This is a genomic window from Pseudomonas sp. TE31087 (genome assembly GCF_057284075.1).
The window spans coordinates 1,797,248-1,854,918 of record NZ_JBXVNN010000001.1; the positions used below are offsets into that span (position 1 = coordinate 1,797,248).

The following is a 57,671-nucleotide window of genomic DNA, read 5'->3' on the forward strand; positions in this document are numbered from 1 at the left end:
GCCAGGGCCTCGACCAGGTTTTCCAGGGCCTGTTGCAGATAACCGCACAGGCGTCGCGCATCCAGGCCCGGCGCACACTGCGCGGTCAGGCCGAAGCCTTCGCCCAGGTCGTCGATGCTCAGGGCCAGCGGGTAGTTGCTGCGTTCCTCGGCATGCAGCAGCTCGATGCCTTCCCAGGCGCGCCCGGCAGCACCGTCACGGACCAGGGCCGTGGCACTGTGGCGGTAGTTGAGCAAGGCGCTGAACAGCGGCGCGCCGGCCGGCAGCGCGCTGCAACGCTGGGCCAGGGCCAGTTGCGCATGCTCGTGCACCAGCAGCCCGGTAAGCCGGCGGTGGGTGTCGAGCAGCGCCTCGCGCACCGGCAGGCGGCCCACCTCCAGGCGCAGCGGCAAGGTGTTGATGAACACGCCCAAGGCGCGCTCCACGCCTTCGCCACCCTGCAGGCGACCGAGCAGCACGGTGCCGAACACCACGCTGTCGCGCCCCGACAACTGCCCCAGCACCATCCCCCAGGCCAGGTGCATCAGGCTGGCGGCGCTGACGCCCAGCAGCCGCGCTTGCTCGCGCAGGTGTCGCGCCAGGCCGTCATCCAGCAGTATCCGGGCTTCGGCCTCGGCGCCCTGATGAGCCAGCGGATGCGGGCCATAGGGCAAGGTCGGCTCGTCGATGTCGCCCAGCTGTTCGCGGAAGAACGCCTCGTGCTCGGCTTCGCCCGCGCCTTGCAGCACCTGGGCGATGTAGTTGCGGTACGGCACCGGCGCGGGCAACTGGCGCTGCTCGTCGAGCAGGCAGGCCTGCAGTTCGGCGCGCAGCACATCCTGGGCCACGTGGTCCATGACCAGGTGGTGGAACAGCAGGGTCGCGGTGATGCGCCCGCTGGCCGGGTCCTGGCTGTGCAGCAAGCGCAGCATGGGTGCGCGGGTCAGGTCCAGGCGCAAGACCTGCGCCGCCCCCGGCGACGCCTCCTGTACTGGCAGCGATGCCTGGCGCCACACCACCTGCACGGGTTCGGCGAGGCCGTCCCAGTACAGCGAGGAACGCAGGATATCGTGACGGGCGATCACTTGGTCCAAGGCCCGCTGCAGCGCCTCCAGCCGCGCGCGGTCGGCCACGGCGAAACGCGCCTGCAACAGGTACGGATCATCCCCCTCGCTGGCCAGGTGGTGGTAGAGAATCCCCGCCTGCAACGGCCCCAGCGGGTAGATGTCCTGCACGTTGGCGGCGCCGCCCGGGACCTGGGCGACGATGCGGTCGATGGCCGCCTGCTCCAGCGCCACCAGCGCCAGCAGGTCCGGTGTGATGCGTCGGCAGTCGGCGCCAATACGGTTGGCCGGCACCCGGGGCCCGCCATGCTGGCCCAGGGTGCCGGCCAAGGCGGCCAGGGTCGGCTCGGCGAACAGCACGCGGATGTCCGCCTCCAGGCCTTCGGCACGCAGGCGGGCGATCAGGGTCACCGCCAGCAGCGAGTGGCCACCCAGTTCGAAGAAGTGGTCCTGGCGCCCTACCCTCGGCACGTTCAGCAGCTCGGCCCACAGTGCCGCCAGATGGGTCTCGGCGTCCCCTTGCGGCGCCTCGTAGGCACGGCTGAGCACGGCCTCGGCGCCGGGCTCGGGCAGCGCCTCGCGGTCGAGCTTGCCATTGGCGGTCAGCGGCATGGCCGGCATCGCCACATAGGCCGACGGCACCATGTAGTCTGGCAGCTGCGCCAGGGCATGCCGGCGTAGTGACTCGATCCCAGGCGCCTCGTCATGGGCGGTGAACCAGGCGACCAACCGCTCGCCACGCAGCAGCACCGCAACTTCACGAATCGCGGGATGACTGGCCAGGCAGGCCTCGATCTCGCCCAGTTCGATACGCAGGCCATGCAGCTTGACCTGGAAGTCGTCGCGGCCGAGGAACTCCAGCTCGCCGTCGGCGCGGCGGCGCACCAGATCACCGCTGCGGTACAGGCGCTCGCCGACCACGAACGGGCTGTCGCCGAAGCGCTCGGCGTCCAGTTCCGACAGGCCCAGGTAGCCACGGGCCACGCCGACGCCGCCGATGTGCAGCTCGCCCACCACGCCACGGGGCACCGGCAGGCCGTTGCGGTCGAGCACGTAGAGCCGGGTATTGGCGATCGGCCGGCCGATCGGTGGCGCGCTTTCAGGCAGCGGTTGCCCGGGCTCCAGGGTCCAGACGCTGCAATCGACGGTGGCCTCGGTCGGGCCATAGACGTTGTGCAGGCGTACCTGCGGCAGGCGCTCGCGCACCTGTTGCAGCAACGCCGTGGTCAGCTCGCCGCCACCACAGACGATATCGGTGAGGCTGTCACAGGCCGCGCTGGCCTCAAGGGCGAGGAACTGCTGCAGCAGGGCCGGCACGAACTGCACCACGTTGACCCGCTGTTGCTGGATCAGCGCCGCCAGGTAGGCCGGATCGCGCTGGCCGTCCGGACGCGCCAGCACCAGGCGCAGGCCGGCGCACAGCGGCCAGAACAATTCCCACACCGAGGCGTCGAAGCTCACCGGGGTCTTGTGCAGCAGCGCGCCCTCGACGGTCGGGGCGATCAGCCGCGAGCTCCAATGCACCAGGTTGCACAGGCTGCGGTGCTCGACCATCACCCCTTTCGGCGTGCCGGTGGAGCCGGAGGTGTAGATCACGTAGGCCAGGTGGCGGGCACCCAGGCCGCTCACCTGCGGATTGTCCGGCGACTGGCCGGTCCAGGTCGGCTGGTCAACGTCCAGGCGTGGCACGGCACTGTCGATAAAGCGCCCGCGGCTGCCGGCATCCACCAGCAACGCCAGCGGCGCGCTGTCGGCAAGCATGTAGGCCAGGCGCTCGTCGGGGTAGCCCGGGTCCAGCGGCACGTAGGCGCCGCCGGCCTTGAGCACCGCCAGCAGCCCGACCAGCAGTTGCGGCCCACGGGCCAGGCACACCGCGACCCGGCTGTCGGCGACCACGCCCTGGGCGATCAGCTGATGGGCCAGGCGGTTGGCCGCCTCGTTCAGTTGCCGGTAGCTCATCTGGCCGTCCTCGGCCTGCAGCGCCAACGCCTGCGGCATACGCGCCACCTGCGCCTCGAACAACGCCTGCACCGGTTGCTGCAAGCCGCCGACCAATTCGCTGGCATTGCAGGTCACCAGCTCCTGGCGACGCTCGGCGGCGCCCAGCAGTTCGACCTTCGCCGGCACCGCCTGGTCGCTGCCGGCCATCGCCCACAGCAGTTGCTCCAGGTAGCCGACATGGCGTTCGATGGTCGCCCGGTCAAACAGTGCCGTGGCGAACTCCAGGGCGCCGCCGTAGCCGTCGGCGGTCTCGCCCAGGCTCAGGGTCAGGTCGAACTTGGCGAAGATCTGCGCGCCGCCCAGCGCCTCCAGTTGCAGGTCGCCCAGTTGCAAGGCCTCGCCCGGCACGCCGTTCCAGGCCAGCGACACCTGGTACAGCGGGGTATGGGCCAGGCTGCGCGGCGGGTGCAGCAGTTCCACCACCTGTTCGAACGGCAGGTCCTGATGGTCCTGGGCCTGGCTGACGCAGGCCTTGACCCGGGCCAGCAGCGCGCCGACGTCGGGCAGTCCGGCGGTATCGATGCGCAGGGCCAGGGAGTTGACGAACAAGCCGATCAGCCCTTCGACCTCGGCCTGCCGACGGTTGGCCACCGGCGTGCCGATCACCACCTCGGCCTGGCCGGACAGGCGCGCCAGCAGCACCGCCCAGGCGGCGCCGAACAGCATGAACGGGGTGACCCCGTGGCGCAGGCACAGCGCCCTGAGGTCTTCGCTCAGACGCCGGTCCAAACGTATCTCGACCCGGTCACCGCGGTAGTCCTGGCGGGCCGGCCGTGGCCGGTCGGTGGGCAGGGTCAGCAGCACCGGCGCGCCGGCCAGGGCCTGTTGCCAGTATTCGCCCTGGCGCTGCAGCGCGTCGCCGGCCAGCCAGCGGCGCTGCCACAGGGCGTAGTCGCCATACTGGATCGCCAGCGCCGGCAGCGGGTCGTCGCGCCCTTCGCTGATGGCCTGGTACAGCGCCGCCAGCTCCTGGGTGAACACGCCCATCGACCAGCCGTCGGCGACGATATGGTGCAAGGTCAGCAGCAGCACGTGATGCTCTGCCGCCAGGCACAGCAGGCGGCCACGCACCGGCAACTGGTGCGCCAGGTCGAAGGGCAGCAGCGCCTCGGCCTGCATCAGTTCGGGCAACTGCTGCGCGGCGCCGCGCAGGTCGTGCCAGGCCAGGGCGAAGCCGCCGCGGCCCGGGGCCACGCGTACCCTTGCCTCGGCGCCTTCCTGGGTGAAGTGGCTGCGCAGGCTCTCGTGACGCTCGACGATGCGCGCCAGTGCCTGCTCCAGCGCCGCGCGGTCCAGCGGGCCGTGCAAGGCCAGGCCCAGGGGAATATGGTAGGCGGCGCTGGCATCGTCCATCTGCGCCAGGAACCACAGGCGCTGCTGGGCGAACGACAGCGGCAGGGACTGGCCACGGGGCGTCGGCTCGATGGCCGGCAGCACCTCGCCACCGCGCTCGGCCAGGGTCGCCGCCACCGCCAGCAGGCGGTCGTCGCCGAACAGCTCGCCCAGCGACAGCTCCCGACCCAGGCGCACCCGCACCTGGCCGACCATGCGCATGGCCAGCAGCGAATGGCCGCCCAGTTCGAAGAAGCGGTCCTGGCGCCCTACCCGTTCCAGCTGCAGCAGCTCGCACCACAGTTCGGCCAGGGCCGTTTCCAGCGCGCCCTCGGCGGCCTCGTGGACCTGGCTGGCCGACGCCTCGCGCTCGGGCAACGGCAGCGCGCGACGATCAACCTTGCCGTTGGCGGTCAATGGCCAGGCATCCAGGCGCACCAGGGCCGTCGGCACCATGTAGCCCGGCAAGCGCTGTTGCAGGGCGGCGCGCAGGGCGCCGACCGGCTGCGCCTCAGGGCCGGCGATGTAGTAGGCCACCAGGCGCGGCTGGCCGGGCTGATCCTCGCGGGCCAGCACCAGCGCTTCGGCGACGCCAGGCAAGGCCAGCAACTGCGCCTCGATCTCCCCCAGCTCGATGCGCAGGCCGCGCACCTTCACCTGGTCGTCGTTGCGGCCCAGGTAGTCCAGGGTGCCGTCAGCGTTCCAGCAGGCCAGGTCGCCAGTGCGGTACATGCGTGCGCCAGGCTGCTCGCTGAACGGGTCGTCGAGGAAGCGCTCGGCCGTCAGATGCGCACGGTTCAGGTAGCCCCGCGCCACCCCGACACCGCCCACGTAGAGCTCGCCGGTCACGCCACACGGTACCAGTTGCCGCGCCTCGTCCAGCAGGTAGACCCGGGCATTGGCGATAGGCCGGCCGATGTCCAGCGCGCCGCCCGGCAGCACCAGGCCGGAGGTGGCGACCACCGTCGCCTCGGTGGGGCCATAGTTGTTGACCACGACGCAGCCGGGGTCGCGGGTGAACTGGCGCAGGCGGTCGCCACCGATCAGCAGGGTGCGCAGGGTCGGATGGCGCAGCCCCTGGGTGAAGGCATATTCGGCGACCGGTGTCGGCAGGAAGGCCACCTTCAGCGGTTGCTCCAGCCACCAGGCCAACAGGCCGTCGAGCTGCTCGTTGCCCAGCTCGGCCGGTGGCAGGTGCAGCACCGCGCCGGCGCACAGGGCCGGCCAGACCTCCCAGGCCATGGCATCAAAGCCGAAGCCGGCGACGCTGGCAGTGTGCTCGCCGGCGCCCAGCTCGAAGGCCTTGCAGTGCCAGTGCACCAGGTTGGCCAAGGTACGGTGCTCGACCATCACGCCCTTGGGCTGCCCGGTGGAGCCAGAGGTGTAGATCACGTAGGCCAGGTGGCTGGCCAGCAGGCCGGGCAGCTCGGGATTGTCCGTGCGCGCCGGCCAGTCCGGCCGGTCCAGGGCCAGCACAGGCACGGCCAACCCGTCCAGGCGTGCCAGCAACGCCTGCTGGGCCAGGACCACCACGGGGGCGCTGTCCTCGAGCAGGTAGCGCAGGCGCTCATCCGGATGCGCCGGGTCCACCGGTACATAGGCGCCACCGGCCTTGAGCACCGCCAGCAGCGCCACCAGGGTATCCAGGCCGCGCCGGGCGACCACCGCGACGCGGTCATCGGGCCCTACGCCGCGTTCGATCAGGTGATGGGCCAGGGCGTTGGCGCGCTGGTTCAGCTCGCCGTAGCTCAGGCGTGCATCGCCGGCCACGGCGGCCAGCGCCTGCGGGGCACGGGCCGCCTGGGCCTCGATCAGGGCCGGCAGGGTCTGGCCGACCGGGAATGTCCGGGCACTGTTGTTGAAGGTGTGCAGCAGGCGTCGGCGTTCGGCGCCGCCGACCAACTCCACCTCGGCCAGAGGCGCCTGGTCGTTGGCGATCATTGCCCGCAGCAGACGCTCGAAGTAACCGGCGAAACGGCACACGCTGCTTTCATCGAACAATGCCGTGGCGTACTCGAGGCTGCCGACCAACGCCTCGCCCTGCTCGCCCATGCTCAGCGACAGGTCGAACTTGGCCACCTGGTTGGCCTGGGCCACGCCCTCCAGGCGCAAACCCGCCAGGCTCGGCGCGACGCCCTCGGTGGCCAGCCAGTTGAGGGTGGTCTGGAACAACGGCGTGTGGCCGAGGCTACGCGCCGGGCGGACGATCTCCACCACCTGCTCGAACGGCAGGTCCTGGTGCGCCTGGGCGTCGAGCAGGCGTGCCTTCACCTGGGCCAGCAGGCGCTCGCTGCTCGGCGCGCCCGACGTGTCGATGCGCAGCGCCAGGGTGTTGACGAACAGCCCCACCAGCGGCTCCAGCTCGGCATGGCCGCGTCCGGCCACCGGGCAGCCGACCACCACCTCTGTCTGCCCGGACAGGCGCGCCAGGGTCGCGGCCCAGGCACTGAGCAGCACCATGTACAGTGTTGCCTGATGCCGCTGGGCCAGGGCCCGCAGGCCGGCCCCCAGTCGCGCATCCAGCTGCAGCGCCAGGCTGGCGCCGCTGAAGTCCTGGCGTGGCGGTCGTGGCCGATCACTCGGCAGGCTCAGCAGGGTCGGCGCGCCATCCAGGGCCTGGCGCCAGTAGTCGGCCTGGCGTTGCAGTTGCTCACCGGCCAGCCAGCGTCGCTGCCACACGGCATAGTCGCCGTACTGGATGGCCAGGGCCGGCAACGGATCGTCCAGGCCCTGGCACATGGCCGGGTACAGCGCGCCCAGCTCACGGGTCAGCACGCCGAGGGACCAGCCGTCGGCGACGATATGGTGCAGGGTCAGCAGCAGCACATGGTGCTGATCCTCCAGGCGCAGCAGGCTGGCGCGCAACAGTGGTCCTTCGACCAGGTCGAACGGCGCGCTGGCCTCGGCCTGCAGGTGCGCGGCCAGGTCATCGGGCGCCAGGCTCAGGCGCCGCAGCCAGCCCGGTAGCGGCGTGGCGGCGATGTGCACCTCGGCGCTGTCGCCTGCGGGCACGAAGCGGCTGCGCAGGCCCTCATGGCGCGCAACGATACACAGCAAGGCGCGTTCCAGCGCGTCGGCATCCAACGAGCCGCGCAGGCCCAGGGCCAGCGGCACGTTGTAGGCCTGGCTGCCGCCCTCCAGCTGGGCCAGGAACCACAGACGCTGCTGGGCGAACGACAACGGCAGGGGCTGTTCACGGGACACCGCGACGATGGCCGGCAGCGCGCTGTGCCCGGCGCTCGCCAGCACCTGGGCCACGGCGGCCAGCTCGGGATTGGCGAACAGCTCGGCCAGGGTCAGCTCCACGCCAAGGCGCAGGCGCACCTGGGACACCATGCGCATGGCCAGCAGCGAATGGCCACCCAGGGCGAAGAAATGGTCATGCCGGCCAACCTGCTCCACCTGCAGCAGTTCGGCCCACAGCTGGGCCAGGGCAGTTTCCAGTTCGCCCTCGGGGGCCACGTAGCCGCGCTCGAACAGCGCCGAACGCTCAGGCGCCGGCAAGGCGCGGCGGTCGAGCTTGCCGTTGGCGGTCAGCGGCAGCACCTGCAGGGCGACGAAGGCCACCGGCACCATGTACTCCGGCAGATGGGCCAGCAGTTGCGTGCGCAGGACCTCGGGCAAGGGTGCCTCGAGGCCGGCCTGCGCGGTGAAGTAGGCCACCAGGCGCGGCTGGCCAGGCTGGTCCTCGCGGGCCACCACCACCGCCTCGCCGATGCCTGGCAGGCTGTTCAGGCGGTTCTCGATCTCGCCCAGTTCGATGCGCACCCCACGGATCTTCACCTGGTCGTCGTTGCGCCCCAGGTAATCGAGGGTGCCGTCGGCCAGCCAGCGCACCAGGTCGCCGGTACGGTACATGCGCGCGCCCGGCGTTGCCGCGAACGGATCGTCGAGGAAGCGCTCGGCGGTCAGCTGCGGGCGGCCAAGGTAGCCACGGGCGACCCCGACGCCGCCGATGTACAGCTCACCCGCCACGCCCAATGCTACCGGCTGCAACCCGGCGTCGAGCACGTACAGGCGGGCGTTGTCCACGGGGCCGCCGATGTGCAGCGCGCCCCCCGCCTCCACTACCCCGGAGCTGGCCACCACGGTGGTCTCGGTCGGGCCGTAGTTGTTGACCACGGCGAAGGTCTGGGTGCGGTTGAACTGGCGCAGGCGATCGCCGCCGATCAGCAGGATACGCAGGGTCGGGTGCCCGAGCTGATGGCTGAAGGCGTATTCGGCCACCGGCGTCGGCAGGAAGCTGACATCCAGTGGCTGGGCGCGCCACCAGGCCAGCAACGCATCGAGGTCCTCGTGGCCGTCGCTGGCGGGTGCCAGGTGCAAGGTGGCCCCGGCGCACAACGCCGGCCAGACCTCCCAGGCCATGGCGTCGAAGCCGAAGCCGGCCAGGCTCGAAGTGTGCCGGCCCAGGCACAGGTCGAAGGCCCGGCAGTGCCAGTCCACCAGGTTGTTCAGGGTGCGGTGCTCGACCATCACCCCCTTGGGCTGCCCGGTGGAGCCCGAGGTGTAGATCACGTAGGCCAGGTGTTCCGGTCCCAGGTCGGCGACGGCTGGATCATCCAGCCGCTGCGGCCAGTCAGCCTGATCGAGCGCCAGCACGGGCACCGTGATCCCATCCAGGCGGCCGCGCAACGCTTGTTGGGTCAGCACGGCCACAGGCGCGCTGTCGTCGAGCAGGTAGCGCACACGCTCGTCCGGGTGGGCCGGGTCCACCGGCACGTAGCCGGCGCCGGCCTTGAGCACCGCGACCAGGCCAATCAGCGTGTCCAGGCCACGGCGGGCGAACACTGCCACGCGGTCGTCGGGGCGCACGCCGAGGCCGATCAGGTGGTGAGCCAGGGCATTGGCGCGCTGGTTCAGGTGCTGATAAGTCAGCGACTGGTCATTGGCAGTGGCGGCCAGGGCGTGGGGATGGGCCTGGGCCACGGCCTCGATACGCCGATGCAACGGACCGTGCGGCAGTTCGATGCCCGGGGTCTGGTTGAAGGTTTCCAGCAGTTGCTCACGCTCGTCGGCAGGCACCATCGGCAGCGCCCTGACTTCAGCGGTGGACGTCGCCGCAAGCAGGCTGCGCAGGGTCTGCTCCAGGTAGGCACAGACACGCCGTGCCGGCACCTCGGGGCTGGCCAGCAGGGTCAGGCGGAACGCTTCGCCGAAGTCGTCGACGCTCAGGGTCAAGGGGTAGTTGGTGGCCTCGGCGGCGTGCACGATCTCGATCCCGGCCCAGCCGGCGCGCAGCACCGCTTCGGAGCCCGAGGCCGCGCTGTGGCGGTAGTTGAGCAAGGCGTTGAACAACGGCGTCGGCGCCGCCACGCCGCTGCAGCGCTGGGCCAGGGCCAGGGGCGCGTGCTCATGGCGCATCAGCGTGCTCAGGCGCTGGTGGGTGGCCTTGATCGCGCTGGCCAGGTCAGCGTCGTCCAGGTCCACCCGCAGCGGCAAGGTATTGATGAAGATGCCCAGCGCCCGGTCGGTGGCCTCGGCGCCTTGCAGACGGCCCATCAGCACGGTGCCGAACACCACCTGGTCGCGCCCGGTCAGGCCGCCCAGCACCCGCGCCCAGGCCAGGTGGAACAGGCTGGCGACGCTCACCCCCTGGCTGCGGGCCTGGGCGCGCAGCGCGCGGCACAGCGCCAGGTCGAGGTCCAGCGCGTGCTCGTTCAGCGCCGCGCCATCCCCCTGCACATCGGCCAGGCCATAGGCCAGGGTCGGCGCGTCCACGCCGCCGAGCATGTCGCGGAAAAACGCCTCGTGCTCGGCCTCGCCGACGCCCAGCAGGGCCTGGGCCACATGGTTGCGGAACGGCAGCGGACGGCCCAACCGGGCACTTTCGCCGAGCAGGAAGGCAAGCATTTCGTGGCGCACCACCTCAAGGGCGCTGTGGTCCATGGCCACGTGGTGGAACTGCAGGGTCGCGTGGACCTGCCCATCCGCCTGCGCCACCTGGCATTGCAGGCGGATCAACGGTGCCTGGGTCAGGTCGAAGCCGCTGTCCGGCAACTGGCCCTCGGCCAACTGGGTGACCCGCAGCCGGGCCTGGCGCCAGACCACCTGCACCGGCGTCTCCAGGGCCTTCCAGTGCACCGAGGTGCGCAGGATATCGTGACGGTCGATCACCCCTTGCAGGGCCTGGGCGAAGGCCTCGACCCGGGCGCTGCTGGCGAACACGAAGCGCGCCTGCATCACGTAGGGATCATGGTCGCCGGCGCTGGCATGGTGGAACAGCATGCCTTGCTGCAACGGCACCAGCGGATAGATGTCCTGCACGTTGGCCGCACCGCCGGGCACGCCTTCGACCAACTGGTCGATGCTGGCCTGGTCGAGCTCGACCAGGCTGAGCATGGCCGGGGTGATCCGCGCGCAGCCGGCGGGGATGCGGTTTTCCGGTACCTCGACGCTGCCCTGGCGCGCCGCCACGTACTCGCCACGTTCGAGCATCCCCAGCAGCGCCGGCTTGTGCTCGCGCAGCCGCGCCACCAGCGCGGCGTCGCTCAGGGCCTGGCGATTGCCCTGGACCACCAGCTGGCCATCCTTGAGGGCCAGCTGGACATTGTTGGCGGCCAGGGTCGCCAGTAGTTCGTTGATGCTCACAGGACGATCTCCATTCTGTCTGTGATGGCGGCATAGTCTGCCAGCGTCGGGTGTTCGAACAGGCTGCGCACGTCGGCTTCCAGGCCCGCCTCGCGCAAGCGCGAGGTGAGGGTCACGGCCAGCAGCGAGTGGCCGCCCAGTTCGAAGAAGTTGTCGTGGCGGCCTACCTGCTCCACGCTCAGCAGCTCGCCCCAGATACGCGCCAACAGCTGCTCGGTGTCGCCTTGCGGCGCCTCGTAGACGCGCGCCGGCAGGTCCGGCTGCGGCAGTGCCTTGCGGTCGAGCTTGCCGTTGGGGGTCAGCGGCAAGGCGTCGAGGGCCATGAACAGCGCCGGTACCATGTACTCGGGCAGTTGCCCCAGCAGCGCCTCGCGCAGAACCTCGGCGGGCGGCGCGGCGCCGGTGACATAGGCCACCAGGCGCGGGCCGGTCGGTTGGGCGTCGTGCACCAGCACCACGGCTTCGCGCACCCCGGGTACCCGGGCAAGGCAGGCCTCGATCTCGCCCGGCTCGATGCGCAGGCCGCGCAGCTTGATCTGGTGGTCGGTGCGGCCGAGGAACTCGAGGCTGCCGTCAGGGCGCTGGCGTACCCGATCGCCGCTGCGGTACAGCCGCTCGCCGTCGGCGAACGGGCTGGCGATGAAGCGTTCGGCCTGTTGCTCCGGCAACCCCAGGTAGCCACGCGCCACCCCGGCGCCGCCGATATGCAGCTGACCGGCAACGCCCAACGGCACGGGTTGGTCGTGGCCGTCGAGCACGTACAGGCGGGTGTTGTCGATCGGCCGGCCAATCGGCATTGCGCCCGATGTCAACGGATCCTGCGGGTGCAAGGTGCAGACACTGCAATCGACCGTGGTTTCGGTGGGACCGTAGACGTTGTGCAGCCTTGCCCGTGGCAGGCGCTCGCGCACCTGGCGCACCAGGGCCTCGGTCAACTCGCCGCCACCGCAGACGATATCGCTGAGGCTGGCGCAGGCCGCGCTGGCCTCGTGCTCGAGGAACTGCTGCAGCAACGCCGGCACGAACTGCACCACGCCGACCTGTTGCTGGTGGATCAGCTCGGCCAGGTACTGCGGGTCGCGCTGACCGTCCGGCTTGGCCAGCACCAGGCGCACGCCGCTGCACAGCGGCCAGAACAGCTCCCACACCGAGGCGTCGAAGCTCACCGGGGTCTTGTGCAGTAAAGCGCCCTCGCCCGGGAACAGCCCGGCGCTCCAGTGCACCAGGTTGACCACGTTGCGGTGCTCGACCATCACCCCCTTGGGCAGCCCGGTGGAGCCGGAGGTGTAGATCACATAGGCCAGGTTGGCGGCGGTCAGGCCCGGCACCTGCGGGTTGTGCTCCGGCTCACGGATCGAGTCCGCCAGGTCGAGATCGACCTGGGTCAGTGGCAGATCCCCCATCAGCGCCCGGGTGGCCGCCTGCACCAGGACCGCCCGTGGCTGGCTGTCGACCAGCATGTGGCGGATCCGTTCGACCGGATAGTCAGGGTCCAGTGGCACATAGGCGCCACCGGCCTTGAGGATGGCCAGCAGGCCGACCACCAGCGACAGACCGCGCTCGACACAGATCGCCACCCGGTCGTCGGGCCGTACACCCAGCGCGATCAGGTGATGGGCCAGACGGTTGGCCTGGGCATTGAGCTGCTCATAGCTGAGTTCACCCTGCTCGGCGCTGAGCGCAACGGCCTCGGGCCTACGCAACGCCTGGGCCTCAAACAGGTCCTGGAGGGTCCGGTTCAGGTCGTGGGGCTGCGCCGTGCGGTTGAAGTCGTGCACCAGCTGGTCGCGTTCCTCGGCCGACAGTACTGGCAGTTGCAGCAGCGCTTGCCGTGGCTGATGGGCCAAGGCCTCGGCCATGGCCTCCAGCACCCGCCGCATCTGCTCGCAGACACGCGCCGCGCCGACCGCCGCCGGCGCCAGGGCGACCAGGCGGAAGCGCTCGCCGATATCGTCCACGCTCAGGCTCAGCGGATAGTTGCTGCGCTCGTTGCTGTCCAGGGTCTCGATGCCTTGCAGGGCCTGGCGCTGGTCCTCGTCCGCCTGGCTGCCGTGGCGGTAGTTGAGCATGGCGCTGAACAGCGGCGCCGGGGCCGGCACGCCGCTGCAGCGCTGGGCCAGGGCCAGCGAGGCATGCTCGTGGGCGAGCAAGGCGCTCAGGCGCTGCTGGGTCTGGCGCACGGCGTCCTGCAGGTTGATGCCTGCAAGGTCCAGGCGCAGCGGCAAGGTGTTGATGAACATGCCCAGCGCCTGGTCCGCTCCCGCGCCGCCTTCCAGGCGACCGAGCAGCACGGTGCCGAATACCACGCTGTCACGGTCGCTGGCGGCGGCCAGCAGGCGGGCGTAGGCCAGGTGGAACAGGCTGGCGACGCTGATGCCCAGCTGCCGTGCCTGCTGGCGCAGACCGGTGGCCAGGGGTTCGTCCAGCCATAGCTGGGCCTCTTCGATGCCGAGGCCGTCGACCTGCACGTCGCTTAGGCCGAACGGCAGGGTCGGCTCGTCGATATCGCCCAACTGCTCGCGGAAGAACGCCTCGTGCTCGGCCTGGCTGACGCCCAGCCGCGCCTGGGCCACGTAGTTGCGGTACGGCGCGCCCTGTTCGGCGGGCACCGGCGCGCCTTGCAGATAGCTGACCAGTTCCCGGCCGAGCACATCCAGCGCGGTATGGTCGAGGACGATATGGTGGAACTGCAGCACAGCCTGCCTTCCGGCGCCCTGCGCGTCCGGCCAGTGGTACAGGCGCACCAGTGGCGCCCGGTCGAGGGCCAGGGCATGAGGCACCGCAGCCTCGTCGGCCACCTCGAACAGCGCCAGCTCAGCCTGGCGCCAGACTACCTGCAATGCCTGCGGCAGGCCGTCCCACAGCACTGACGTACGCAGCACGTCATGACGGGCGATGACCTTGCCCAGGGCATCGACGAAGGCGTGCAGCCGGTCACGGCTGGCGAAGGCCATGCGCGATTGCAGCACATAGGGATCGTGCTCCGGCGAGCTGAGGTGGTGGTAGAGAATGCCCTCCTGCAACGGCGCCAGCGGGTAGATATCCTGCACGTTGGCCGCGCCACCCGACACCGTGGCGACGATGCGCTCGATGGCGGCAGGTTCAAGGTCCACCAGCGGCAGCATGTCCGGGGTGATCCGGGTGCAGCCGGCCGGAATCCGGTTGGCCGGGACCTCGACCTGGCGACCATGGCCCAGGGTTGCCGCCAGCGCCGCTACCGTCGGCTGGCCGAACAGGGTGCGCACGTCGGCCTGCAGGCCGGCCTGGCGCAGACGCGCGGTGAGGCTCACCGCCAGCAGCGAGTGGCCGCCCAGTTCGAAGAAGTTGTCGTGGCGACCGACCTGTTCGATGCCCAGGACTTCAGCCCAGATTGCAGCCATGGCCTCCTCGGTCGCGCCGATTGGAGCGACATAGGCCTGGCGTGCCAGGGCTGCAGGATCAGGGTCCGGCAGCGCCTTGCGGTCCAGTTTGCCGTGGCTGGTCAGTGGCAACTCGTCCAGGCGCACGAAGGCTTGCGGTATCAGATGGCTCGGAAGGCTTGCCTGCAGGCCTTGGCGCAGGGTGTCGAGATCGACCATGGCGGCTTCGGTGAACCAGGCCAGCAGACGTTCGTCGCGCACTAGCACCACGGCATCCGCAATGCCCGGCTGGGCCTTCAGCGCGGCCTCAATCTCGCCCAGCTCGACCCGTACGCCACGGATCTTCACCTGGTCGTCATTGCGGCCCTGGTAGTCCAGCGTGCCATCGGCATTCCAGCGCACCAGATCGCCGGTGCGGTACATCCGGCCACCGTTGAACGGATCGTCGAGGAAGCGCTCGGCGGTCAGTTCAGGGCGGTTGAGGTAGCCCCGAGCGACTTGAGCACCGCCGATGTACAGCTCGCCGGTCACACCGACCGGCAGGGGCTGACGCTGCTCGTCCAGCACATAGACGCGGGTGTTGGCGGTCGGCTTGCCGATATGCAGCGCACCGCCCGGTTGCAGTTGCCCCGACGTCGCCACCACGGTGGTCTCGGTCGGGCCATAGTTGTTGACCAGCGCAAAGCCCGGATCGCGGTCGAACTGGCGCAGGCGATCACCGCCGACCAGCAGCGTGCGCAGGGTCAGGTGCTGGCGTTCGCGGCGCAGCGCCTGCTCGGCGACCGGCGTCGGCAGGAAGCTCACTTGCAGCGGCTGCTCCAGCCACCAGTCGAGCAGTTCATCGACATGCTCGCCGCCGATGGACGCCGGCGGCAGGTGCAGCACTGCTCCGGTGCACAGCGCCGGCCAGGCTTCCCAGGCCATGGCATCGAAGCCGAAGCCGGCGACGCTGGAGGTGTGGCTGCCCTCGCCCAACTCGAAGGCCTGGCAATGCCAGTGGATCAGGTTGGCCAGGGTGCGGTGCTCGACCATCACCCCCTTGGGCTGGCCGGTGGAACCGGAGGTGTAGATGACATAAGCCAGCTGATTCTCGTCCAGCCCTGCAACCACAGGATTGCTGGCCGCGTGGTCGAGCCAGCCATCGCCATCCAGCATGACTTTGGCTGCATCGCCGACCAACGCTTCGGTGGCCGATTCGACCAGCACCATCGCCGGCGCGCTGTCGCTGAGCAGATAGGCAATCCGCTGCGCCGGATAACCCGGATCGACCGGCACATAGGCCGCGCCGGCCTTGAGCACGGCCAGCATCGCCAGCAGCCGCTGCGGGCCACGCTCCAGGCACAGCGCCACGCGGTCGCCCAGGACCACGCCCCGCTCGATCAGATGATTAGCCAGGCGGTTGGCACGCTCATTAAGTTCTCCATAGCTCAGACTCAGCCCGCCCTGTACAACGGCCAATGCTTCGGGCGACTGGGCCTCGACCAGTGCGTGCACGGTCTGACCTTGGGGATAATCCACGGCCGTGGTATTGAAACCTTCGAGCACATGGCGTCGCTGCATGCCCTCGAGGATGGGCAGCCTGTCGACCTGCGCCGCGCCACCTTGCTCCAACGCCTGGATCAACTGGCTCACGGCAGCGGTCATCCAACCTGCGACCCGCTCGGCACCGATCCCCAGCTGGGCCAGCACGCTCAGGCTGAAACCTTCCCCGTGGTCGTCCACGCTCAGGGTCAGCGGGTAGTTGCTGCGCTCTTCACCGCCGAGCTGATGCATGCCCTGGAAGCTTGCGACATCCACACCGGCCGTATCCGTCGGGCTATGGCGGTAGTTGAGCAAGGCACTGAACAGCGGCGCCGAGGCCGGCACGCCGCTGCAACGCTGGGCCAGTGCCAACGACGCATGCTCATGCCCAAGCAACGCCGACAGCCGCTGGTGGGTGGCCTGCACCGCATCGCGGGCGCCCTTGGCGGTGTCGATGCGCAGCGGCAAGGTGTTGATGAACACCCCCAGCGCCCGGTCGGCGCCGTCACCGCCTTGCAGGCGGCCCATCAGCACGGTGCCGAACACCACGTCACCGCGCCCCGCCAGCACACCCACCACGCGGGCCCAGGCCAGGTGCATCAGGCTCGCGGCGCTGACCCCGAGCGCCCTTGCCTGCTCGCGCACCCGGCGCGACAAGGCCGGATCCAGCGGCAGGCGCGACTCCTCGATATCACGCCCGTCGCCCTGCACATCGGCCAGCCCCATGGGCAGGGTCGGCTCGTCGACATCGCCGAGCATGTCGCGGAAGAACGCCTCGTGCCCCGCCTCGGCGGCGCCCAGGCGTACCTGGGCCACGTAGGTGCGGTACGGCACGGGCGCGCTCAACAGGTGCCGGCGACCGGAGAGGATCGCCTGCAGTTCGTGGACGATCACCTCCATCGCCGTGTGATCCAGGGCCAGGTGGTGGAAGTGTAAAACGGCCACCACCCGTTGCAGGGCCGGGTCCAGGGCGTAGGTCAGGCGCAGCAGCGGCGCCTGGGTCAGGTCCAGGCGTTGCAGGCGGGCATCGAAGTGCGCGTGCAGCCGCTCGATCACCGCCTCTTCGCCCAGGCCGGTGACCTCGCTGACCGCCAGGCGAGCCTGGCGCCAGACCACCTGCACCGGCTCGCCCAGCCCCTCCCAGACCACCGAGGTACGCAGGATATCGTGACGATCGATGACCTCTTGCAAGGCCTCGGCACAGGCCTGCAACCGATCCAGGCTGTCGAAGGCCAGACGGGTCTGCAGCAGGTAAGGATCGCCCTGCTCAGCACTGAGGTGGTGGTAGAGGATGCCTTCCTGAAGCGGCGCCAGCGGGTAGATTTCCTGCACGTTGGCCGCGCCACCCGGCACGCTGGCGACGATACGGTCGATGCTGCCCTGGTCCAGGTCGATCAGGCTGAGCATGTCTGGCGTGATCTGCGTCGCGCCTTGCGGCACACGGTTCTCGGGCACTGCCACTTCACGCCCGGAGCCTACAGCAGCCGCCAACGCGGCCAGGGTCGGCTGGGCGAACAGCACGCGCACGTCGGCATCCAGCCCGGCCTTGCGCATGCGCTCGATCAGGCTCACCGCCAGCAGCGAATGGCCGCCCAGTTCGAAGAAGTGGTCATGGCGACCAACCTGCTCGACCTTGAGCACCTCGGCCCAGATCGCGGCCAGCGCGGTTTCGATTTCACCTTGCGGCGTCTCGAAGGCACGGCTGACCAACGCGTCGCTGCCCGGCTGCGGCAAGGCACGGCGGTCGAGCTTGCCGTTGGCGGTCAGCGGCAGCGCGTCCAGTTGTACATAGGCCGACGGCAACATGTAGTCCGGCAGTTGGCCTTGCAGTTGCTGGTGCAGTTCAGCGATTGCCTGATGGCCAGTGAAATAGGCCACCAGGCGCTTATCGCCCGGCACATCCTCGCGCACGATCACGGCGGCGTCGCGAACACCCGGGCACTCGCCCAGGCGTGCCTCGATCTCGCCCAGCTCGATACGGAAGCCCCGCAGCTTGACCTGCTGGTCGGCGCGTCCCAGGTAACGCAGGGTGCCGTCGGCCTGCCAGCTCACCAGGTCGCCGCTGCGGTACATCGTGCCGCCGTTGAACGGATCCGGCAGGAAGCGCTCAGCGGTCAGCTCCGGCTGGCCCAGATACCCCATGGCCACGCCGTCACCGGCGATATACAACTCGCCCACCGCTCCCACCGGCAGCAGTTGCTGGCGGGCATCGAGCACATAGCAGCGGCTGTTGCCGATCGGCTTGCCAATCGGGATGCTGCCCTCGCCCACCTCGGTGATTTCGTGGGTGGTGCTGAAGGTGGTGGCTTCGGTCGGGCCGTAGCCATTGAGCAGGTGTTGCGGCGCGCCATCGCGCAGTACCCGGGCAATCACCGCCGGGTCCAGCACATCGCCACCGACCATCAGGTAGCGCAGGCCACGGAACACCGGCAGCAAATCGTCGGCAAACTGGTGGAACAGGCCGGCGGTGAGCCACAGCACGGTGACGCCCTGCTCCAGCAGGACTTCGCGCAGGCCCTGGCGCGACAGCACCGTGTCCTGGTCGACCACCACCACCGCGCCGCCGTTGAGCAGTGGCGCCCAGACTTCCAGGGTGCTGGCGTCGAACGCCGGGTTGGAAGCAAAGGCCACGCGGTCCTGGCGGTTGAAATCGGCAAAGCCGTTGTTGATCACCAGGCGCACGATGGCCCGGTGCGGCACCTGCACGCCCTTCGGCGTGCCGGTGGAGCCGGAGGTGTACATGATGTACGCCGCGCTGCCGGCGTCCACCGCCAGGCCCAACGGCGCATCGGCATAACCGCTCAGGTCGAGGCGGTCGAGTTCGACTCGGCGTGCGCCGTCCACCTGGGGCTGGTCGCTGTGGGTCAGCACCAACCGCGCCTGGCTGTCGGCCACCATGAACGCCTGACGCTCGACCGGCGCATTGCCGTCCAGCGGCACGAACACCGCCGCGCACTTGCTCACGGCCAGCTGGGCCGCCAGCAGATCGAACGAGCGAGGCAGCAGCAAAGCCACGCGGTCACCCGCCTGTACCCCCTGCTCCAGCAGGTACCCGGCCAGCCGGCTGGCCTGCCGGTCGAGCGCCTGGTAGCTCCAGCGCCGCGTGCCATGGGCCACCGCCAGTGCATCCGGGCTGGCCATGGCCTGCGCCTCGAACAGGGCATGCACGGGCAGGTCGCGGGGATAGTCGCGACGGGTCGCGTTGAACTGCCGCGCCACGCGCTCGCGCTCGACGTCCGGCAAGGCGTTGATACGGTTCAACGGCGCCGCCGGCGTGTCCGCCAGGGTATCGGCCAACCGCGCCAGGGCCGTCTGCAGCAGCTGGCAGACCAGTACCCCATCCACTTGCGGCACCGCCTGCACGGTCAGGATGAAACCGTCACCCAAATCGTCGACGCTGACCACCAGCGGGTAGTTGCTGCGCTCATGGGCGGCCAGCAGTTCGATGCCCTGCCAGGCCTGTGCGCGCTGCGCCCCGGAGGCCGCGCTATGGCGGTAGTTGAGCAGGCTGGTGAACAGCGCCTGGGAGGCCGGCACGCCGCTGCAGCGCTGGGCCAGGGCCAGGGAGGCCTGCTCGTGGGCCAGCAGGCGCGCCAGGCGCTGGTGGGTCAGGCGCACGCCGTCGACCACATCCATCTCCCCCACACTGACCCGCAACGGCAAGGTGTTGATGAACATGCCCAGCGCCCGCTCGGCGCCCTCGCCGCCCTGCAGGCGACCAAGCAGCACGGTGCCGAACACCACTTCCTCGCGGCCTGACAGCTGCGCCAGCACCTGCCCCCAGGCCTGGTGCACCAGGCTGGCGACGCTGATGCCCAGCAACCGTGCCTGCTGACGCAGGCGCAGGGCCAGTGGCTCGTCCAGGCGCTCGCGGTGGTCGAGCACGTGGCTGCCATCGCCCAGCGCTCCGCGCAGGCCGAACACTTCGGTCGGCTCGTCAATATCGCCCAGCAGTTCGCGGAACAGCGCCTCCTGCGCCTGGCTGTCGTCACGCAGGCGCGCCTGGGCCACATAGTTGCGGTACGGCACGCTGTCGCCCTCGGGCATGCGCCCCAGCAGCGCATCGCCGACCTCGGCCACCAGCAGTTCCATGGCAGCGTGGTCGAGGAGGATATGGTGCAGCAGCAGGGTCGCCTGCAAGCGGCCCTGTTGCACATGGCTGCTCAGGTGCATCAACGGTGCGCGGCCCAGGTCCAGGCGCGGGCTGTCCAGTGCCGGCTCAAGGTCCAGGCGCGCCTCGCGCCAGACCACCTGCACCGCTTCGTCGAGCCCCTGCCAGTGCACGCTGGTGCGCAGGATGTCGTGGCGGGCGATGACCTGGTTCAGCGCCGCGACGAAGGCTTCCAGCTCGGCCTCGCCGGCAAAGGCGAACTTCAGTTGCAGTACGTAGGGGTCGACCTCGGCACTGGCCAGGTGGTGGTAGAGAATGCCCTGCTGCAACGGCGCCAGGGCGTACAGGTCCTGGATATTGGCCGCACCGCCGGGAATCCTCTGCACCAGGCTGTCGAGCGCGGCCTGTTCCAGGCGCGCCAGCGGCAACATGTCGGGGGTGATGCGTGTGCAGCCCGCCGGGATACGGTTGGCCGGCACCTCCAGCGTCACCTCGCCGCCCACCGCCGCCGCCAGCGCGGCCAGGCTCGGCTGGCCGAACAGTACCCGTACATCCGCCGCCAGGCCGGCCTGGCGCATGCGCGCGGTCAGGGTCACGGCCAGCAGCGAGTGGCCGCCGAGCTCGAAGAAGTTGTCATGGCGACCGACCTTAGCCACACCCAGCAGTTCGTTCCACAGCTGCGCCAGCAGGGTCTCGACTTCGCCTTGCGGCGCCTCATAGGCCTGCTGCGTGGTTTCCGGCTGCGGCAGCGCCTTGCGGTCGAGCTTGCCGTTGGGGCTCAGCGGCAACGCCTCGAGGTGGGTGAATGAAGCCGGCACCATGAATTCCGGCAACTGGCCCAGCAGCGCCACGCGCAAGGTCTCCGGCACCTGCCGGGCACCGGTGTAGTACGCCACCAGGCGCTGCTCGCGGGCGAGCACCACCGCCTCCTTGACCCCTTCGATACGGGTCAGGCAGGCCTGGATCTCGCCCAGTTCGATGCGCAGGCCACGAATCTTCACCTGGTCGTCGTTGCGTCCGAGGTATTCCAGGTTGCCGTCGGCCAGGTAGCGGGCCAGGTCGCCGGTGCGATACATCCGGCCACCGGTCCTGAGCGAGAACGGATCATCGAGGAAGCGTTCGGCGGTCAGTTGCTCGCGGTTGAGATAACCCCGCGCCACCTGCACGCCGCCGATGTACAGCTCGCCGGCCACGCCCACCGGTACCGGCTGGCCCTGGGCGTCCAGGACGTACAGCGCGGTATTGGCGATCGGCTTGCCGATCGGCGTGCTGTCCGGTGCCGTCACGCAGTGCCAGGCACTGACATCCACCGCCGCCTCGGTCGGACCGTACAGGTTGTGCAGCTCGACCGTCGGCAGTTGTGCATGGAAACGCCGTACCAGGCTGCCGGGCAAGGCTTCGCCGCTGCACAGCACGCGCTTGAGCTGGTGCGCCAGGACTTCGCCATGGGCGAGGAACACATCAAGCATCGACGGCACGAAGTGCAAGGTGCTGACCTGCTCTTCACGGATGACCGCGCGCAGGTACTCGGGGTCGCGGTGCCCGCCTGGGCGCGCCATCACCAGGCGGGCGCCGGTCTGCAGCGGCCAGAGGAACTCCCACACCGACACGTCGAAGCTGAACGGGGTTTTCTGCAGCACCACGTCATCGGCGCCCAGCCCATAGGCGTCCTGCATCCACAACAGGCGGTTGACCACCCCGGCGTGCTCGTTCATCACACCCTTGGGCAGGCCGGTGGAGCCGGAGGTGTAGATCACATAGGCCAGGTGGCGCGGGGTCAGCCCAGGCACCTCTGGGGCATGCGCCGGCTGCGCCTGCCAGGTCGGCTGGTCGAGGTCGATCAGCGCCGCACGGCTCGCCTGCGGCACGTCGCGGGTGGCACCGTGCACCAGCACCGCCAGCGGCGCGCTGTCATCGAGCATGTGACGGATGCGCTCGGCCGGGTAGTCCGGGTCGACCGGCACGTAGGCGCCACCGGCCTTGAGGATGGCCAGCAGGCCGACCACCATCGACAGGCCGCGCTCGAGGCAGATCGCCACGCGCGCGTCGGGTTTTACCCCCAGCGCAATCAGGTGATGGGCCAGGCGGTTGGCCTGCTCGTCGAGCTGGTGATAGGTCAGCTCGCCTTCCTCCGCCCTCACCGCCACAGCGGTCGGGGTGCGTCGAACCTGAGCCTCGATCATGCCGTGCAGGGTCTGCTCCAGGTCGTACGCCACCGCCGTGTCGTTGAACTCGACCAGCACCTGGCGCCGCTCCTCGGCACTCAGCACCGGCAAGCGGTTCAGCGCCTGCTGCGGATGCTGCTTGAGCGCCAGCAACAGACCGTCGAGCACCTGCAGCATCTGCGCGCAGATCCGCTGTGCGCCCACCTGGGCCGACACCTGCACGCCCAGGCGCAGGCCATCGCCGAAGTCATCGACGTTCAGGCTCAGCGGGTAGTTGGTACGCCCTTCGCTGCCCAGGGTCTCGATCCCCTCCCAGGCCTGTGGCTGCAGCGTGGCGCGGGTGCTCTGCCGGTAGTTGAGCATGGCGCTGAACAGCGGCAGCGGCGCGGCCACCTGGCTGCAGCGCTGGGCCAGGGCCAGCGAGGCGTGCTCGTGGACCAGCAGCGCCGACAGCTCGCGGTGGGTGGCCAGCACGCCGTCGCGCACGCCCAGCCCATCCAGGTCGACCCGCAGCGGCAGGGTATTGATGAACATGCCCAGTGCCCGCTCGCTGCCCTCGCCGCCCTGCAGGCGGCCCAGCAGCACGGTGCCGAAGACCACGCGGTCCTTGCCGCAGGCCACCGCCAGCAGGCGCGCCCAAGCCAGGTGCACCAGGCTCGCGGTACTCACCCCCAGCTGGCGGGCCTGGTCGCGCAGGCGACCATAGCGAAGGCCGTCGAATTCCACCTCGGCCTCATCGAGGGCCTGGCCTTCGCCCTGCACCTCGCGCAGGCCGAACGGCAGGCTCGGCTCGTCGATGTCGCCCAGGCGGGCGCGGAAGAACGCCTCGTGCTCGGCCTCGCTGACGCCAAGGCGTGCCTGTGCCACATAGTTACGGTACGGCACCGAGGCCGGCAGTGACTCGGTCTGCCCCAGCAGGTAGCCGCGCAGCTCGGCCTGCACCGCCTGCATGGCGATATGGTCGAGCACGATATGGTGGAACTGCAGTACCGCCTCGACCCGCTGGCCACCCGGTTCGGTGCGATGCAGCAGGCGGATCAGCGGCGCCTGGCCAAGGTCCAGGCGCGCCAGGTGGGCGTCGTCGAGCGGCGCCAGTTGCAGCGGCGCCTGGCGCCAGACCACCTGTACCGGCTGCGGCAGGCCATCCCAGAGCACTGCGGTACGCAGGATGTCGTGCCGGGCGATGACCTGTTCCAGAGCCTGTGCGAACACCCGCAGCCGCGCCGGGCTGTCGAAGCGCAGCCGTGCCCGCAGGGCGTAGGGGTCGGCGCCCACGGCGCTCAAGTGCAGGTAAAGGATGCCTTCCTGCAACGGCGCCAGGGGGTAGATATCCTGGACATTGGCCGCGCCGCCCGGCACCGCGGCGACGATGCGCTCGATGGCGGCCGGTTCCAGGTCGACCAGCGGCAGCATGTCCGGGGTGATATGGGTGCAGCCCGCCGGAATCCGGTTGGCCGGCACCACCACCGCGCCGCCCTGGCCCAGGGTAGCCGCCAGCGCGGCCACGCTCGGCTGGCCGAACAGGGTGCGTACATCCACCTGCAGGCCGGCCTGGCGCAGGCGCGCGGTGAGAGTCACGGCCAGCAGCGAGTGACCGCCCAGTTCGAAGAAGTTGTCGTGCCGCCCTACCCGCTCCACGCCCAGCAGTTGCGACCAGATCTCGGCCAGCAGCACCTCGGTCTCGCCTTGTGGCACCTCGTACTGGCGCGCCTGCACGTCCGGCAGCGGTAGCGCCTGGCGGTCGAGCTTGCCATTGGGGGTCAGCGGCCAGCTGTCGAGGTGGACGAACAGCGCCGGCACCATGTACTCCGGCAACCGCGCCAGCAATGCCTGGCGCAGCGCGTCGGCAGGCTGCGGCTCGCCGCGGTGGTAGGCGACCAGGCGATCACCGCCGTGTGGATGCCGGTGGACCAGCACCAGGGCCTCGCGCACGCCGGCCACGCGGTTCAGGCAGGCCTCGATCTCGCCCGGTTCGATGCGCAGGCCGCGCAGCTTGATCTGGTGGTCGGTACGACCAAGGAACGTCAGGCTGCCGTCGGCGGCCTGGCGTACCCGATCGCCGCTGCGGTACAGGCGCTCACCCTCGACGAACGGGCTGGCGATGAAGCGTTCGGCCTGTTGCTCCGGCAACCCCAGGTAGCCACGCGCCACCCCGGCGCCGCCGATATGCAGCTGGCCGGCGACGCCCCAGGGTACCGGCTGGTCGTGGGCATCGAGGACGTACAGACGGGTGTTGTCGATGGGGTGGCCAATCGGCAACGCGCCGGAAGGAACCAGCTGTCCGGGCTCCAGGGTCCAGGCGCTGCAGTCGACCGTGGTCTCGGTGGGGCCGTAGACGTTGTGCAGGCGCACCTGCGGCAGGCGCTGGCGAACCTGCCGGGCCAGGGCCTCGGTCAGCTCGCCACCACCGCAGACAATATCGCTGAGGCTGGCGCAGGCGGCACTGTCGTCCTGGTCGAGGAACTGCTGCAACAGCGCGGGCACGAATTGCACCACGCCGACCTGCTGCTGGCGAATCAGCCCGGCCAGGTACTGCGGGTCGCGCTGGCCATCCGGCTTGGCCAGCACCAGGCGCAGCCCGCTGCACAACGGCCAGAACAGCTCCCACACCGAGGCGTCGAAGCTCACCGGCGTCTTGTGCAGCACTGCGCCGCCGGCCGGGAACCGGCGGGCACTCCAGTGCACCAGGTTGGCCAGGTTGCGGTGCTCGACCATCACCCCCTTGGGCAGGCCGGTGGAACCTGAGGTGTAGATCACATAGGCCAGGTGCGCGCCGTTCAGCCCGGGCACCCGTGGGTCGCTGTCCGGCTGCCCGTCCCAGCTGGGCTGATCGAGATCGACCTGCGGCACCGCCGCTTCGCCGACCAGCGTCCGCGTGCCTTGTTGCACCAGCAGCGCTCGCGGCTGACTGTCGGCGAGCATGTGGCCGATACGTTTTGCCGGGTAGTCCGGGTCCAGCGGCACATAGGCACCGCCGGCCTTGAGGATCGCCAGCAGGCCGACCACCAGCGGCAGGCCGCGCTCGACACAGATTGCCACCCGGTCGTCGGGCCGCACGCCCAGTGCGATCAGGTGGTGGGCCAGGCGATTGGCCTCGGCATTCAGCTGGCGATAGCTGAGTTGTCCGTCGTCAGACTGCACGGCGATCGCCTCGGGATCGCGCGCCACCTGCTGCTCGAACAACGCCTGGACAGGCTGTTCGAGATTGCCGGCCTGGGCCGTGGCGTTGCAGGTCTGCAACAGATGCTCACGCTCATCGTCCGGCAATACCGGCAGCGCCAGCAGCGCTTGCCGTGGCTGAGCCTCCAGACCTTCCACCATGCCCTGCAGCACCTGCCGGAACTGCCCGCAGACCCGCTGGGCGCCGACGCTCGCCGGGGTCATTGCCACCAGGCGGAAGTCTTCCCCCATGTCGTCCACGCTCAGGCTCAGCGGGTAGTTGCTGCGCTCCTGGCCATCGAGGAACTCGATGCCCTGCCATTCCAGGCGCCGGGCCTCGCTCGCCGCCTGGCCATGGCGGTAGTTGAGCATGGCGCTGAACAGCGGCGCCGGGGCCGGCACGCCACTGCAACGCTGGGCCAGGGCCAGCGACGCATGCTCGTGCACCAGCAAGGCGCTCAGGCGCTGCTGGGTCTGACGCACGGCGTCCTGCAGGTCGATGCCTGCAAGGTCCAGGCGCAGCGGCAAGGTATTGATGAACATGCCCAAGGCCCGCTCGGCGCCCTCGCCGGCTTCCAGGCGGCCCAGCAGCACGGTGCCGAACACCACCCGGTCGGTGCCGCTGACGGCAGCCAGCAGGCGGGCGAAGGCCAGGTGGAACAAGCTGGCGGGGCTGATGCCCAGCTGCCGGGCCTGTTGCCGCAAACGCGCGGCCAGGGTCTGGTCCAGCCAGAGGTGGGCTTCCTCGATGGCCTGGCCGTCGCCCTGCACATCACTCAGGCCGTAGGGCAGCGTCGGCTCGTCGATATCGCCCAGCTGGGCGCGGAAGAACGTCTCATGCTCGGCCTGGCTGACGCCCAGGCGCGCCTGGGCCACGTAGTTGCGGTAAGGCACCGGGGCCTGCACTGGCACGGCGCTGCCCTGCAGGTAGCCGAGCAGCTGCGCGCCGATGATCTCCAGGGCGGTGTGGTCGAGAACGATATGGTGGAACTGCAGCAGTGCCTCGATGCGCTGGCTGCCGGCCTCATCGCGATACAGCAGGCGGATCAGCGGCGCCCGGGCCAGGTCGAGGCGTTGCAGGTCGTGGCCGTCGAGCGGCGCGACCAGCAGTGGCGCCTCGCGCCAGACCACCTGCAGCGGTTGCTCCAGGCCTTCCCAGAGCACGGCGGTGCGCAGCACGTCGTGACGGCTGATGGCCTGGCGCAAGGCCTTGGCGAACGCCTCCAGGCGTGCCGGGCTGTCGAACGCCATGCGCGACTGCAGCACATAGAGATCGTGCTCCGGCGAGCTGAGGTGGTGGTAGAGGATGCCCTCCTGCAACGGCGCCAGCGGGTAGATGTCCTGCACGTTGGCCGCGCCGCCCGGCACCGTGGCGACGATGCGCTCGATGGCGGCAGGTTCAAGGTCCACCAGTGGCAGCATGTCCGGGGTGATCTGGGTGCAGCCGGCCGGAATCCGGTTGGCCGGGACCTCGACCTGGCGGCCATGGCCCAGGGTCGCCGCCAGTGCCGCCACGGTCGGCTGGCCGAACAACGTGCGCACGTCGGCCTGCAAACCGGCCTGGCGCAGGCGCGCGGTGAGGCTCACCGCCAGCAGCGAGTGACCGCCCAGTTCGAAGAAGTTGTCGTGGCGACCGACCTGCGCAACGCCCAGCACCTCGGCCCAGAGTGCCGCGATGGTGGTTTCCACGGGGCCTTGCGGCATGGCGTAGGCCTGGCCGGTGAGCATGGCCGGTTCCGGCAAGGCCTTGCGGTCCAGTTTGCCGTGGCTGGTCAGCGGCAGCTCGTCCAGGCGCACGAAGGCTTGCGGTACCAAGTGGCCCGGAAGGCTTGCCTGCAGGCCTTGGCGCAGGGTGTCGAGATCGACCATGGCAGTTTCGGTGAACCAGGCCAGCAGACGCTCATCACGCACCAGCACCACGGCATCCGCAATGCCCGGCTGGGCCTTCAGCGCGGCCTCGATCTCGCCCAGCTCGACCCGTACGCCACGGATCTTCACCTGGTCGTCATTGCGGCCCTGGTAGTCCAGCGTGCCATCGGCATTCCAGCGCACCAGATCGCCGGTGCGGTACATCCGCCCGCCGTTGAACGGATCGTCGAGGAAGCGCTCGGCGGTCAGTTCAGGCCGGTTGAGGTAGCCTCTGGCGACCTGAGCGCCGCCGATGTACAGCTCGCCGGTCACTCCCACCGGCACGGGCTGACGCTGCTCGTCCAGCACATAGACGCGGGTGTTGGCGGTCGGCTTGCCGATATGCAGCGCACCGCCCGGTTGCAGTTGCCCCGACGTCGCCACCACGGTGGTCTCGGTCGGGCCATAGTTGTTGACCAGCGCGAAGCCCGGATCGCGGTCGAACTGGCGCAGGCGATCACCGCCGACCAGCAGCGTGCGCAGGGTCGGGTGCTGGCGTTCGCGACGCAGCGCCTGCTCGGCGACCGGCGTCGGCAGGAAGCTGACCTGTAGCGGCTGCTCCAGCCACCAATCCAGCAGTTCATCGACATGCTCGCCGCCGATGGACGCCGGCGGCAGGTGCAGCACTGCTCCGGTGCACAGCGCCGGCCAGGCTTCCCAGGCCATGGCATCGAAGCCGAAGCCCGCGACGCAGGAGGTGTGGTTGCCCTCATCCAACTCGAAGGCCTGGCAATGCCAGTGGATCAGGTTGGCCAGGGTGCGGTGCTCGACCATCACCCCCTTGGGCTGGCCGGTGGAACCGGAGGTGTAGATCACATAGGCCAGCTGATTCTGGTCCAGCCCTGCAACCACAGGATTGCTGGCCGCGTGGTCGAGCCAGCCATCGCCATCCAGCATGACTTTGGCTGCATCGCCGACCAACGCTTCGGTGGCCGATTCGACCAGCACCAGCGCCGGAGCACTGTCGCTGAGCAGGTAGGCAATCCGCTGCGCCGGATAACCCGGATCGACCGGTACATACGCCGCCCCGGCCTTGAGCACGGCCAGCATCGCCAACAACCGTTGCGGGCCACGTTCCAGACATAGCGCCACGCGGTCGCCCAGGACCACGCCACGCTCGATCAGATGATGAGCCAGGCGGTTGGCACGCTCGTTGAGTTCGCCGTAGCTCAGACTCAGCTCACCCTGTACAACGGCCAATGCTTCGGGCGATTGAGCCTCGACCAGCGCGTGCACGGTCTGCCCTTGCGGATAGGCCTCGGCTGTGGCGTTGAAGTCCTCCAGCACCTGACGCGATGCGTCGTCATCCAACATCGGCAGGTCATCCAGCATTTGCCCTGGGCTCTGTTCCAGAGCCTGCAACAGCTGGCCGAGGGTGTTTACCATCCAGCCGCCGATCTGCGCCGCCGGCAGCCCTTCGGCGGCCAGCACGCTCAGGCTGAAGCCCTCGCCCAGGTCGTCGACGCTCAGGGTCAGCGGGTAGTTGCTGCGCTCCTCCCCCCCCAGCAGGCGCACACCCTGCCAGATGCCTTCGCCATCGCGGGCGACGCCCTCGGGCGCTGTGGCGGTAGTTGAGCAAAGCGCTGAACAATGGCGCAGAAGCGGCGACGCCACTGCAACGCTGGGCCAGCGCCAAGGGCGCGTGCTCGTGACCGAGCAGGGCCGACAGCCGCTGGTGGGTGACACGCAGCGCCTGGTCAACCGGCAACGCGGTGTCCACTCGCAATGGCAGAGTGTTGATGAACATGCCCAGCGCCCGGTCGGCGCCCTCGCCCGCTTGCAGGCGGCCCATCAGCACGGTGCCAAACACCACGTCGCGACGCCCCGCCAGCACGCCCACCACACGGGCCCAGGCCAGGTGCACCAGGCTGGCGGCGCTGACGCCGCGCTGCCGCGCCTGCTCGCGCAGACCATGGGCCAGGGTGGCCGGCAACATCAGGGCAGCATGTTCGACGCGCCCGCCATCGCCCTGCACATCGGCCAGGCCATACGGCAGGGTCGGCTCGTCGATATCACCCAGTTGCGCGCGGAAGAACGCCTCGTGGCCGGCCTGATCGTCGCCCAGGCAGACCTGGGCAACATAATTGCGATACGGCACCGCCGCAGGCAGCGTGACACCACGCCCGTCCAGCAGCGCCTGCATCTCCTCGCCGACCACGGCCATGGCGGCGTGGTCGAGGGTCAGGTGGTGGAACTGCAACAGGGCTACCCACTCGCCCTGGCGCGGATCCTCGGCATAGACCAGGCGCAGCAAGGGCGCCCGGGTCAGGTCCAGGCGTTGCTGGCGGGCATCGAAACGGGCCTGCAGTTGCTCGATTACCGCCTTTTCGCCCAGCCCGGTGACTTCGCTGACCGCCAGGCGGGCCTCGCGCCAGACCACCTGCACTGGCTCGCCCAACCCCTCCCAGACCACCGAGGTGCGCAGGATGTCGTGGCGGTCGATGACCTGTTGCAAGGCCGCAGCCCAGGCCCGCAAACGCTCGATGCTGTCGAAGGCCAGGCGTGACTGCAAAAGGTACGGGTCGCCCTGCTCGGCACTGAGGTGGTGATAGAGAATGCCTTCCTGCAAGGGCGCCAGCGGGTAGATTTCCTGCACGTTGCCCGCGCCACCCGGCACGCTGGCGACGATACGGTCGATGCTGGCCTGGTCCAGCTCGATCAGGCTGAGCATGTCCGGCGTGATCTGCGTCGCGCCTTGCGGCACACGGTTCTCGGGCACTGCCACTTCACGTCCGGAGCCCACCGCGGCCGCCAGCGCGGCCAGGGTCGGCTGGGCAAACAGCACGCGCACGTCGGCATCCAGCCCGGCCTTGCGCATGCGCTCGATCAGGCTCACCGCCAGCAGCGAGTGGCCGCCCAGCTCGAAGAAGTGGTCATGGCGGCCGATTTGTTCGACCTTGAGCACCTCGGCCCAGATCGCGGCCAGCGCGGTTTCGATCTCACCTTGCGGCGCCTCGAAGGCACGGCTGACCAACGCGTCGCTGCCCGGCTGCGGCAAGGCACGGCGGTCGAGCTTGCCGTTGGCAGTCAGCGGCAGCGCGTCCAGGCGCACGTAAGCCGACGGCAGCATGTAGTCCGGCAGCACGCCTTGCAGACGCTCATGCAGCTCGCCGATGGTCGGCGCCTGGCCGGTGAAGTACGCCACCAGGCGCTTATCGCCCGGCACATCCTCGCGCACGATCACGGCGGCATCGCGTACACCCGGGCACTCGCCCAGGCGTGCCTCGATCTCGCCCAGCTCGATACGGAAGCCCCGCAGCTTGACCTGCTGGTCGGCGCGTCCCAGGTAACGCAGGGTACCGTCGGCCTGCCAGCTCACCAGGTCGCCGCTGCGGTACATCGTGCCGCCGTTGAACGGATCCGGCAGGAAGCGCTCAGCGGTCAGCTCCGGCTGGCCCAGGTAGCCCAGGGCCACGCCGTCACCGGCGATATACAACTCGCCCACCGCTCCCACCGGCAGCAATTGCTGGCGAGCATCAAGCACATAGCAGCGGCTGTTGCCGATCGGCTTGCCAATCGGGATGCTGCCCTCGCCCACCTCGGTGATGTCGTGGGTGGTGCTGAAGGTGGTGGCCTCGGTCGGGCCGTAGCCATTGAGCAGGTGTTGCGGCGCGCCATCGCGCAGTACCCGGGTAATCACCGTCGGGTCCAGCACATCGCCACCGACCATCAGGTAGCGCAGGCCACGGAACGCCGGCAGCAAATCGTCGGCGAACTGATGGAACAGGCCAGCGGTGAGCCACAGCACGGTGACGCCCTGCTCCAGCAGCACTTCGCGCAGGCCCTGGCGCGACAGCACCGTGTCCTGGTCGACCACCACCACCGCGCCGCCGTTGAGCAGTGGCGCCCAGACTTCCAGGGTGCTGGCGTCGAACGCCGGGTTGGAAGCAAAGGCCACGCGGTCCTGGCGGTTGAAATCGGCAAAGCCGTTGTTGATCACCAGGCGCACGATGGCCCGGTGCGGTACCTGCACGCCTTTCGGCGTGCCGGTGGAGCCAGAGGTGTACATGATGTACGCCGCGCTGCCGGCGTCCACCGCCAGGCCCAACGGCGCATCGGCATAACCGCTCAGGTCGAGGCGGTCGAGTTCGACTCGGCGTGCGCCGTCCACCTGGGGCTGGTCGCTGTGGGTCAGCACCAACCGCGCCTGGCTGTCGGCCACCATGAACGCCTGACGCTCGACCGGCGCATTGCCGTCCAGCGGCACGTACACCGCCGCGCACTTGCTCACGGCCAGCTGGGCCGCCAGCAGATCGAACGAGCGAGGCAGCAGCAAGGCCACGCGGTCACCGGCCCGAACGCCCTGTTCAAGCAGGTAATAGGCCAGACGATTGGCCTGGGACTCGAGCTGGGCAAAAGTCCATCGACGCTGACCATGGACTGCCGCCAGTGCATCCGGTGAATTCACGGCCTGGGCTTCGAACAACCGGTGCACGGCCAGGTCACGCGGGTAGTCCCGTGCCGTGCCGTTGAACTGCTGCACCACGCGCTCACGCTCCGCCTCCGGCAAGCGATGCAGGCTGTGCAAGGCGCTCATCGGCGCCTGTTCCAGCGCCGTGACCAGTTGCAGCAGCGCCATGCGCAGCAGCTGGCAGACCCGGCCACCGTCCACTGGCGCCACGACCTGCACCGTCAACCTGAAGTCATTACCGTAATCGTCGACGCTGACCACCAGCGGATAATTGCTGCGTTCCTGCGCGGTCAGCAGCTCGATCCCGGCCCAAGCCGGCCCCTGGGCGGGTTGGCCGGCACTGTGGCGATAGTTCAACAAGCTGGTGAACAGCGCCTGGGACGCCGGCACGCCACTGCAACGCTGGGCCAGGGCCAGGGACGCCTGTTCGTGGGCCAGCAGGCGTGCCAGGCGTTGGTGGGTCAGACGCACGCCATCGGCGACGCCCGCAGCCCCCACGCTGACCCTCAGCGGCAAGGTATTGATGAACATGCCCAGCGCCCGGTCGGCGCCCTCGCCGCCCTGCAGGCGACCGAGCAGCACGGTGCCGAATACCACTTCCTCGCGGCCAGACAACTGCGCCAGCACCTGGCCCCAGGCCTGGTGCACCAGGCTGGCCACGCTGATCCCCAGCGTCCTCGCCTGGCCACGCAGGCGTGCGCCCAGTTCCGGTTCCAACGACTGACGGGTTTCACCGACCTGGCGAGTATCAACCTCGGCCTCACGCAATCCGAACACCTCGGTCGGCGCGTCGATATCGCCCAGCAGCTCGCGGAACAGCGCCTCGTCGGCCCGCGGATCGGCGCCCAGGCGCGCCTGGGCTACATAGTTGCGGTACGGCACGCTGTCCGGCAGCGCCGTCTGCCCTTGCAGCAAGGTACCGATCTCGGCCACCAGCTGCTCCACGGCAGTGTGGTCGAGGAGGATATGGTGCAGCAGCAGGGTCGCCTCCAGGCGCCCGGCCTGGACCTGGCTGCTCAGGCGCAACAGTGGCGCCTGCCCCAGATCGAGCCGCAGCGTCTCCAGCGCCGGGCTTGGCACCAGCGGCGCCTCGCGCCAGACCACCTGCACCGCCTCGTCGAGGCCCTGCCAGTGCAGGCTGGTGCGCAGGATGTCGTGACGGACGATGACCTGGTTCAGTGCCGCGACGAACGCGTCCAGCTCGGCTTGCCCGGCAAAGGCGAAACGCGCCTGCACCACATAGGGGTCGGCGCCTTCACTGGCCAGGTGATGGTAGAGGATGCCCTGCTGCAACGGCGCCAGGCCGTAGATATCCTGGACATTGGCCAGGCCACCGGGGATCTGCCGCACCAGCGCATCGATGGCGTCCTGGTCGAGGCTGGCCAGGGGCAGCATATCCGGGGTGATCCGCGTGCAATCGGCGGGGATGCGGTTGGCCGGCACGGCGACGGCCGCATGCCCGCCCACCGATGCGGCCAGCGCTGCCAGGGTAGGCTGGCTGAACAGCACCCGCACATCGGCTTGCAGCGCCTGCTGGCGCATGCGTTCGACCAGACGCACCGCCAGCAGCGAGTGACCGCCCAACTCGAAGAAGTTGTCGTCTCGGCCTACCGCCTCGACCCCGAGCAGGTCAGTCCAGATCGCCGCCAGGGCGGTCTCGACCGGCCCCTCGGGTGCCTGGTACTGCCGCGTCGGTGCCTCGGGCGCCGGCAGGGCCTTGCAGTCGACCTTGCCGTTCGGTGTCAACGGCATGGCCTCAAGGTGGATGAACAGTGCCGGCACCATGTACTCGGGCAATTGCCCCAGCAGATGCTCACGCAGCTCTTGCGCGACCTGGGCCTGACCGCTGTGGTAGGCCACCAGGCGTGGGCCGCTGTGCGGGTGCTGGTGAACCAGCACCAGCGCCTCGCGCACGCCAGGCAGACGGTTCAGGCAGGCCTCGATCTCGCCCGGCTCGATACGCAGGCCGCGCAGCTTGACCTGATGGTCGTTACGGCCAATGAACGCCAAGTTCCCGTCCGCGCGCTGACGCACCAGGTCACCGCTGCGGTACAGGCGCTCGCCCTCTACGAACGGACTGTCGATAAAGCGCTCGGCCTGCTGCCCGGCCAGCCCCAGATAGCCCCGCGCCACCCCCGCGCCACCGATGTGCAAGTGCCCGGCCACGCCCCACGGCAGTGGCTGATCGGCGTCGTCGAGGACGTACAGGCGGGTATTGTCGATGGGTCGGCCGATCGGCAGCGCGCCGTGGGGCACAGGTTGTCCGGGCTCCAGGGTGAAGACGGTGCAGTCGACCGTGGTTTCGGTGGGTCCGTAGACGTTGTGCAGGCGCACCTGCGGCAGTCGCTCGCGCACCTGGCGCGCCAGGGACTCGGTCAGCTCGCCGCCACCGCAAACGATATCGGTCAGGCTCGTGCACTGCGCGCTGCGCGCCTGCTCGACGAACTGCTGCAACAGCGCCGGCACGAACTGCACCACGCTGACCTGCCGTTCGATGATCTCCCGTGCGACATAATCCGCGTCGCGCTGGCCGTCCGCTCGCGCCAGCACCAGGCGCAACCCGCTGCCCAGCGGCCAGAACAGCTCCCACACCGAGGCGTCGAAACTGATCGGCGTCTTGTGCAGCAGCGCGCCGTCAGCGCTGGTCGGGCACAGCCCGGCGGCCCAGCGCACCAGGTTGACCACGCTGCGGTGCTCGACCATCACCCCCTTGGGCGTGCCGGTGGAGCCAGAGGTGTAGATCACATAGGCCAGGTGCCGTGGGGTGAGCCCGGCCACCCGTGGGCGGGTGGCCGGCAAGGCTTCCCAGGTCGGCTGGTCGAGGTCGACCTGCGGTACCGCCACCTCGCCCGCTACCTCGCGGGTAGCGCTGTGGACCAGCACCGCCAGCGGCGCGCTGTCTTCGAGCATATGACGGATGCGCCCGGCCGGGTAACCCGGATCGAGCGGCACGTAGGCGCCACCCGCCTTGAGGATGGCCAGCAGGCCGACCACCATCGACACGCCGCGCTCGATGCAGATCGCCACCCGGTCGTCAGGTTTTACCCCAAGTTCGATCAGGTGATGGGCCAGGCGGTTGGCCTGCTCGTCGAGTTGGCGATAGCTCAGTCGCTCGCCATCGGCCTCCAGCGCAACGGCGCTGGGGCGCGCCTGCGCCTGGTGTTCGAACAGGGCGTGCAGCGGCAGGTCCAGGTCATGGTCGACCGCCGTGTCATTGCAGTCCACCAGCAGGTGATGGCGTTCCTCGACCGTCAGCACCGGCAGGTCCAGCAAAGGCCGCTCGGGCTGCTGCTCGAGCGCCTCCACCAGCCCTTCGAAGACTTGCCGCAACTGCCCGCACACGCGCTCGGCGCCCCACTCGGCGAGCGCCTGGACCGTGAGGCGCAGGTCCTCGCCCAGGTCGTCGACGGCCAGGCTCAAAGGGTAGTTGGTGCGTTCCTCGGCCCCCACCACATCGATGCCCGGCGCCACCGCGATCACCTCGGCCGCATCGCCCGCGGCACTGTGGCGGTAGTTGAGCATGCTGTTGAACAGCGGCGTCGGTGCCAGCACGCCGCTGCAGCGCTGGGCCAGGGCCAGGGGCGCCTGCTCATGGCCGAGCAACGCCGTCAGTTGCCGATGGGTGACCAACAGCGCCTCACGCACGCCCTGCCCACGCAGGTCGACGCGCAGCGGCAAGGTGTTGATGAACATCCCCAGGGCCTGTTCGGCGCCCTCACCCGCCGCCATGCGCCCGAGCAGCACACTGCCGAACACCACCGACTCACGTCCAGACAACGCCCCCAGCAGGCGCGCCAGCCCCAGGTGCATGATACTGGCCGGGCTCACCCCGAGCAGCCTGGCCTGGGCCCGTAGGCGCTGGCTGAAGCCGGAAGCCAGGGTCAGCCTGGCTTCCTCCATGGCCTGGCCGGCCACCTCCTGGACGCCAAAGGCCAGGGTCGGCTCGTCGATATCGGCGAGCATGGCGCCGAAGAAGGCCTCATGGGCCTGTTCATCCTGGGTCTGCCGACTTCTGGCCAGCAGGTCGCGGAACGGCACCGGGGCCGGCAGTCGCTCGCCCTCACCCGCCAGGTAGGCCTGGATCTCGCGGCGTACGATATCCAGCCCGGTGTGATCCATGACGGTGTGATGGAACAGCAGCAAGGCCAGAACCTCGCCGTCGCGGGCCTGGGCATGCACCAGGCGCAACAGCGGCGCCTGGCCCAGGTCCATGCGATAGCGGTGGGTGTCGAAGCGCTCCCGCAACTGTCCCAGCGCATCCCCGTCGTCGTTCAGCTCGACGGCCTCGCAGACCAGCGGCGCCTTGCGCCACACCACCTGCAGCGGCTGGTCGAGGTATTCCCAGGCCAGCGCCGTGCGCAGGATGTCGTGGCGCTGGATCACCCAGTCGAGGGCCTCGGCGAACGCCTGCAGGCGTACAGGGCTGGCAAAGCGCAACTGCGCCTGCAACACGTAGGGGTCGCCCTCGGCCGCCGTGAGGTAGTGGTAGAGCATGCCCTCCTGCAGCGGTGCCAGCGGGTAGATGTCCTGCAGGTTGGCCGCGCCGCCGGGCAAGGTGGCGACGATGCGGTCGATGGCCGCCTGGTCGAGGCCGGCCAGGGGCAGCATGTCGGGGGTGATGCGCAACGCCGGGCTCAGCCAACCGTGGTCCAGGCCGGCGAGCATCTCCAGCAGCGCCGGCTTGTGGGCCGCCAATGCATCCCACAGGGCGTCATCGAGGGTGTCTTCATCGCCTTCGACGATCAGGTCGGCCTCCTCGCGCTGGAGTCGGATCGCACGGGTGGAGAGCGCTGCCATGAGTTCGTTGAAGAGCATTGGTAAGCATCCTGCTTTAGCCAGTCGGAAATGCTCGGAACGCTAATGGATCGAGGGGGGGTGGGCTGACATGGGAAGGGGGGACAACAGGTGTTCGACAGGGGCGTTGCGCTGCCCGGGAGCCACCCCGTCAGCCCCCATCATTGCAATTGCCCCCCGCCTGCCCCAAGCTCTGCGGTACCGCCACCCCGGACCGCCAGATGCAACGACGCCACCTGATCCTGATCGCCCTGCTGCTTGTACTGGTACTGCCCATCGCGATCGGCTACCTGTGGCGTGACCAGCAGCCCGCGGCGCCCAGCCTGCCGCCGCACAGCTACGCCAAGGCCCTGCGCCAGGCCCACGACGGCCTGCCGGGCGCCGCCCGGGTGCTCTACCAGCAGCTGCAACGCGACGACCTGCCACCGATCCGCCGTGCCGCGCTCTACGTCGAGCTACCCAACTACCCATCGCCACAGGCACTGAAGCTGGCCCAGCAAGACCTGGAGCACGCCGACCCGCTGGTCCGCCGCGCCGCCATCGCCAGCATCCGCCGCCTGCTGCCGGCCGCCCAGCGCAGCCTGGTGCTGGGCCCGCTGCTGGAGGATGACGAGCAAAGCGTGCGTTTCGCCGCGGTAGACGCGCTGCTAGGCCTCGACCCTGACGCCATCGGTCTGTACTTTGGCCCCTTGCAGGATGCCCTGGAGCAATACGAGCAGACCCTGGAGCAACAGCCCGATGACGCCGCGGCCCAGGTGCACCTGGCCCGGCTGTACATGCATGAGCAAGCCTACGACGCTGCCACCAGGGCCCTGCAACGCAGCCTGACGGTGGCGCCCGAGGGGCTGGACGCCCTGGCCACCCAGGTGCGCCTGCTGGAGCAGCAAGGCCGTCACGACGCCTCCCGTGAAGTGCTGGCCAAGGCCCTGGCGCTACGCCCCGACTCGGCGTTCCTGCAATACGAGCTGGGGCTGTGGCTGACCCGTCACGAGCAACAGGAATACGCCCTGCTGGCGCTGGCCCGCGCGGTCGAACTGGAGCCGGAAAACAACGATTATCGCTACACCCTGGCTGTCACCCTGCACCAGCTTGAGCAAATAGATGCCGCGCAGAAGCAGCTGGAAACCGTGCTCAACCGCCAGCCCGCCAACCGCCGGGCGCGGGTGTTGCTGATCGAGTACTGGAAGGAAACCGGCCAACTGCAGAATGTCCAGGTCCTGCTAGCCGAGCTGGAACGACAGAATCCGGACGATCCCTACCTGCAGCAGGGGCTCTGAGCCCTTCTTTCAGGCCTGCAACATACGCTGGATCTTGACCACCAGCGTCTGCAACGAGAACGGCTTGAACATCAACGCCGTGCCCGGCTCGTCGAGCAACGCCTGCTCGACCGGGTCGCTGGTGAAGCCGGTAATGAACAGGATTTTCTGCTCCGGCTTCATCATCCGCAGCGCCTTGGCCACCTGGCGCCCACTGAAGCCTCCCGGCAAACCGATATCGGTGATCACCAGGTCGAACGGGCCGCGATGCCGGAACTCGCCCAGTGCGCCATTGGCATCGGCCACATCGCACACCTCGAAGCCGCATTCGACCAGCGCCTCTTTCATCAGGCCGCGCAGATTGACTTCGTCATCGACCAACAGCAGCCGCTCGCCCCGGGCCTGAACCGGCAACGCTTCCAGGGCGATGCTCTCGGGCAGCACACCCGAATGGCGCGGGAACATCAGCACTACCCGAGTCCCTTGATCCAAGCTCGATTCGATCCACACCTGCCCGCCCGACTGGCGCACGAAACCATGCACCATGGGCAACCCCAGGCCCGCCCCCTGTCCCAACGGCTTGGTGGTGAAGAACGGCTCGAAGGCCCTCGCCACATCCTCCCGGGACATGCCGTGGCCATCGTCCTCGATCTGCAACGTGACGTAGTCGCCCGCCGGTAGACTGGCCGGCCCCTCGCTGGCCAACGCCAAGCGCTCGTTGGAGGTCCTGATCGTCAGGGTGCCCTGGCCAAGACAGGCATCCCGGGCATTGCTGCAAAGGTGCAGGAGGGCGTTGCGCAACTGATCGGCGTCGACCTGCAACAACCAGGGCGCGACATCCAGTTGCCAATCCAGGTGCATTTCGGCGCCGAGGGTCTGGCGCAACATCGGCTCCATCTCCTGCAGCAGGCGATTGATATTCAGTGGGTTGGGCGACAGCGGCTGGCTACGGGCGAACGCCAGCAGGTTCTGGGTCAGGCCAATGGCGCGCTGGGCACATTCGCGGGCCATCTGCACATATTCCTCGACACGCTCCATCCGCCCCTGGGCCAGGCGCCGCTCGAGCAGTTCGAGGCTACTGCCGACACCGGACAGCACGTTGTTCATTTCATGCGCCAGGCCACCCGCAACCTTCACCACGGTTTCCATGCGCTGGCCGTCCCGCACCGCCGCCTCGGCCAGGCGCTGGACCGCCTGGCGGTCAGCGGTAATGTCCCGTCCCACCAGCGCGGGCAATGCCGGATCGGCAACCCCGGTCCAGCGGAACCAGCAATAGTGCCCTTCGTTGTGCCTGACCCGAGCATCGAATGCCGTCATGCCCTGCCCCTGCAGCAGCGACTTCAATGCAAGCTGGGCTTCGGTGCGATCGGCGGGGTGAAACAGTTCAGGCAACTTCACCTGCAGATGCGACGCCTCGCCCCAGCCCAGCGAGCGATGCCAGGCAGGATTGGCCGAGCGCACGTGCAGGTTGGCATCGAGCATCAGCATCACGTCGGGCGACAGCTGCCAGGTATGTTGCGGATCGCTCAGGTACTGCTCCAGGCGCGCCTCGAAGGACAGCGCCAGTTCACGCCACTCACGCCCGGTCTCGAAACTGGCGGTGGTCTCGATCAGGGCATGCAGGAAGCCGGCAACCTCACCCTGGTCGTTACGGATAGGTGAATAGCAACCCGTCACCCAGGCCGTCGCCGCGAAGCCCTCTCGATTGACAGGCAACGGCGCGTCCTCGATCAGGCTGCCCTGCCCCTTCAGCACCTTGAACACCGCCGCGCCCATGCCCTCCCAGTTCTGCGCCCAGAGTGCATCGAAGGACTGCCCCTGATGGCCACCCTCACCGCCCAGCAGGGCCTGGTAGGGTTGGTTGTGAATCACGGTCAGCGCCGGGCCCCAGACCAGCGCACAGGGAAACGGAGACAGCAATACCATGTCGGCGGCGATACGCAGGGCGGGCGGCCAGGACGTCAGCGGCCCCAGCGGGGTCGTGAACCAGTCGAAGTCGGCGATGGGCTTGCCCATGGTGGCCAGCGGGGAGGAAGGCGGTGCCAGGTGAATGACCTGGATCTCGCCCTCGCCGGCATGCAGGTCAGCGGCCAATATCTTCGTCCCACAGCTCGGGCTTTTCCTCGATGAACCGGCGCATCAGCGCCTTGCAGGCCTCATCGTCGTGTACATCCAGGCGTACACCCCGGCTGCCGAGCAGTTTTTCCTCTCCCAGGAACGTGGTGTTCTCACCGATGACCACGTGCTTGATGCCATACAGCAGGATAGCCCCGCTGCACATGGCACAAGGCGACAAGGTGGTATAGAGGGTGGATTCCTGGTACACCCGGGCAGGCTGTCTACCGGCATTTTCCAGGGCGTCCATCTCGCCATGCAGGATGGCGCTACCGTTCTGCACCCGGCGATTATGGCCGCGGCCGATGATCTTGCCGTCGTGCACCAGCACCGAGCCGATCGGGATGCCGCCCTCCTCGAGCCCCTTGCGAGCCTCGTCGATGGCGGCCTGCAGGAAAGTGGAAGTGCCCTTGTCCATGGTTTCTCCCCGGTAATGCATCGAATTTGCAGCAGCCTAGCACAGCGTTCGCCGCCCGTGGCGCATTGCGTGGCGAGGGCTATGCTGATAAGGCTTTCGCTCCTGCTGGCCAACCGTTTTCCCATGGATTCGACGGGCATGCACACATGAACAAGAAGCTCCTGGTCGTGCTGACCAATACCGCCAAGTACCCCACCATCCCGCGTGCCACAGGACTGTGGCTGGGTGAGGCCGTGCACTTCATCGACAAGGTGCAGCAGGCAGGCTTTGCCGTCGACTACGTCAGTCCGGCGGGCGGCTACGTGCCCATCGACCCGCACAGCCTGCGCATGGCGCCGGAGCTGGACTGGCAGTGGTACGACGACAAGACGTTCATGAACCGCCTGGGCGCCACATTGAGCCCCGGGCAGGTCAAGGCCGAGCAGTACAGCGCGATCTACTACACCGGCGGACATGGCGTGATGTGGGACTTCCCCGACAACCAGCCGCTGCAAGAACTCGCGCGGCGCATCCATGAGCGCGACGGCGCTGTCGCTGCGGTGTGCCATGGCGTGGTGGGCCTGCTCAATATCAAGCTCAGCGACAACAGCCTGCTGCTCAAGGGGCGCAGGGTGACCGGGTTCTCCAACACCGAGGAGAAACTGGCGGAACTGGACGAGGTGGTGCCGTTCCTGACCGAAAACGAGCTGGGCGCCCGTGGCGGCGAGTACAGCAAGGCGGACGATCCCTGGGCGCCTTACGTGGTGGAGGATGGCAGCCTGATCACCGGGCAGAATCCGGCCTCCACCACCGGGGTGGCCGAGGCGGTGATTCGCTACTTGCGCAACCGGTAGCTCCCACAAAAGCATCGCGGGGCCAGCCCGCTCCCACGCCCGTCATGGCGTGGGAGCGGGCTGGCCCCGCGATGGGTCTTGCAGGTAAGTCGTATTACTCGACGCTCAGCACGCCACGACGCACCTGGTCACGCTCGATCGACTCGAACAGCGCCTTGAAGTTGCCTTCGCCGAAGCCGTCGTCACCCTTGCGCTGGATGAACTCGAAGAACACCGGGCCCAGCAGGGTTTCCGAGAAGATCTGCAGCAGCAGGCGCTTGTCGCCCGGCGCGGAGGCGCCATCGAGCAGGATGCCGCGGGCCTGCAGCTGGTCGACCGGCTCGCCGTGCCCTGGCAGGCGCTCCTCGAGCATCTCGTAGTAGGTCTGCGGCGGCGGGGTCATGAAGCGCATGCCCAGGCCCTTGAGGGCGTCCCAGGTCTTGAGCAGGTCGTCGGTGAGGAAGGCCACGTGCTGGATGCCTTCGCCGTTGAACTGCATCAGGAACTCTTCGATCTGTCCCGCCCCTTTCGACGATTCCTCGTTGAGCGGAATGCGGATCATGCCGTCCGGCGCGGTCATCGCCTTGGAGGTCAGGCCGGTGTACTCGCCCTTGATGTCGAAGTAGCGGATTTCGCGGAAGTTGAACAGCTTTTCATAGAAGTTGGCCCAGTAGGCCATGCGTCCGCGATAGACGTTGTGGGTCAGGTGGTCAATGATCTTCAGGCCCGCGCCGACCGGGTTGCGGTCCACGCCTTCGATGAACTTGAAGTCGATGTCATAGATCGAGCTGCCTTCCTCGTAGCGGTCGATCAGGTACAGCGGCGCGCCACCGATACCCTTGATCGCCGGCAGGCGCAGTTCCATCGGGCCGGTTTCGATTTCCACCGGCTGGGCGCCCAGTTCCAGGGCGCGAGCATAGGCTTCATGGGCGTTGCGCACGCGGAAGGCCATGCCGCACACCGATGGGCCATGCTCGGCGGCGAAGTACGAGGCGATGCTCTGGGGCTCGTTGTTCAGGATCAGGTTGATGCCGCCCTGGCGATACAGGTGCACATCCTTGGAGCGGTGGCTGGCCACCTTGGTGAAACCGAGAATCTGGAATACCGGCTCCAGCACGCCTGGGGTCGGTGAGGCGAGCTCGATGAATTCGAAGCCTTCCAGGCCCATCGGGTTGTCGAAGATATCTGCCATGTGGGTGTCCTCATCTATAAGCGAAAAACGGTTTATTACAGGCTTTGGATGTGGAGATGGCGTGGTGGTGAGCAAGGGATCCCGCGCACGCTGCGGGCCAGGAAGTCACCAATGATCAGCTTGAACCCATGGTATGTCATATGGACCCATTCTCGGCGGGCTTGATTCCCCGGGAGGCGGAGAACCTTATTGTTGTATTCGTAACCCGATTCTACAGTGCGTAAATTTGTTTGTCGCGCTTTAGTTCGCAGGCTGTTCCGACAAACGGCTATTCTCAGCAGCATCCCGTCGCCTTGCAGAAGGTCCACCCGCACATGCCCCTGACCGCCAAACGCCCCGCCCGCTGGAGTTGGCGCGCCCTGCTGCCCTGGGGTGTCGGCGTGCTGCCGCTGCTGTGCGGGCTGGCGGTGATGCGCTGGCAGACCGAACAGGAACTGCAAGCCAGCAGCCAGGCCACGGCCCGCGAAGTGGGCGGCCATGTCGAAGCAATCCTCGACAGCCTGTCCAGCGCCGCCCATCACCTGCTGCCCAAGGCCGGGCTACCCTGCGACGAGGTGCAGTTGGCCCTGCGCATCGAGGTGACGCGCAACGCCTTCGTGCGCTCGACCAACCTGTTCGACCACGACCGGCTGTACTGCACCTCGCTGTTCGGCGACTTCGACGAGCCGGTGGATGCCAAGGACTACACCAATGGCCAACTGTGGCTGATGAATGGCAACTCGGTCACCCCGGGACAGGCCCTGCTGGTCTACCGGGTCAGCCAGGAAGGCCGTGGCGACCGTGGCGCGATCACTACTGTGGATGGCCGCCACCTGCTCACCGCGCTGCACCTGATCGGCGCCGACAACCTGGTAAAGGTGCATGTCGGCCATCACTGGATGGGCAGCGATGGCCAGGTTCACGACGGCAAGCCGCCGCTCGCGGCCACCGCCGCCGCGCAGTATGCCTCCACCCGTTATCCGTTCGATGTGCACGCTGGCTACGAAGAAGGCAAGCAGGCCGCGTTGATGCGCTCGCGCTACCCCGCCCTGCTGAGCCTGCTGCTGATGCTGGGCGTGGCGGCCGGCGCCGCCTGCCGCTGGCAGATCCGCCGCGCCAGCTCATCGCGGGGCGAGCTGGACCGGGCCCTGGATGCCGACGAGTTCTTGCCGTACTTCCAGCCGGTGGTACGCAAGGGGGATTACCGCTGGGCCGGTGTCGAGGTGCTGATGCGCTGGCAGCACCCTCGCGAAGGGCTGGTGCGCCCCGACCTGTTCATTCCCTACGCCGAGCACAGCGGCCAGATCGTCGCCATGACCCGGGCCCTGATGCTGCACACCGCCCAAGCCCTGGCCCCGCATGCGGCGCTGCTGGAGGACGGTTTCCATGTCGGCATCAACATCACCGCCGACCATTGCCGCGACCTGGGCCTGCTCGACGACTGCCAGACCTTCCTCCAGCACTTCCCGCCCAAGCGCGTGGTACTGACCCTGGAGCTGACCGAACGCAAGCTGATCGAGCCGACTCCGGTGACGTTGGAACTGTTCGAGAAGCTGCACGACATGGGCGTGATGATCGCCCTGGACGACTTCGGCACCGGCCAGTCCAGCCTCAACTACCTGCGCCAATTCCAGGTCGACTACCTGAAGATCGACCAGAGCTTCGTCGCCATGATCGGCGGCGACGCCCTGTCCCAGCATATCCTCGACACCATCATCGAACTCTCGGCCAAGCTGGGCCTGGGCATCGTCGCCGAAGGCGTGGAGACCGAGGTACAGCGCGACTACCTGGCACGCCACGAAGTGGATTTCCAGCAGGGCTACCTGTTCGCCCGGCCGATGCCCGCCGACGAACTGCTGCTGGCCCTGGCCGCCCAGCCAGGTAGCCCGCAGTTGCCGCCGGGCAATGGCCCTGAGATCATGCGCGGCTGATCCGCCCGCTCACTTCCCGTTTTCCGAGGCATTCGTGTCAAAAGGCATTCTTTCGTCGGTCATGGCGTCCTGTCTGTTCGCCGTGATGTACTTCTATACCTCCTTCCTCAAGCCCCTGGACGGCGAGGAGATCTTCGGCTGGCGCACCCTGCTGACCCTGCCCTGCCTGACGCTGTTCATGCTGGTCTCGAAAGACTGGAAACGGGTCGGCGAGCTGCTCGGGCGGGTGCGCCGCGCACCGCTGCTGCTGCTCGGCATGGTCGGCACTTCGTGGCTGATGGGCGTGCAGTTGTGGCTGTTCCTCTGGGCGCCTCTGCACGGGCGCAGCCTGGAAGTGTCGATGGGCTACTTCCTGCTGCCACTGGCCATGGTGCTGACCGGGCGGCTGGTGTACGGCGAACGCCTGTCGCGCATGCAGAAGGTCGCGGTGAGCTTCGCCGTGCTCGGGGTTGGCCACGAGCTGTACCAGCACGGCAGCTTCGCCTGGGAAACCCTGCTGGTGATGATCGGCTACCCGATCTACTTCGTCCTCAGACGGCGCTGCCGCACCGACCACCTGGGCGGCCTGTGGTGCGACATGTGCCTGCTGCTGCCGTGGGCCCTGTACTTCGTGATCCAGGGCCCGCTGTCGGCGGCGGACCTGGCCGAGCACCCGGGCCTGTACGGGCTGATCCCGCTGCTCGGGGCGATCAGCGCCTGTGCCCTGATCGCCTACGTGCTGGCCAGCCGTCTGTTGCCGTTCAGCCTGTTCGGCCTGCTCAGCTACGTCGAGCCGGTGCTGCTGGTGGGCGTGGCCCTGCTGCTGGGCGAGACCATCGGCCCCGACCAGTGGCTGACCTACCTGCCGATCTGGGGCGCCGTGCTGGTGCTGGTGCTCGAAGGCATCAAGCACCTGCTGCGTCAGCGTCGGCGTTCGGTGTAAGGCGCACCTGGCGCACCCGACGCTCCTCCACCGCCACCACGGTCATGGTCCAGCCGTTCCAGGCCAGGTGATCACCCACCACCGGCAGGCGGTCCAGCAGGCTCATCACCAGGCCCGCCAGGGTCTGGTAGTCCTCGGTGGCACGGGCGGCGAAGCCTGTGCGCGCCTGGACCTGGGCCAGGTTCAGGGCGCCACTGACCACGAAACCGCCCGCCTCCTCGACCACGCCCGGCCCCTCCACCTCGCTCGCATCCGGCAGCTCGCCGGCAATCGACTCGAGGATGTCGGTCATGGTCAGCACCCCGGTGAAGTCACCGAATTCGTTGACCACGAAGGCGATGTGGGTGGACTGGGCGCGCATCTGCTCCAGGGCGTTGAGGATGCTGAAGCTCTCCAGCAGGTTCAACGGCGCCCGGGCCAGATGTTCCAGCGCCGGCTGGTTACCGCCCAGCAGTTCCTTGAGCAGCTCCTTCTTGTGCACGTAGCCCAGCGGTTCCTCGATACGCCCGTCGCGGATCAGCGGCAGGCGCGAGTACGACGAGTTGACCAGCATCTGGGTGATCGCCTCGGCCGGCTGCGACAGGTCGATGGCATCGACCTTGGCCCGCACCGTCATCACCGTGCGGATCGGCCGCTCGGCCAAGTTGAGCACGCCACTGATCATCACCCGCTCACGGCGGTCGAAGACCACCTGCTCGTCACCACCGGCCACCAGGTCGGCGATCTCCTCGCCCACCTCGTCGGCCTCGACCCGGCGCCCACCCATCAGGCGCAGCACCGCGTGGGCCGTGCGCTCACGCAATGGCCGGTGCTGATGCAGGCTGCGCTTGCGACGGGCGCGGGCCAGCTGGTTGAACAGCTCGATCAACAGCGAGAAGCCGATGGCCGCGTACAGGTAGCCCTTGGGAATATGGAAGCCCAGGCCTTCGGCGGTGAGGCTGAAGCCGATCATCATCAGGAAGCCCAGGCACAGCATGATCACTGTCGGGTGTTCGTTGACGAAGCGGGTCAGCGGCTTGCTGGCGACAATCATGATACCGATGGAGAAGATCACCGCGATCATCATCACCGACAGCTGTTCGACCATGCCCACGGCGGTGATCACCGCGTCCAGCGAGAACACCGCGTCGAGCACCACGATCTGCGCGACGATCGGCCAGAACGCCGCGTGACGGGTCACGCCGCCGCTCTGGGCGACATGACCCTCGAGGCGTTCGTGCAGTTCCATGGTGGCCTTGAACAGCAGGAACACGCCACCGAACAGCATGATCAGGTCACGGCCGGAGAAGGTCTTGCCGAACACCTCGATCAGCGGCGCGGTGAGGGTCACCATCCACGAGATGCTGGCCAAAAGGCCCAGGCGCATGATCAGCGCCAACGACAGGCCGATCACCCGGGCGCGGTCGCGCTGGTGCGGCGGCAGTTTGTCGGCAAGAATGGCGATGAACACCAGGTTGTCGATACCCAGCACCAGCTCGAGGACGATAAGCGTCAACAGGCCCAGCCAGGCCGTGGGGTCGGCTAGCCATTCCATTAGCGGGTACTCACAGGGGCGGCGTCACGAAGACGGGGGAAGGAAGGCCGGGACGGCCAGGGACTGGGGGGCTCCGCGAAGGTGCTCATATAGACCTTGATAGAAAATAGGGATGTCGATCCTACAATCGAAGCAGATTTCTCTGATAGCGCAAAACTATTACAAAAGCTGTAACAGGTGCGGCAGGGCATTTTTGTTCAATACGCCCGTCACGGTCTTAGCCAGGATAGCCACACCCTCCTCCTGCATGGAAACCTCCAATGAGCCTGACATTGTCCATGGCAGCCTTTGCCCTGGCTGCCTCCATCTCCCCCGGCCCGGTCAACATCGTTGCCCTCGGCAGCGGCGCACGCCATGGCTTGCGGGCCAGCATCGGGCATGCCGCCGGCGCCACCCTGGGTTTCTGTCTGCTGCTGGTGCTGGTGGGGCTGGGCGTGCATGAGCTGTTGCTGCGCTGGCCGTTGCTGGGGCGGTTGCTGCACTGGGGTGGCGTGCTGTTTCTGCTGTACATGGCCTGGAAACTGGCCAGTGACGATGGCGGACTGGGTGCCGACGACAACCGGCGAGCGCCCAGCGCCTGGCACGGCGCGGCCATGCAGTGGCTGAGCCCCAAGGCCTGGCTGGCGGCGGTGGCCGGGATCGGCGCCTATACCGGCGGCGAGCAGCAGTTGCTGTGGCAGTTCACCTGGATCTACGGGCCGATCTGCTTCGTCTCCGTCGCCAGCTGGGCCTGGGCCGGCAGCGTGATCCGCCAGTACCTGGCCGAGCCCTGGCGGATGCGCCTGCTCAATCGGGTGCTGGCGGGGTTGCTGGTGGCGAGCGCGGTTTACCTGATGGTGTGAGGCTATTGGACCGCCCGCTCACATGGAACATGAACGCAACACTTGGGTTCAACAAAGATAGCGTGGGAGCGGGCTTGCCCCGCGATCACCGGCAAAGCCGGTGCCATACATCGCATCGCGGGGCAAGCCCGCTCCCACGCTGGTGATGCTTGCAACTCTGTTCTCTGCGCTACAGCGTAGCCCAAAGGGTTGGGCGATCTCCCGCGCAGGTGGGACATGCCTGGTATTCAGCCATTGCGATAATGCCCAGGCGTGGTCGCCAGGTGGCGCTTGAAGGCCCGCTGCAGGTGCGCCTGGTCGGCGAACCCCGCCTCCAGCGCAACCTCGGCAATCGGCCTGCCGGCCCGCAGTTGCGCCCGGGCGTGCTGCACCCGCTGGTCGAGCAGGTAGCCATGGGGCGTCAGGCCGAAGCGCTTGCCGAACGCGCGGATCAGGTAGGCCCGTGACAGCCCCGCCGCAGCGCAGATGTCCTCCAGCGTCAGCGGGTCGAGGCGATGGGCACGGATGAACGCGGCGGCCAGCTCAAGACGTGGATGGCGTGGTGGCTGGCCGCTCGCGTCCGCCTCCAGCACCTGCGCCAAGCCCCTGAAGAACGCCTCCAGCTGCGCCTCCCGACCCTCGTTGCCGGGCTCGAACAACCCGGCGAACAGCGCCAGCAACTGCCCGTACAGCACCGCCGATGTGCTCAAGGTCGCCGAGGGCAGCGCGAAGCCACGCGCCAGCAGCCAGGGCATGTCGACGAACAGCATCAGGTACGACCAGAGCTCGCCCTGGATCGGGTTGCAGGTGTGCACCACGCCCGGGTTCATCAGCACCGTGCTCCCCGCCGCCACCTCATGCCGGGCGTTGCCGGTCAGGTAGGTGCTGCGCCCACCGGTAATCACGCCGATGGAGAAACTCTCGTGGGAATGGGCCGCATAGCACACCTTGCGGCCGTCCCCCACGCGCCGGGCTTCGACAAAGGGCAATGCCGGATCACGCCAGAACCGCGAGACCTCGATCATCGCCCCGCCCTCACCCCTCGCCGCCCTGCACCACCACCAGCAACTGCGCCTGGCGCTCGCCGACCGAACGCAGGCGGTGCGGGGTCTGGGCATTGAAATGCAGGGCATCGCCCGCCTCCAGCAACACCCGTTCGCTCATGAAGTCCACCTCCACCTGGCCCTCGTGGACGAACAGGAACTCCTCGCCTTCGTGCTCCTTGAAAGTCGGGTCGCTGAACGCGGTCGGTGGCTGGATCAGGAACGGCAGCAGGCTGCGCTGGCCAACCTGGGAGGTCAGCACCGCATATCCCGGCCCCTCGCCACCACCCACCAGCGCCTGGCGCTCGCCGCGGCGCACCAGGCTGTAGCGCGCCTGGCCGTCGTGCTCGCCGTCGAACAGCTCCTCGACATTGACGTTCAGCGCCCGCGCCAGCTTCAGCGCGGCGGCGATCGACGGCGTGTTGAGGCCGCGCTCGACCTTGGACAGGTAACTCTTGGTCATGCCGGACTTGTCGGCCAGTTGCTCAAGGGTGATGCCCAGTTTCTTTCTCAGCAGTTTCAGTCGGATAGACATGTGACGCGGGTTTCCCGAACAAACGCACTTGCTTATGACACTTTGTGTCATATAGGATTATTTGTGTCATCTGATGGCTCGCCCCCTCACCGTCCAAAGCTCGGGGGCGAGCCAGCCCTGACATCCGTCATCACGCCACAGAGGAAAGCTCCCCATGGCCAATACCCTTACCCTCAGCAAAGACCAGCTGGTGCAAAAGGCACTGACACAGATGCAAGGCTCGCTTGCCGATAATACGTGGACTGTGCGCGAAAAGCTGGCCCTGACCTGCCGAATTCTCTTCGATAACGGCCACGACTCGGGCCTGGCCGGGCAGATCAGCGCCCGCGGCCCGCAGCCGGGCACCTTCTACACCCAGCAACTGGGCCTGGGCTTCGACGAAATCACCGCCGGCAACCTGCTGCTGGTCAACGAAGACCTCGAAGTGCTCGAAGGCCAGGGCATGCCCAACCCGGCCAACCGCTTCCACAGCTGGGTGTACCGCGCCCGCCCCGACGTCAACTGCATCATCCACACCCACCCCACCCACGTCGCCGCGCTGTCGATGCTCGAAGTGCCGCTGCAGGTCTCGCACATGGACCTGTGCCCGCTGTACGAGGACTGCGCGTTCCTCGAGGCCTGGCCGGGCGTGCCGGTGGGCAATGAGGAAGGCGAGATCATCAGCGCCGCCCTGGGCGACAAGCGCGCCATCCTGCTCTCGCACCACGGCCAGCTGTCCACCGGCACCAGCATCGAGCAGGCCTGCGTCTACGCCCAACTGATCGAGCGCGCCGCGCGCCTGCAACTGCTGGCGATGGCCGCCGGCACCATCAAGCCGATCGCCCCGGAGCTCGGCCGCGACGCCCACGACTGGATCGACCGGCCCAAGCGCCACGGCGCCGCCTTCAACTATTACGCCCGGCAGGCGCTGCGCCAGCACGCCGATTGCCTCGCCTGACCCCATCTTGCCTTGCTTGCGGAGCCACACACCATGACCACTCGATTCCACGGCATCATCGGCTACACCATCACCCCGTTCACCCAGGACGGTGAACAGCTTGACCTGCCGGCCCTGGGCCGCTCCATCGACCGCCTGATCGACGGCGACGTCCACGCCATCGCGCCGCTGGGCAGCACCGGCGAAGGCGCCTACCTGAGCGACGGCGAATGGCAGCAGGTCGCCCAGTACAGCCTGGAGCGCATCGGCAAGCGCGTGCCGAGCATCGTCAGCGTCTCCGACCTGACCACCGCCGGCGCCGTGCGCCGCGCCCGCTTCGCCCAGCAGCACGGCGCCGACGCGGTAATGGTGCTGCCGGCGGCCTACTGGAAACTCAGCGAAGCCGAGATCGTCCAGCACTACCGCGCCATCGGCGCGGCCATCGACCTGCCGATCATGCTCTACAACAACCCGGCCACCAGCGGCACCGACATGCCGGTGGAGCTGATCCTGCGCATCGTCCGCGAGGTGGACAACGTGACCATGGTCAAGGAGAGCACCGGCGACATCCAGCGCATGCACAAGCTGCAACTGCTCGGTGAAGGCCAGGTACCGTTCTACAACGGTTGCAACCCGCTGGCGCTGGAAGCCTTCGTGGCGGGCGCCACGGGCTGGTGCACGGCGGCGGCCAACCTGATTCCCGAACTGAACCTGCGGCTGTACCAGGCGGTGCAGAACGGTGAGCAGGAACAGGCCAAGGCGCTGTTCTACCGCCAACTGCCGTTGCTTGACTTCATTCTCAAGGGAGGTTTGCCGGCGACCATCAAGGCTGGCCTGGAGATGACCGGGTTGCCGGTGGGCGAGCCGCGCCGGCCGGTGTTCGGGCTGGATGCCCAGGGCCGCGACCAGCTGAAGGCGCTGCTCGACGCCTTGTATCAGGGCTGACATCGTCAACGTGCCTGTGGGGGGCCACTCCCACAGGTCATCTACACACTTGAGAACACCGCCCCGACCCGGACGGTGTTCTGATCAGCGCTGGCGCGCCACCTGCCACAACCGCGCCACATCCCCGGCCCGCGCCTTCAGCAGCGTCTCGGCTTGGTCACAGGCCTGCTCCAAGGTCATCGGTCCGCTGGCCAAGGCAAAGGCGGCGTCGATGCCCTGTGCGTACAACTGCTCGTAACCGGCCCCCAGGGTCCCCGCCAAAACCACCACCGGTACACCATGTCGCCTGGCCACGCGCGCCACCCCAAGCGGCGTCTTGCCGCGCAGGGTCTGGGCATCGAAGCGTCCTTCGCCGGTGATCACCAGGTCCGCGCCCTGCACCAGGCCATCGAGCCCGGCCAGCTCGGCGACCACCTCGACGCCCGGGCGGAACTGCGCGCCCATGAACGCCTTGGCGGCAAACCCCATGCCCCCGGCCGCGCCGCTGCCCGGCTGGTCACGCACATCCGTGCCCAGCAAGCCTGCGCAATGGTCGGCGAAATGTGCCAGGGCCTGGTCCAGGGCCTGCACCTGCTCGGGGCTGGCGCCCTTCTGCGGGCCGAAGATCGCCGAAGCACCATTGTCCCCGCACAACGGGTTGTCGACATCGGCGGCAACCTCCACCTGGACCTGCGCCAGGCGCGGGTCCAGGCCGCTGGCGTCGATGCGCGCCAATTGCGCCAGGGCCAGTCCGCCCTCGGCCAACGGTTCGCCCTGGGCATCCAGCAAGCGCAGGCCCAACGCCCGCAACATGCCGCTACCGCCATCATTGGTGGCACTGCCGCCGATGGCCAGGACGATGCGCGAGGCACCGGCCGCCAACGCCGCCGCCACCAGTTCGCCGGTGCCCCAGGTGCTGCTGCGGCAAGCGTCGCGCTGGCCGTTGGGCACCAGCTGGATGCCACTGGCCTGGGCCATCTCGATCACCGCCGTGCGGCTCTCGGCCAGCCAACCCCAACCCGCCTCGACCGTCTCGCCCAACGGGCCGCGCACCACCTGGCGACGCAGTTCGCCATGGCTGGCGGCGACGATCGCCTCCATGGTGCCTTCGCCGCCATCGGCCATCGGGCATTCGATGCGCTCGGACGCCGGCCAGACTTCGGCCAGGCCGGCGGCGATGGCGCGGGCGACACCGGCAGCATCGAGGCTGTCCTTGAACGAGTCGGGGGCGATGACGATCTTCATGGGGATTCTCCTGTCCTGTTGTCGCGCATGCTGACAGGTGTACGCCACGCCAGCCTCGGTCGGATGCACAAAACCCAGGGGCGTTGATTGGGCGGATGCCTCTACAGCCCCTTTGCCGGCAACAACTGCAACCCCAAATACAGGCTCAGCATCCCCTCCATCCGCAACGGGTCCACCTCCCCCAGCTCGGCGATCCGCTCCAGCCGATAGCGCAGGCTGTTGCGATGGATTCCCAGGGCCTCGGCGCAGGCCTGGCTCTGCCCGTCATGGGCGCACCAGGCACGCAGGGTGAGCAGCAACTGGCCACTGGCGTCCTTGGCGCGGATGCGCTGCAACGGTTCGAGCAGCTCATCCAGGGCATCGTCGTTGCGATGCCGCCAGAGCAAAGCCGGCAAGCGGTAGCGCTCCAGGCTCAGCAGACGCTCGTCAGGCAGCACTTCACGGCCGTAGGCCTGCAGGTCGCGAACCCGCCGATAACCACGGCGCAACTGCTCCAGGCTCTGCGCCGGGCTGCCCAGGGCCAGGCGTTCGACGTCCCAACCATGGCGCTGCAGGCGCTCGAACAGGCGCGGCTCGTCCAGCACCACGCCCGCCGGGCGGCACCATAGCAGCGACTGGCGTGCGGGACTGACGCACCAACTGTCCGGGTAGCGACTCATCAGCCAGGCTGACAGGGCCTCGGCAGGCGGCCCGGCGCGCAGCTCGAACAGACAAGGGATCCGTGGCAGGTTGGGCTTGAGCCCCAATTGCTGGGCCTCGTCGACCAGGCGCGGTGACTCACCGCTGCCGCCCAGCAGCAGCGCCAGCAGGTCGTCGCAGCGCTGGCGGCGCCATTGCTGCTCCACCTGCAGGTGACGCTGGGCCAGCAACATCTCGGCGGTCATGCGCACCAGCTCGCCGTAGGTGCGCAGTTGCTGCGGATCACCGGTCAGCCCCAGCACGCCGATCAGCCGGCCATCGAGCATCAGCGGCAGGTTGACGCCGGGCTGCACGCCCTTGAGGCACTTGGCCGCTTCCGTATCCAGCTCGACGATGCGGCCGTTGGCCAGCACCAGTTGCGCGCCTTCGTGACGGGTATTGATGCGCTCGGGCTCGCCACTGCCGAGGATCAGGCCCTGGCTGTCCATCACATTGACGTTGCACGGCAGGATGGCCATCGCCCGGTTGACGATGTCCTGGGCCAGGTCGTGGTCCAGCTCGAACATGTAAGGGTCCTTCGGCATTGGTCGACGGCACAGCAGCCTGCACCTGACACTGTGCAAAAGCACAAAGACAGCCGCGCTACACTCCCCGAGACTGCTCAAGGCGAGCGCCGGCACAGGCGACGCGGTGACAACCATAACAACAGAGAACCCGATCATGGCACACAGCCCCGCCCCTGACCAAGGCATCGAGATCACCCGCAACGCGCTGTACCGGCGCATTACCCTGCGGCTGATCCCGTTCATTTTCATCTGCTACCTGTTCAACTACCTGGACCGCGTCAACGTCGGCTTCGCCAAGCTGCAGATGCTCGACGCGCTGAAATTCAGCGAAACCGTATACGGCCTCGGCGCCGGCATCTTCTTCATCGGCTACGTGCTCTGCGGCCTGCCCAGCAACCTGGCGCTCAACCGCTTCGGCCCGCGGCGCTGGATCGCGCTGATGATGATCGCCTGGGGCAGCCTGTCCACCTGCCTGCTGTTCGTCACCACCCCCACCGAGTTCTATGCCCTGCGCCTGCTCACCGGCGCCGCCGAGGCGGGCTTCTTCCCCGGCGTGGTGCTGTACCTCTCGCGCTGGTTCCCGGCGGACCGCCGCGGCCGCATCATGGCCCTGTTCATGTCGGCGATCCCGGTGTCCGGCCTGCTCGGCGGACCCTTCTCCGGCTGGATCCTCGAGCACTTTGCCGCCGGCCAGCATGGCCTGGCCGGCTGGCAGTGGATGTTCCTGATCCAGGGGCTGCCCACCGTGGTGCTCGGCGCGCTGGCCATCGTGCTGCTCAGCGACGGCTACCAGACTGCCAAGTGGCTGAGCCCGGCCGAGTGCCAGCTGATCGAGGCGGACCTCAAGGCCGACGCTGCCAGCAAGCCGGCCACCCGCGGTGACAGCGTGCTGTCGGTGCTGACCAACCCGCTGATCTGGACCTTCGGTTTCGTCTACTTCTGCATCCAGAGCGGCGTCTACGCCATCAACTTCTGGCTGCCGTCGATCATCAAGAACATGGGCTTCGACAACCCGCTGCTGATCGGCTGGCTGAGCGCCATCCCGTACCTGTTGGCGGGTGTGTTCATGATCCTGGTCGGCCGTTCGGCGGACCTGCGCAACGAGCGCCGCTGGCACCTTGTGGTGCCGATGCTGATGGGCGCCCTGGGCCTGCTGATCGCGGTGAACTTCGCCGGCAATCCGCCCATCGCCATCCTCGGCCTGTCCATCGCCACCATGGGCGCGCTGACCGGCCTGCCGATGTTCTGGCCGATGCCCACCGCGCTGCTGACCGCCGGCACCGCCGTGGCGGGCCTGGCGATCATCAACTCGGTGGGGCAGATGGCCGGTTTCCTCAGCCCTTACCTGGTGGGCTTCATCAAGGACCAGACCGGGTCGACCGATGCGGCGCTGTATGCGCTGGCGGGGTTGATCGTGGTCGGCAGCCTGGTGGCGTTGCGGGTTTCGCGGGGGGGTAATGCCGTGTTGGCGGGAGCCCGCTAGACAGCAGACAACCTCATCGCGGGGCAAGCCCGCTCCCACGCCAGTAGCCAGCCGGCACAGGATCTGTGGGAGCGGGCTTGCCCCGCGATGGTCATAACGCTAGTTACGAGGCTTCCACCCCGCCTCGTGCAACGCCGTCAGCAGCGTATCCCCCTCCAGCGCCGGCACCACCAACCCACCCTTGCCCTGCATCGTCCGCCCCGCCAGCAAGGCATTGACGATCGCCTCCTCCACCGCCTCCGCCGCCGCCATGAACAACCCCGAGATATGGTCGTTGTTGAGCATTTGCACGCCTGTGCACTGGGCCAGCCCCTTGCGCCCGTAGTCAGCGGGCGGCAATCCCTGGTTGCCGGTGGAAAACGCCAGGAAGATATCGCCGCTGGAGTCCTCGGTACCGCCACCGGTGCGGGCGATGCCGATCGACGCCCGCTGCGCCAGGCGCTGGCACTGGTGCGGCAGCAAGGGCGCGTCGGTGGCGATCACCACCACGATAGAACCCATCCCCGGGGTCCCCGCCTCGGCCTCGGCGAAGGGCGACTGCAGGTGACCCAGCTGGCGCCCCACCGGATAGCCGTCGACCCGCAGCTCGCGTCGCTGGCCATGGTTGGCCTGGACCAGGACGCCGACCGTCCAGCCCCCCTGCCCGTCCTCCAGGCGCCGCGAGGCGGTGCCGATGCCGCCCTTGAACTCGTGGCAGATCATCCCCGTGCCACCGCCCACCGGGCCTTCCTGCACCGGGCCTGACTCCGCGGCCTGCTGCGCCTGGCGCACCTGCGCCGGCGTCACGTGCTGGCCCCAGATGTCATTGAGCAGGCCATCGTAGGTTTCCATCACCACCGGCATGCACCAGTACACCGCGTCGTCCGGCAGACGCTCGCGCTCGGCGGCGATCAGCGCGTCGCGCACCACGCCGACGCTGTGGGTGTTGGTGATGGCGATCGGCGTGGTCAGCAGCCCGGCCTCGCGAATCCACTCCAGCCCCGTGGCGTCGCCGTTGCCGTTGAGCACGTGGCAGCCGGCGAAGCACGGCTGCTGACGGGCCGCGCCCGCGCGCGGCTCGATCAGGGTCACCCCGGTGCGGATCGGCGCCGGGCGTTGTTCGTCGATCAGGGTGCTGTGGCCGACCCGTACCCCTGGAACGTCGGTGATGGCATTGAACGGGCCCGGGGTGCCGTGGCCGAGGGTGATGCCCAGTTGACGCGCACGCATGTGTACTCCTTGGATGCTCACAATTTCTGGAAAGTCGGGCTGAGGCGGCCGTGGGTGCTGTACAACACCATCGACACGGCCAGCAGCCCGAGAATGATCAACAGGTCGCGCAGCGATGCCTCGCGCAGCAAGGTCACCAGCAGCCAACCGGCGCCGCTGACCGCCAGCAACGCCGGCAACGGCCACAGCGGCATGCGGTACGGGTGCTCACGGTCGCGGCGCAGCACCCGGCTGCACAGTGCGCAGGCCGCCACCACCAGGTAGATCAGCAACAACAGCAGCACGGTGAACGAAGTCAGTTGTTCCAGGCTGCCGGACAGGCTCAGCAACGCCGACGGCACGGCCAGGAACAGGGTCGCCAGCCACGGCGATTCCCAGCGCGGGTGGATCAGCGTGAAGGCGCGGTTGAGGGTTGGCGTCCAGATCGCATCGCGGCCGCTGCTGTACACCACCCGGCCGACCTGGATGACGATGGCGACGATGGCGTTGAACACCGAGAGGAAGATCCCGGCACTCACCAGCCGCGCCAGTGTCTGGTTGCCGTGGGCAGTGAGCAGGTAACCGATCGGGTCGCCGCTGGCCAGCATCGCCTGCAGCGACGGCGCGCCAATCAGCAGCGCCGCCAGCGGAATCACCTCGATCGCCACCACGACCACCAACGACCACAGCACCGCCCGGTGCACGGTACGGCCACGGTCCTTCATGTCCTCGGCCAGCAGCACCGCGCCACCGTAGCCGTTGAAGGCGAACAGGGCCATGCCCACCGCCCCCAGCACCAGCGCCCAGGGCGCGACGACCAGGCTGCCCTGCTCGAGCATCTGCGGTTGCAGCAGGCTTGCCACCGGCTGGCTGGCGTTGCCGAAACCCAGTGTCACGATCACCAGCAGCGCGGCGACTTCGCAGAACAGGAACAACCCGGTGATCCAGGCGTTCAGGCGAATATTGAGAATGCCCAGCGCATAGCTCGACACCACGATCACCAGGGCCACCGCCTGGGTGTCGAACCTGGTGCCCAGGGCGTTGTTCAGGTAGGTGGCGGCACCAGCGGCGAGCACCGGCGGGATGAACAGCATCGAAGCCAGCACGGTGAGGAAGGTGGCGTAGCCGGCCAGCCCGCCGAACACCCGCTTGGCGTACACATATTCGCCGCCGGCGGAGCTGTGGGCACGCCCCAGCTCGGCGTAGCACCAGGCGAACATCAGCGCCAGGACCGCCGCCATGATGAACGAGAGAAAGGCGCCGCTGCCGGCCTGCTGGATGGCGAACGGGGCGATGACGAACACGGAACTGGCCGGGGTCACCGCCGACACGGTGATGGCGACCACGTCGAACACCCCCAGCCGTTGCTGGAGTGCGCCCGTGGGCGCTGTGCTGGAGCTCATGGCGTTTTTCCTCTGGTTGTTATTGGTTGTGAGGGGAAAACCGGTCACGCGGCCGCTGGACCTGGGCTGGACTGTAGGCTGGCGCAGCGACTGGGCCAATTACCTAAAGGGGGTACGCCTCTTGACGGGGAGCAGGAAACCTCACAAGACTGCGCAATCGCAGGTTGAATTTTGTGGGAGCGGGCTGGCCCCGCGATGGCGTAGCGTCAGGCAACCCTGCAATATCGCGGGGCAAGCCCGCTCCCACGCCCCCCTCATTCCAGCCAACTGACTAGTAACAGTCGCCAGCAATGGGGTCTCATGCACAACCTGTTCACCGAAGCCAGCACCCACGCAGGCCTCGCCCGCACCGTC

Annotated in this window: 22 protein-coding genes and 1 pseudogene (2 of these 23 running past the window's edge); 9 read left to right on the forward strand and 14 right to left on the reverse strand. The window is 68.3% G+C overall.

The annotated features are described in order from the left end of the window. From ACZ899_RS08255 to ACZ899_RS08270, 4 genes and pseudogenes are all read right to left on the reverse strand, one after another. A protein-coding gene (locus ACZ899_RS08255; protein ID WP_234562870.1) for a non-ribosomal peptide synthetase crosses the window boundary here: on the reverse strand, positions 1–10,967 show its 5' portion. The gene continues 3,559 nt to the left of window position 1, outside the view; 10,967 of the gene's 14,526 nt are visible here — the first part of the coding sequence; the start codon lies at positions 10,965–10,967; its stop codon lies off the left edge, out of view. Beyond that, positions 10,964–23,926, reverse strand: coding sequence for an amino acid adenylation domain-containing protein (locus tag ACZ899_RS08260; RefSeq protein ID WP_485628014.1), 12,963 nt, complete (start codon positions 23,924–23,926; stop codon positions 10,964–10,966). The genes ACZ899_RS08255 and ACZ899_RS08260 overlap by 4 nt, the downstream gene beginning before the upstream one ends. Next, positions 23,912–28,576, reverse strand: a pseudogene (locus ACZ899_RS08265) (amino acid adenylation domain-containing protein); the annotation flags it as partial. The pseudogene ACZ899_RS08265 and the gene ACZ899_RS08260, both read right to left, overlap by 15 nt. Beyond that, positions 28,512–36,416 (reverse strand): amino acid adenylation domain-containing protein, encoded by a 7,905-nt coding sequence (locus ACZ899_RS08270; protein ID WP_485627563.1) that lies wholly within the window; start codon positions 36,414–36,416, stop codon positions 28,512–28,514. The gene ACZ899_RS08270 and the pseudogene ACZ899_RS08265, both read right to left, overlap by 65 nt. A gap of 200 nt (positions 36,417–36,616) precedes the next feature. On the opposite strand from ACZ899_RS08270, the gene ACZ899_RS08275 reads away from it, so the two are divergent. Next, a complete protein-coding gene (locus ACZ899_RS08275; RefSeq protein WP_234561419.1) occupies positions 36,617–37,672 on the forward strand; it encodes a tetratricopeptide repeat protein in 1,056 nt (351 codons plus the stop codon). Between the two features lie 9 nt (positions 37,673–37,681). Here ACZ899_RS08275 and ACZ899_RS08280 read toward each other — a convergent pair whose 3' ends face one another. Together ACZ899_RS08280 and ACZ899_RS08285 are read right to left on the reverse strand one after the other, a co-directional pair. Continuing rightward, positions 37,682–39,745 carry a hybrid sensor histidine kinase/response regulator gene (locus tag ACZ899_RS08280; protein WP_234561420.1) on the reverse strand — a complete coding sequence of 688 codons (2,064 nt, stop codon included), beginning with the start codon at positions 39,743–39,745 and terminating at the stop codon, positions 37,682–37,684. Beyond that, positions 39,735–40,184 carry a nucleoside deaminase gene (locus ACZ899_RS08285; protein ID WP_234561421.1) on the reverse strand — a complete coding sequence of 150 codons (450 nt, stop codon included), beginning with the start codon at positions 40,182–40,184 and terminating at the stop codon, positions 39,735–39,737. The genes ACZ899_RS08280 and ACZ899_RS08285 overlap by 11 nt, the downstream gene beginning before the upstream one ends. Positions 40,185–40,330: 146 nt before the next feature. Here ACZ899_RS08285 and ACZ899_RS08290 point away from each other — a divergent pair, with 146 nt between their 5' ends. Then, positions 40,331–41,017, forward strand: coding sequence for a type 1 glutamine amidotransferase domain-containing protein (locus tag ACZ899_RS08290; protein ID WP_485627566.1), 687 nt, complete (start codon positions 40,331–40,333; stop codon positions 41,015–41,017). Between the two features lie 94 nt (positions 41,018–41,111). On the opposite strand, the gene hppD is transcribed toward ACZ899_RS08290, so the two are convergent. Further along, the gene (gene hppD / locus ACZ899_RS08295; RefSeq protein WP_234561423.1) at positions 41,112–42,188 is read right to left on the reverse strand and encodes a 4-hydroxyphenylpyruvate dioxygenase; all 1,077 of its coding nucleotides are present in this window, start codon (positions 42,186–42,188) and stop codon (positions 41,112–41,114) included. Positions 42,189–42,502: 314 nt separating this feature from the next. On the opposite strand from hppD, the gene ACZ899_RS08300 reads away from it, so the two are divergent. Beyond that, the gene (locus ACZ899_RS08300) at positions 42,503–44,098 is read left to right on the forward strand and encodes an EAL domain-containing protein (RefSeq protein ID WP_234561424.1); all 1,596 of its coding nucleotides are present in this window, start codon (positions 42,503–42,505) and stop codon (positions 44,096–44,098) included. Between the two features lie 34 nt (positions 44,099–44,132). Beyond that, the gene (gene rarD / locus ACZ899_RS08305; RefSeq protein WP_234561425.1) at positions 44,133–45,020 is read left to right on the forward strand and encodes an EamA family transporter RarD; all 888 of its coding nucleotides are present in this window, start codon (positions 44,133–44,135) and stop codon (positions 45,018–45,020) included. Here the strand turns inward: rarD and ACZ899_RS08310 are convergent. After that, positions 44,983–46,554: a TerC family protein gene (locus ACZ899_RS08310; RefSeq protein ID WP_232856506.1), complete on the reverse strand. Its 1,572-nt coding sequence runs from the start codon at positions 46,552–46,554 to the stop codon at positions 44,983–44,985. The genes rarD and ACZ899_RS08310 overlap by 38 nt on opposite strands. A 260-nt stretch (positions 46,555–46,814) precedes the next feature. Here ACZ899_RS08310 and ACZ899_RS08315 point away from each other — a divergent pair, with 260 nt between their 5' ends. Then, positions 46,815–47,396 (forward strand): LysE family translocator, encoded by a 582-nt coding sequence (locus ACZ899_RS08315; RefSeq protein WP_234561426.1) that lies wholly within the window; start codon positions 46,815–46,817, stop codon positions 47,394–47,396. Between the two features lie 227 nt (positions 47,397–47,623). On the opposite strand, the gene ACZ899_RS08320 is transcribed toward ACZ899_RS08315, so the two are convergent. Together ACZ899_RS08320 and ACZ899_RS08325 are read right to left on the reverse strand one after the other, a co-directional pair. Beyond that, positions 47,624–48,400 carry an AraC family transcriptional regulator gene (locus ACZ899_RS08320; RefSeq protein WP_234561427.1) on the reverse strand — a complete coding sequence of 259 codons (777 nt, stop codon included), beginning with the start codon at positions 48,398–48,400 and terminating at the stop codon, positions 47,624–47,626. Between the two features lie 10 nt (positions 48,401–48,410). Next, positions 48,411–48,953, reverse strand: a complete 543-nt coding sequence (locus ACZ899_RS08325; protein ID WP_198743306.1) for a helix-turn-helix domain-containing protein — start codon at positions 48,951–48,953, stop codon at positions 48,411–48,413. A 154-nt stretch (positions 48,954–49,107) separates the two neighbouring features. Between ACZ899_RS08325 and ACZ899_RS08330 the strand changes: the two genes are divergently transcribed. Both ACZ899_RS08330 and ACZ899_RS08335 read left to right on the forward strand, forming a co-directional pair. Then, positions 49,108–49,890, forward strand: coding sequence for an aldolase (locus ACZ899_RS08330; RefSeq protein ID WP_203647018.1), 783 nt, complete (start codon positions 49,108–49,110; stop codon positions 49,888–49,890). A gap of 33 nt (positions 49,891–49,923) precedes the next feature. Next, a complete protein-coding gene (locus ACZ899_RS08335; RefSeq protein ID WP_234561428.1) occupies positions 49,924–50,814 on the forward strand; it encodes a dihydrodipicolinate synthase family protein in 891 nt (296 codons plus the stop codon). 84 nt (positions 50,815–50,898) lie between these two features. Here the strand turns inward: ACZ899_RS08335 and ACZ899_RS08340 are convergent, their stop codons facing one another. Together ACZ899_RS08340 and ACZ899_RS08345 are read right to left on the reverse strand one after the other, a co-directional pair. Beyond that, positions 50,899–52,038 (reverse strand): glycerate kinase, encoded by a 1,140-nt coding sequence (locus ACZ899_RS08340; RefSeq protein ID WP_234561429.1) that lies wholly within the window; start codon positions 52,036–52,038, stop codon positions 50,899–50,901. Positions 52,039–52,139: 101 nt separating this feature from the next. Continuing rightward, positions 52,140–53,243 (reverse strand): sugar diacid recognition domain-containing protein, encoded by a 1,104-nt coding sequence (locus ACZ899_RS08345; RefSeq protein ID WP_234561430.1) that lies wholly within the window; start codon positions 53,241–53,243, stop codon positions 52,140–52,142. 154 nt (positions 53,244–53,397) lie between these two features. Here ACZ899_RS08345 and ACZ899_RS08350 point away from each other — a divergent pair, with 154 nt between their 5' ends. Then, positions 53,398–54,726: an MFS transporter gene (locus ACZ899_RS08350; RefSeq protein WP_234561431.1), complete on the forward strand. Its 1,329-nt coding sequence runs from the start codon at positions 53,398–53,400 to the stop codon at positions 54,724–54,726. A gap of 99 nt (positions 54,727–54,825) precedes the next feature. On the opposite strand, the gene ACZ899_RS08355 is transcribed toward ACZ899_RS08350, so the two are convergent. Then, a complete protein-coding gene (locus ACZ899_RS08355; protein WP_234561432.1) occupies positions 54,826–55,935 on the reverse strand; it encodes a DmpA family aminopeptidase in 1,110 nt (369 codons plus the stop codon). Positions 55,936–55,952: 17 nt separating this feature from the next. Beyond that, on the reverse strand, positions 55,953–57,317 hold the full coding sequence (locus tag ACZ899_RS08360) for an APC family permease (protein ID WP_234561433.1): 1,365 nt from the start codon (positions 57,315–57,317) through the stop codon (positions 55,953–55,955). A 300-nt stretch (positions 57,318–57,617) separates the two neighbouring features. Between ACZ899_RS08360 and ACZ899_RS08365 the strand changes: the two genes are divergently transcribed. After that, positions 57,618–57,671, forward strand: the 5' portion of a protein-coding gene (locus tag ACZ899_RS08365) for a helix-turn-helix transcriptional regulator (RefSeq protein ID WP_234561434.1). Its footprint extends 744 nt past the window's final position; the window shows 54 of its 798 coding nt (coding positions 1–54); its start codon is at positions 57,618–57,620; its stop codon lies beyond the right edge, outside the window.

What these genes read in the sequence shown, in the direction of transcription:
- ACZ899_RS08310 (WP_232856506.1), bottom strand. Translation starts at nt 46,554, where the DNA reads ATGGAATGGCTAGCCGACCCCACGGCCTGGCTGGGCCTGTTGACGCTT.
- ACZ899_RS08335 (WP_234561428.1), top strand. Translation starts at nt 49,924, where the DNA reads ATGACCACTCGATTCCACGGCATCATCGGCTACACCATCACCCCGTTC.
- ACZ899_RS08300 (WP_234561424.1), top strand. Translation starts at nt 42,503, where the DNA reads ATGCCCCTGACCGCCAAACGCCCCGCCCGCTGGAGTTGGCGCGCCCTG.
- ACZ899_RS08270 (WP_485627563.1), bottom strand. Translation starts at nt 36,416, where the DNA reads ATGCTCTTCAACGAACTCATGGCAGCGCTCTCCACCCGTGCGATCCGA.
- ACZ899_RS08315 (WP_234561426.1), top strand. Translation starts at nt 46,815, where the DNA reads ATGAGCCTGACATTGTCCATGGCAGCCTTTGCCCTGGCTGCCTCCATC.
- hppD (WP_234561423.1), bottom strand. Translation starts at nt 42,188, where the DNA reads ATGGCAGATATCTTCGACAACCCGATGGGCCTGGAAGGCTTCGAATTC.
- ACZ899_RS08275 (WP_234561419.1), top strand. Translation starts at nt 36,617, where the DNA reads ATGCAACGACGCCACCTGATCCTGATCGCCCTGCTGCTTGTACTGGTA.
- ACZ899_RS08345 (WP_234561430.1), bottom strand. Translation starts at nt 53,243, where the DNA reads ATGTTCGAGCTGGACCACGACCTGGCCCAGGACATCGTCAACCGGGCG.
- ACZ899_RS08360 (WP_234561433.1), bottom strand. Translation starts at nt 57,317, where the DNA reads ATGAGCTCCAGCACAGCGCCCACGGGCGCACTCCAGCAACGGCTGGGG.
- ACZ899_RS08325 (WP_198743306.1), bottom strand. Translation starts at nt 48,953, where the DNA reads ATGTCTATCCGACTGAAACTGCTGAGAAAGAAACTGGGCATCACCCTT.
- ACZ899_RS08285 (WP_234561421.1), bottom strand. Translation starts at nt 40,184, where the DNA reads ATGGACAAGGGCACTTCCACTTTCCTGCAGGCCGCCATCGACGAGGCT.
- ACZ899_RS08290 (WP_485627566.1), top strand. Translation starts at nt 40,331, where the DNA reads ATGAACAAGAAGCTCCTGGTCGTGCTGACCAATACCGCCAAGTACCCC.
- ACZ899_RS08340 (WP_234561429.1), bottom strand. Translation starts at nt 52,038, where the DNA reads ATGAAGATCGTCATCGCCCCCGACTCGTTCAAGGACAGCCTCGATGCT.
- ACZ899_RS08330 (WP_203647018.1), top strand. Translation starts at nt 49,108, where the DNA reads ATGGCCAATACCCTTACCCTCAGCAAAGACCAGCTGGTGCAAAAGGCA.
- ACZ899_RS08320 (WP_234561427.1), bottom strand. Translation starts at nt 48,400, where the DNA reads ATGATCGAGGTCTCGCGGTTCTGGCGTGATCCGGCATTGCCCTTTGTC.
- ACZ899_RS08350 (WP_234561431.1), top strand. Translation starts at nt 53,398, where the DNA reads ATGGCACACAGCCCCGCCCCTGACCAAGGCATCGAGATCACCCGCAAC.
- ACZ899_RS08355 (WP_234561432.1), bottom strand. Translation starts at nt 55,935, where the DNA reads ATGCGTGCGCGTCAACTGGGCATCACCCTCGGCCACGGCACCCCGGGC.
- ACZ899_RS08260 (WP_485628014.1), bottom strand. Translation starts at nt 23,926, where the DNA reads ATGGTGCCGGCGCTGTTCGTCCACCTCGACAGCTGGCCGCTGACCCCC.